The organism is Ruegeria sp. AWH4_226, from assembly GCF_056159225.1.
On sequence record NZ_JBSWUU010000002.1, the window covers coordinates 402350 to 458482 of the forward strand.

Genomic DNA, 56133 nt, shown 5'->3' on the forward strand with positions numbered 1-56133 from the left:
TTCCGTGTTGACGAAGACGCAGTGTTCGCTGTCTCGCCGGCTTTGGTGCCGCAAAGCGGTCGTGCTTTGCACATCACATTGGCCGAAGGACCTGAGCTGAGCTTTGATGGTCTGCACCTATTGCAACTCGAAAAGGAAGACGGTGAACATGCAAAGCGGAACCGATAGTGGATTTAGTCTGCTCGAGGCCTTAGTGGCCATGAGCGTACTGTCCGTATCTGCCGCGACGCTGCTTTCAACGGTCGAGGAACATACGCGTGCGATCACCGCCTATTCCGATCGGGCAACGGCGCGCTGGATTGCAGAAAACAGGTTGGTTGAATTGGGCCTGGGGCTGAGCGGTGAAACCGATATTGCGCGATTTTCCGGTCAGGACTGGTGGATATCCACCACTCGCTCGGACACTGACGATCCCGAATTGACACGGATTGATATTTCTGTCGGGCCGCTGAACGATCGCGACTCCGCATTGGCCCGATTGACCGGATTTATCGACACGCCGAGCGGTGCGAAATGAGGGTCGTTACCGAGTTCCTGCCGCGACTAGCGATCATTGCGTTGATCGTCATCTCGCTGGTTTATGAGTCCTTACCGGTTGCGCGTCATTTTGCCGGAATCGTTGCGATTGAATCCATGTCGCCTGCAACACCCCTCGACCTTCCCGCAAATGATCAGCCCAATCTTGAACGCCTTTTGCAAACGGCCCCGTTTGGCCGGGTGGCGCAGGCGGATGTTCCCGCTTCCCCGCGATCTGGTGAAACACCGAACATTCTGCTGCGCGGCGTGTTTTATTCGGCTCAATCGATATCCGCTGCCTTTCTGGAAGTCGATGGAACCGTCGGTCTGTTCCGCGAGGAACAAACGGTCACGCCTTCTTTTGTTCTGGCCGACGTGGGTACGGACCATGTGAAACTGACGGCGGAAAGCGAGACACTTACGCTGTATCTGGATGATGACGCACAGACACTTGAAAAGTCGGACTCCAAAGAAACAACCACCGATGGTCAACAAGATCTACTTGCCCGAATGGGGAGTGGTGTCGTGGTGCCCGCAACATACCAAAAGCCCGGCCCACCCGAAACAACCTCGGAATACATCGACTATTGGCGCAATCGCATCCGCAAGAACCCAAACGCCGTCCTGAAAGACATTGGCCTGAAAGCTACCGAGCAAGGCTATGTCATTGCAGAACAGCACGATATCGGCGTCAAGCTGGCGGGGTTAAAGTCAGGGGACCTGGTGCGGTCGGTCAATGGGCAAGCCGTAGGTAATCCTGAAAGCGACCGGCGCTTCTACGATCAGATCGCCGCCTCTGGCCATGCGCGTCTGGAAGTTGAGCGCAATGGTCGCATCCTGACATTTTCTTTCCCTTTAAGGTGACGACAGATGCTGTTGCGTGTTTTAGCAGTCTTACTGCTACTTGTTACTTCTGCCCCCACCGCCAGGGGTCAGGGCGAGCAATTTACCATCAATTTACGGGACAGCGATATCTCGCTTTTGACCGAGCAGATCGCGGAAATCACGGACCGCACCCTGATTGTGCATCCGGACTTGCGCGGCGAGATAACCGTTGTGTCCGCTGACCCTCTGGATCGGGAAGGCGCGTGGGAGTTGTATCAGTCGATACTTCGGTCGCGTGGGTTTCACGCAGTTCAAAGTGGCATCGTCTGGCAAATCGTACCGCTCGAAACCGCGCGGGCCGCCGCCAAAAGCGGCCAGACCGCCAATGCGGCTGGAAGCCAGGACTTCGTAACGCGCCTCATTCGGCTTGGGAACCTATCTGCTGGCGAAGCCGCACGGGTTCTGAGGCCGCTCGTGGCCGCTTCGGGCTCTCTCGAAGCACTGGAAGAACCAAATGCAATCTTGATCACTGACACTGCTGAACAGGTCGACCGTATCATGTCATTGGTCGATGGTCTGGATCGCGCACAAGACCGAACCTCTCGGGTCATTCAGTTCCGCAATACGCAGGCGGGCGTCGTCGGTGCAGCCATCGCCGAAGTCCTTGGCCCCAATCCAACCGGAGCGAGACTGTCGGTTGACCCCGGATCAAACACATTGCTTGTTCGAGGAACCAATGCCGAGATCGAAGAGGTCAACACGCTGGCCCGCGCCATGGATGTGCCCCCGGTCGCAAACCCACAGGTCGAAGTGCTGACACGCGTTTTCCCCTTGCGCTTTGGTGAAGCAGAGCAAGTGGCCGGCATCCTTCAGACGGCCTTATCCTCAGGCGGAGCCACGGCGACCAATGTCGTCGCGGCAGACCTTGAGCAAAATGGCGTGGCCACTGCCGCCGTCGTATCGGGCGGACAAGGGATCACGATTGCAGCAGACACGGCGCAGAACGCGATTGTTGCAAGGGGAACGGAGTCGCAGCTGAGCGAGGTAGCGGGCCTGCTTCAACAACTTGATCGCAAACGCGCGCAGGTTCTAATCGAAGCGGCAATTGTCGAAGTGTCCGGAGAAGTCGCGCAACGGCTGAGCGTTCAACTTGGCCTGAACGAGTTTGCGCCGCCCGGTGGGCTCGCAGCTACGTCGCTCAGCAATGGCGGCGGCGCACTTGGAACGCTGCTTACGGCTCTGGGTGTTCCAAACGCCGCGCTGGCGACCACTGGCGGCACTCTGACACTGGGTGGCAGCGATTTTGGCATCCTGATCCAGGCCTTGAACCAGACAACGGCGGCAAACCTGCTGTCTACACCATCATTGACGACGCTGGACAATCAGGAAGCCTCAATTGTGGTTGGTCAGAACGTGCCATTTCGAACGGGTACATTTTCCACGGATGGGAACACAACCCAACCATTCACAACGATCGAACGGCGTGACGTGGGACTGACGATGAATGTGCTACCGCGTATCAATGCGGGGGATACCGTTCGGTTGGACATCAGTCAGGAGGTTTCTTCGCTGGTCAACGCCAATATCGAAGGCGCAGCTGACCTGATTACCAACCGCCGCTCAATCCAGACGAGCATCCTGGCGCAAAGCGGCTCGACAATCGTTCTGGGTGGCTTGATTACCCGTGACAATCTGAAATCGCTGCAAAAAGTTCCAGGTGCCGCAGATATCCCCGTGCTGGGAAACCTGTTCAAGTCGCGCAGCCGCAACAGCACGGAACGAACTTTGTTTGTATTCCTCAAACCTACTGTGCTGCGGTCGGACCGGTCGTTGAAGGCCACCTATGAAGAACGGCTCAGATCACTGGACCGCGCCCGCAACAATTTACAAGCCACAGACGAAAGACCAGCGCAGCGCCAAAACGGTTCCGCGCCCGTGAGGTTGGAACTGGGAGGTGTATATTGACCCGCATTGAGACCAAGGCCCCGGCGTGCGACCTCGATCATCTGATTGCGCGCGTGGCATTGCAGGACCGCAACGCATTTGACGCGCTTTATGCTCAAACCTCGGGAAAACTCTTTGCGGTCGCTGTTCGCATCATGAAAAACCGCGCCGAAGCTGAAGACGTATTGCAAGACGTATTTATTCGGATTTGGCAACGCGCCAGCAGTTTCCGCCCCGGTCAATCACGGGCTATTTCATGGCTCATCGCCATCACGCGCAACCTGGCCATTGACCGGTTGCGCGCTAAAAAAGAGCCACCTGCCCCGATCGAGATGGCGCAAAACATCCCTGACAGCAATCCTACACCCGAAGCGGCGACGGCCGCGTCACAGCAACGAGTTCAAATCGAAACCTGTCTGGAAGAGTTGGATCAACAGCGTGCTGAAGCGGTCCGGTCAGCTTATCTGGAAGGCTATTCCTATCAGGACCTCGCCAACCGATTTGACAAGCCAATCAACACGATCCGGACTTGGTTGCGTCGTAGCCTAATCAGTCTTCGCGACTGCCTGGAGCAATCTGTAATATGACCGGTAACCCATCTACACCAATCGAGGATGACGTGATCGCCGCCGAGTACGTTCTGGGTGTCCTCAACTATGACGGACGACGCGAAACTCAGCGCAGAATGCGAACAGATGCCGGATTCGCCGAACATATCCGGCAATGGGAGTTGAGGTTCGAGGGGCTGAATGACGATTTCGGCAGCCTCACGCCTCCGTCGCGAGTCAAAGCTCAAATCGACCGGAGACTTTTTGCGAGCCAGCGCAACTACCGGGGAGTCTGGAATTGGATCGCTGGCGCCACAGTCACGATCATGTTCGGGCTGGGATTTGTGGCCTGGCAGTTCAACGGCGATGTGAGCCCGGATATCAAGGCTGAACTTATCGGCGAACAAGGCTCGGTCGTGGTAAGCGTCGACCGGGATCGCGGTCTGCTAAGTATCTCGTCACAGTTAAGCGGGCTGCCCGTTGGGTCGGTCTTTGAACTGTGGGCAGTGCAGGACGATGCGCCGCCTGTTTCGCTGGGAACTTTTGTTGACGATAAGTCCCTGCCCCTTCGTCTTACCCTGACAAAAAGTTCAACGCTTGCCGTAAGCATTGAGCCGCAGGGCGGTTCACCCACCGGAGCACCAACCGGCGCCGTCATCGCAGTAGGAGCGTTGCAGGATGTATAATCTCGTCTCGGCCATTCTTTGGCTTTGCATAGGTGCTTTGCCGGTTACGGCCCATGAAATGTGGATCGAGGCCCCCGCCAAGACTTCGCCTGAAGGCCACTATACAACACCCGTTGTCTTCATTGGTGAAGAACTGGAAGGGAAACGCTATATCTTTGATCCGGTCAAGTTTGAACAGGCCATCTGGGCCGGACCAGATACAACAAGTGATTTACGTTTAAACGCGCGATCACAGGGGGACGTGCGACTTGATGCTTTTGGGGATGGGCTGCACATCCTCGCACTGCAAAGCTATCCGGGCAAACACTTGTATCCGACCGAGAGTGCGTTTCTAAAGTTTGTCCGATCTGTCGGGCTTGAAGGCCGTGTGAACACTGCCCAACCAAGCGTCACAGAGGACGGGTACGTTCACGAATCTTACCAGCGCTACGCAAAGACCCTCGTGAGTTTCGATGGCAAGAACCAGTCTGACAAACGCGTAGGGCTGGAAAAGGAGTGGGTGCGCGAGCAAGTCGGGTTCCGGCTCTACTCTGGGCGAAAGACTGTCGAAAACCATCCTGCTTGGCTGTATTGCCGCCCGTCAGACGGCGGAGAGGTGAAAACAGCCCTGCTGGAAACTGACGATACTGGCCTGGTGCATCCTGAGCTTCCTGCGCAGTCTCAGTGTTTGTTGAATGCGGTCATTCTCCGCCAACAAGCCGATGGCAGTTGGTTCAGCGAATGGATCTCGACCTTCTTTGATACCACGTAACGGATTGCGGAACCTGCATCAGGACCGCTGGCGCGGTGTATGACGACGCACCCGCCGCATATGCCGGGGGGAAAATAGGAAACGGCCGCCAAAGTGATCGTACTGGGCTTTGGCCCGTCACGAAGTCCATACCGTACAAGAAACTCACAAGCCAATTGCGTGATATTCGGAATTCAAATTTCTGAAATTGGAAGGACCCATTTCTAAAACTCCGACGGTGACCTTACCTATGGTGCGACGCATTCGAGGTCAAACCGCTGCACAGAGGTTTGTCACCTCGCCCACGATGCGACTGTTGATGAACCCCATTTTGAGGGAGTAATGCACCTTTTGAATTGGTCGAAGATTGTGTCAGTTTGCGCTTCTTACGCAGAGGGTCGCGGAACCGACTGTGAAGCTTGTACCAGCACTGGATTGTTTTGCATTCTATGGCTTGCAACTGACAAAGCCTTTCTGTCCGTGGCCTTGAATGCCGGTAGTGGCAACAGATACATAGCCGGATCGATGCATCTCTTTGGGCAGTGTTGCGCTTGATGGTATCAGAACCTCAACCTTCTACAGGCTCTTCACGATCAGGGTCGTACACCCGGGCAGCGATCTGGACATTGCTGGGCGCGCTGTTCTTTGCCCTGATGAATGCGGCAGCTAAGCATCTTGGCGTTTCAGGTCAGCAATCTGCATCAGGGGTCAAAGACACGATGCAGACGATACCCGTTTTCCAGATCACCTTTGCACGCTATGCCGTCGCGGCGTTGGTCATGCTACCGTTGATGTTTTTTCGGCCAACGCGGTTCCGTATCGTGTCACCATCGCGGTACCTTGTCCGGACAATCGCGGGATTTGGGGGGATCGCACTCATGTTTGCGGCGATTCAAACAATCCCGCTCGCGTCCGCGACTGCGATTGGTTTCACCAGCCCGATCTTTGCGATGGTGTTTTCCGCGCTTTTCTTGCAAGAACGTGTACCGAAACTCAGGTGGGCAGCAGCAGCTATCGGTCTTGTTGGCGCATTGATCATCGCGTCACCGTCTTCCGGTGTCGCAATCGGCGGTGCTATCATTGCGCTTGCTGCGGCGGCATTCATGGGCGCCGAGATCGTCAGCGTGAAATGGTTGGCTCAAACGACGGACGGGCCGGTTACCATATTGTTTTTCAGCAATCTTACGGGCGTCTTTGTTTCGGCGGTGTTCATGCTTTCGGACTTTGTTTGGCCCGCACTAGATCAAGCTATTGTTCTGGTGCTGCTGGGTTCAGTCGCGATCCTTGGCCAGGCCTGCTTTATCCGCGCGGCAAAGCTTGCGGACGCAAACTTCCTGGCCCCATTCTTCTACGTTTCCCTGTTCTACGCGGCAGTCATCGGATACGTCGTTTTCAATGAAACACTGTCGTGGCCCGTTGTCATCGGGTGCCTGATCATACTGGCAAGCGCCGCAGTCATGCTGATGGCCGGGAAGAAAACTCTATCCAGATAAACAAGTTTGCTCTCATCTCCTCAAGCCTCTGAATTTGCATGGGCCTCTGCAGCGGCCGCTCGAGTTTCACATCACCCAGCCAAACACATACCCCGCCAAAAGTGATCCCAGCACCGCAAGCAGAAGATAAAGCAAGAACGGTTTAGGCTTGAGAATGGGCGCAATCGCAAGTGCCCCCCAAATACTGACAACACCGCCCGAGATCAGGAACGCCATGGCGGCACCGGACGACATTCCGTTGTCAAGCAATCCACGCGTCAACGGCAACGCCGCGTAGCCATCCACATAGGCAGGCGCACCAATGAAAACTGCAACCGGGACAGCCCACCACTGATCCTCACCCACATAAACAGCAAGCGACCCCGGAGTGAGCGCCGCGTTCAAAGCATACTCTGCCGCGAAGGCGGGGATCAGACAGATCAGGATGAGCCGCGTCGTCGCTCGGATTTGAACATAAAAGGACCGTTGGCGCGTTTCTGTTCGCCAAACCCACGGATCAAAAGGTTCTTCACCGCCACAGCGCGCAGCGCTGAGTTGTCGCGCCAGACCGTTGTCGCGCAGCGCGTTCACTGCCCACGGCGATCCGGCAAACAGTCCTGTTATCGCGCCGCCGAACAAGCCTAATCCTACCGCCGCAAGGGACTTACCAATTGCAAAGCTCAGGCCAAGAGTCGCAGCCGTTGTTGCAAGCATTGCTGGGTCTGTTATCGGAGAGGACAACCAAAACGCCATAATTGGGGCAAGCGGTACACCTGCCGCCAACAATCCTGCCATCAAGGGCAATACAGTCACACCGCAGACGGGTGTAATAGCACCGATCAAGGATGCGGCCACCACAGTTCGAACCGTCTTTCCCTCGAACGCCTTGGATATGTGTGCATCCGCTCCGCTGGCGATAATCCATGCTGCAACAAGAATCCCCGGGATAACGATCGGGGCGACGACAACAAGGCTCCAAAATACAAACCTTGTCGCATCTCTGGTGTGGTTCGGCCAAGTAAAACCAATCGCTGTCAAAAGCCCAAGTGACAGCCCCCATAACAAATACTTCTTCGACGATTTTTTCAGTACAGCAGCAATATCGGTCATTGTTTTCCCCTTTGGCATTGAAAACTAATGTCAGAACATCCATTTGAGAAACGCATAGTTTGAATTTCGGCTATCTGGAAAACGAATGGAAAACCTGGACAGCGATCTGTTGCGAACCTTTGTTGCCGTGGCCGAAGCCGGCAGCGTCACCGACGGTGCCAGCCGTATTTTCCGATCTCAATCCGCCACCAGCCTTCAGATAAAGCGCCTTGAGTCCATTCTCGGGCAACCGGTCTTTGAACGACACGGACGTGGAGTTTCGCTGAGCGATACTGGCCGTCAATTGTTGCCGGTCGCGCGGGACGTGACAGAACGCCTTGACACGCTGCTGCAAGAAATCTCGTCGAATGCGGTAACCGGGAAACTGCGCCTTGGCATACCGGACGATCACGGAAAGGCGAAGCTGACCGAAATCATCGCCGCATTCACCCGGCAGAACCCAAAAGTGGAGTTAGAGGTAACCTGCGCCTCGAGCACTGGATTTCCGGACGCGCTCGGGAAAGGAACGCTGGATCTCGCAATTTACGAAGTAGAAAACCCAACACAAAATGAAGAAGTTCTTTTTGAAGATCCGACATGCTGGGTGTCATCTGCGCGTCGTGACTTCACCTCTGAAACCATCCTGCCAGTGGCCCTGTTCGATCACGCCTGCTGGTGGCGTGACGCGGCACTTAAATCGCTTGGCGAAAGGGGCAAATCCTACCGGGTGGTGTATTCAAGCGCCAGCGTCCACGGCGTCATGGCTGCAGTTGAAGCCGGGATAGCGGTCAGTTTGCTGGGCCGATCCACACTTCATCCTGGTCTGTCCATTGTTAGTAGTAAGCTGGGTTTTGGTCAGGTCCCGACATCGAAACTTGTCATGGCGGCAGGCAAGGGACAGGATACCGGGCCACGGGACGCCATGAAAGCCGCTATTCGCAAGACGTTTTTGGCCTCCACGCAATAAATAAACGCGGAGACATTCAGCACATCTGAAGGGAAAAGAGGGGCGCGACAGATTAAGAAAGTTACAGCATGGTCGCGCGTTTTGGTCACATTGGCGGTTTTTGCGCACGAAACCTCTGTTTCGCCGCGCAACCAAAGGTGCCCACCGAGTAGCCCTGTTAGAGCATTCCAAAGTTGTAAATCCTGCAGAAATTCCGATTGATTTGAGTGAGGACGCGGTTGGGGAATCCTCGACGTAAGACAATCAACAGCAAGTTCCAAGTGGACCTGCTTTCCAAGCTGATCAAACCGTAGAGCGGATGATGGACTTCCTTCGGGACGGCAGCCCGGCGATTTGGCCCGTTCCTGCCCTTTCGGATGTCACGCTTGGGCTATGTAGAAGGACGCCGCAGAATTCGATCGCGGGTTATGAAAACGGCACTCCAGTGTTTCGAAGGCATGCCCGATGGCAGCGTTCCAGAAGAAACCGGACATTGCCCAGAGGGAAAAGCAAGGGTTGGCTAGGACGCACTGGAGCTGATTTCGACGACTGCTCTGCTGTTGGGCCTTCAGGGTACTGTTATTAGCATGATTACCGCGTTTCAGACACTTCAGGCCGCAAAGTCGAAAGCCAAGGCAAAGGGAACAGCTGCGTTGAGGTTCAGGCAAGACGACCCCAACCCCGCTTTTGCAGCACTCGGGCATTTCGCCGAAGCTACGCAACGGAACGGTGGTACGCCAATGGCTCCTGTCATTTAGTAGTCTCAAAATTACAGCAAGGGCTGGGGCGGTGCGATCGGCCGGGAGGCGTTATGGTTGGAAAAGCGATAAAGATCTTTGTTGGTGGTTTTGCGGGTGTCGCCGCCGTTTTGGTTGGCTACCTGCTGGTCTTCCCTCCAGACCTTCTGAGGGTTGGCACCAACTACTCGGCAAAGATCGTCTGTTCCAACGTATTCATCGCCGGACGCGAACCGGATGAGGTGCTATCCGTTGACGTTCAGGCCCCGGGGCACCCTTTGCTGAAACAGATTTCGATCCACGTTGACCATGAAGCGCAAAGCGTCGAGGCAAGGATATTCAAGGTCTTTGCGCCTGCCGTTTCGCAATATCGTGCAGGCCTTGGTTGCACCAACGTGCATTCAGTCGCGCTCAGCAACCAAACGCTGGCCGCTTCACCTGATTTGCCAGACGGGATTTGGCCCCAAGGCAATGATGTCGAACTGTCCGAAAACCCACGGATTGCCGAAGCACTTTCTGATGAAGCCCTGTTAGGAGAAGGCTACCGCGCGGTTGTCGTTGTGCGAAACGGACGGATTGTCGGGGAACGCTATGCACAGGGCTTTGATGAGACGACACCTTTACTTGGATGGTCGATGACAAAAACAGTGACCGCCGGGTTGATCGGAACGCTGATCCAGTCGGGTGAAATGAGCCTGGGCGAAAACCTGACTGAAAGCTTTCCGGATTGGGCACAAGACGGGCGCGGCGACATCACCGTCGAAGACATGTTAGCCATGTCGAGCGGGCTGGAGTGGAACGAAGACTATGGAGATGTTTCGGACGTTACGAGGATGCTCTATCTAAAAGACGATCTGGCGGGTTTTGCGTCGGACCGTCCGGCGGAAAGCGAAACCGGACGTGTTTTCAACTATTCGTCTGGCACATCCACAATTCTGTCGCGTGTCTGGCAGGACAAGTTTAAGGATGGCGGGTTAAACTATCCAAAAGAGGCGCTATTCGAGCCTTTGGGCATGACATCGGTTGTGTTGGAGACGGACGCCACCGATACGTACATAGGCTCAAGCTATATGTATGCTACGGCCCGGGATTGGGCGCGTTTCGGTCAGTTGTTATTGCAGCAGGGCGTTTGGCAGGGTCAACAAATCTTGCCCAAAGGTTTTGCGAACTGGATGTTTGAACCTGTGGCCGCATCAGACGGAAAGTACGGCAAGGGGCATCTTTGGATCGAAGCTCCCGGCGATCTGCCACCATTTGAGGACGCTGTCTGGCTACAAGGTCATGACGGACAATCAATCGGGATTTTCCCCTCGTATGACATGGTGGTTGTCAGGCTTGGATTGACACCCTCCAGGCTCGGCTACTCTCCGCTCCCATTGGCGAAGAAACTGATCGCGGCGTTTGAAAGCCAATAGCCGCGACGTTTGCCCAAGCGCTGAGTGACTATGAACGCTTCGACTAAGTTAAACTGCTTACGACCCCTGCCTCGCAAAAGCCCAAAAGGTTTTGGATCAAGCCATCAGCGTCGGGCTGGTTATCCGACCCGCCAAGCGTCGAAATCCGCCAGTCCGATGTACACAGCGCCAGCATCGAGGACACGGCGAAGACCAACGCCCCGGCAACCCGTACCGGATCAGCCTCTGGGTGCTTCTCACACAGTTTTTGCACAACCAGCGTGGCGACGGGGTCGAAATGCATCGCGGCCAACGAACGCCAACGCGTGTCAGCCGAGACGATTGCCACGATGCGCGCATAGGCCAGCCATTGAGGGTCTTTGCCAAAAGCGCGCGTTACGAGCGGCAGCATGAAAGCGGACAAGAGATCACCAACGCTCCACTCGCCATGCGCTTCCAGAAGCCTGATTGCGTCAATACGTTCCTGCGCCAACACCGAAGCGCGTCGCGCAACGATGCGTTCGAACAATTCCTCTTTTGGCCCGCCGTGAAAATTCACGTTGGCCTTCTGAACCCCTGCCCGTTCGGCGATGTCCCGGATTGAGGCGCCGTCGAATCCCCTCTCGGCAAAAACCTGTTCTGCGGCGTCAAGGATTCGCTCTCGCGCAGCGATGGATCGCTGCGACGGTGCTCTTTTTCGTTCTGTTACAGCATGTTGAGCCATTTCAACAACTAGATTGCCTTATTTCGAACGTTCGTTCAAGATAAACAATGCCGCAGGAGGAGAGACGTATGGAACAGGGGCAGGTAGGAGCGGGCCAACCGATCACGGTGAAGGCCCGCCCACAAGAGTGTTTTGCACTGATCGGTGCCGGGCCTATGGGTCTGGCCATGGCAAAAACACTGATCGAGCAGGGTGTGCCATTTCAAGGGTTTGAATTGGCGGATGATGTGGGGGGTCTGTGGAACATCGACGCGCCGCGATCCACGATGTACGAGACCGCCCATCTCATTTCCTCGAAGCGGATGACCGAGTTTGCTGACTTCCCGATGCGGGACGAGACGGCGGAATATCCCTCACACCGAGAAATGAAGTCATATTTTCAAGACTTTACCAACGCGTTCGACTTGTATCAACACTTTCATTTCGGTGCCGAAGTCCTAAACACCAATCCGCTGCAAGATGGTGGCTGGAAGATAACCTGGCGCGACAAGACAGGTGCGCAGCACACTCAAACATTTGCGGGCCTTCTGATCGCAAACGGCACCTTGTCGGAACCCAACATGCCAGCATTCGAAGGCCAATTTTCAGGTGAGCTTATCCACGCCTCGGAATATCGGTATCCGACCCAGTTCACGGGCAAGCGTGTGCTTGTCATAGGTGCGGGAAATTCCGGGTGTGACATCGCCGTAGATGCGATCCATCACGGGGTATCGTGCGACCTGTCAATGCGCCGCGGTTACTATTTCGTGCCAAAATATGTGTTTGGTGTCCCCGCCGACACGATGGGCGGAAAAATCCGCTTGCCGATGTGGCTGAAACGAAAGATCGACGGAATAATCCTCAAATGGTTTGTAGGCGATCCGCAGAAATACGGTTTTCCGAAACCGGACTATGCGCTCTATGAATCGCACCCGGTGGTCAATTCGCTGATCCTGTTTCATGCCGGGCACGGAGACCTGCAAGTGCGCCCGGACGTTGCGCGACTAGACGGGAGCACTGTTCACTTCCAAGATGGCAGCTCGGCCGACTATGACATGATCCTGGCCGCCACAGGGTATAAGCTGCATTACCCTTTCATTGACAAAGAACTGCTGAACTGGAAGGGCGACGCACCGCATCTTTACCTCAACTGCATGCACCCGGACCGGGATGACTTGTTTGTGCTTGGCATGATCGAGGCTACGGGTCTGGGGTGGCAGGGCCGCCATGAACAGGCCGAAATGGTCGCCCGGTACTTAGCCGGGTTACGTTCTGGCAATGCGGCAGCCAATTCAATCCGTGACGCTAAATCGAACGGTTACGAGAGAGCGACTGGCGGCATGCACTACATCGATCTTCCCCGCATGGCGTATTACGTCGATAAGGCGACGTACAGGAAGCAAGTCACTGACCAGATCGCTGCTTTGAAGGCAGCCAAAGTATGAACGGGATTGATGAAGTCGCGCTGAACTTCGACGCCGGAAACCTCAGAGTGTTAAATGCCATCCTTGCGATCGTCATGTTTTCGATTGCCTTGGATCTGCGTATTGACGATTTCCGGCGCGTCTTGCGCGGGCCCAAACCGCTGATCGTTGGGCTCTTGTCCCAATTTCTGGTTCTTCCTGCGCTGACTTTTGCGATGATTGTTGCGCTCAAGCCTATACCCTCGGTTGCGATGGGCCTTATTCTGGTAGCAGCCTGTCCTGGTGGAAACATTTCGAACTTCATGACGCACCGCGCCAAGGGCAACGTCGCCCTGTCAGTTTCGATGACCGCTTGTGCCACGGTCGCCGCCATTATCGTCACACCGGCGAATATTGCCTTTTGGGGTAATCTTTACGGCCCCACGCGGGACATCCTGCGGCGAACAGAAATCGACCCGGTCGCAGTGGCAATTACGGTCGGGTTCATGCTGATCTTGCCGCTGATTGTTGGTATGGTCGTAAATGCACGCTACACACCTTTTGCTGATCTCATTCGCAGACCTATGCAATGGCTTTCCATGGGCATATTTGTCGCGTTCATCGTGCTCGCGCTGGCTGCAAATTGGGGCAACTTTCTTCAGTTTGCCGGGGCCATCATCGGATTGGTTGTTCTACACAACGCACTGGCATTTCTTGGTGGATACGTGACTGCAACTCTAGCCGGTCTGCCCGATCGAGATCGCCGGTCCGTCACAATGGAAACCGGGATACAAAACTCGGGCCTTGGGCTGATCCTGATCTTTGCCTTCTTCGGCGGGTTGGGCGGTATGGCCGTGGCGGCGGCATTATGGGGCATCTGGCACGCCATTTCGGGCATTGCGCTGGCAAGTTTCTTTGCACGGCGGGAAATACAAGAATGACCAGAATACTGATCACAGGCGCAGCCGGAGCCGTGGGAACGGCGCTTCTTCAACTCTTGGGGCAGCGCACCGACCTTGAGGTGATCGCGACAGATATCCGCGAACCTTCAAATCTGCCGTCAAACACGCGCTTTGCGAAACTGGACGTGACCAGCGACGACCCACAGAGCGTGATCCTAGCACAGCGCCCCGATACAGTTGTGCATCTGGCTTCGATCGTAACACCCGGCCCCAACTCAACGCGAGATATTGAGTATCTCGTTGACGTAGAAGGTACGCGCAATGTCCTTGGCGCCGCGATTGCAGCCGGAGTACAGCGACTCGTCGTAACGTCGTCTGGCGCGGCATATGGCTATCACCCCGATAACCCGGTTCCTTTGTCCGAGACCGACGCCCTGCGGGGCAATAAGGAGTTTGCCTATTCATGGCACAAGCGATTGGTCGAGGAGATGTTGGCAGAGGCCAGGGAAACCGCCTCGGACTTGGAACAAGTTGTTCTACGCGTGGGCACGGTGCTTGGTGATAAGATCGAAAACCAGATCACGGCCCTGTTCCATAAACCGAGATTGCTTGGCCTGACGGGTTCTGACAGCCCTTTTGTGTTCATCTGGGATCAAGACCTTGCACAGATACTGGTTCGCGCTGCCACTGACGGACCGGCAGGAATTTACAACGTCTCAGGTGACGGCGCGTTGTCTGTTTCGCAAATCGCTGCCGCGATGGGCAAACGCGTTCGATGGCTGCCGCCTGGATTGGTCAAAAGCGCTCTGACGCTTGCCCGACCCTTGGGTCTGACGCGATACGGCCCAGAACAGGTACGCTTTTTGCTGTATCGGCCAGTGCTGGACAACACCGCCCTTAAATCCCGTTTCGGCTATCACCCCAAGCTTTCAAGCGCCGAAGCATTCCAACGTTGGTGGGAGCACGCACAATGAAAAAGACAGCAGTCATAACCGGGGGTGCTGGCGGATTGGGGAAGGCGCTTTCGGCCGCGCTGTGTGAGCAAGGATGGCACACGGTGCTGATCGACCTGGCCGGGCCCGAACTCGATAAGTTGGCCAACGGGAAAAATACCAGCGTTTATGCCTGCGATCTGACCCATCCGGATCAATGTGCTGCGACATGCGAGGACATAGTACGCAACAGACCATCTATCGATCTGGTCATCTACAATGCCGGCGTTTCACAAATTTCGGCTTTCGCTGACAGTGACATGAAAACGCATCGTGACCTGTTCGAAATCAACTACTTTGCGGCAGTAGAATGCGCAAAACACTTTCTGCTTCCGATACGGTTGTCGAAAGGCACGCATTTGGCAGTGTCTTCTGTTGCTGGGTTTGCCCCTTTGCTCCATCGAACGGCCTATGCTGCCAGCAAACACGCGCTTGAGGGGTTTTTCAAATCCCTTCGGGCAGAGGAAATGGCGTACGGTGTTCATGTGACCATTGCAGCCCCTTCCTTTGTTGCCACTAATATTGGTCGACCTCAAGCGGCTGAAAAGGGCTTTGTCCGACCGGGATCCGCGACCGACGGCGTTGACTATATGGAACCAGATGATGCGGCACGCATTATTCTTGACGGCATTCGAAAGCAAAGAGACTTCGTACCCGTTGGGCGCATCGCCACGCTGTCCAGTGTAATGAACCGCATAGCGCCTAAATTTTACTTTCGGCAGATGATGCGCACAATTGGAAAGGATTGATCCGCAAGACTTCCCACCCATCAAAGCTTGTCTGTCGACACCGAACTGAGTTTCGGCACGACTGTCACATATATGCGTTGGACTGACCCACAGGTCTGGATTTTCGCAGCTTTACCAAAAATTTGTCTAATTTGTTGCACAGCTTATGTGTAGTAGTAGAAGCAAGTAGTGTGATTGGGTAACGAATGAAAACGCTTGAATGCAATTACCAAAGCAAAGTTGACCTGCCGGATCTGAAGGCCGCCCTTTCAGAAGGCTGTTGTGATCATTGCGGGGTAACCGCTGTGGAATTGGCGCAACAAGGAGAAATTCTTGAAATCTGCGGGCAGGAATACTGCTTTGATTATGAAACTGGCGAGGCCACTGAAACTCCGGTTGCGTTATGCCCCGCCTGCCATGCGACCAACCACCTTGACGCAAATCAGCAACACAATCCTTGCCACATTTCCGCCCGGCGCAGTCGGGAAAATCTCGAATAAGCGAATAAGTTTTTCGCGCTGAAACCCTACGGTGCGAGCAGCGTTCCAACAGTTCTACAGCGTCATGACGTGCGACTTACATCCGGCAAAGCCCGGCATTTGTGTTCAACAGAAACTGTCTAAAAATGGGGCTGCTCGCTGCGCCGATACCGCGCGCGTTTTGCCCAACTGCACCCGTCTCGACGACCGGAGGGATCAATCCGCGCTTGTCCTGATTGGCAAGATAGCGGCGCACCCGCGCGACCAGTTCCTCGCGCACCTCAGACGGGAATGCGCCATCTATAAATATGGCCTCAAAATCGATGACGGCGCAAATTGACAAAGCAGCCTTGGCAAGCTCCTGTGCCGTTGTGCCGATCCACGGTTCGACATAGCGGGAAATGCTGCTCCAATCCTGTGGTTTTCGCCACAGAATGCCCCGGTCAACGCCTGCCTCGATCAACCTGTCTTCCAGCAGGAACAAAGAAGCGACGTCAATCAATTGCTGGCTTTCACCCAAAGGACCCGTGGTGCGCATTGCACCTAAAGCGCCAGCGTTACCTTGGTTGCCTTCGAAAACAGTGCCGTTCAATGCGACACCTCCGCCAATCATCGAGCCGATGAAAAAATAGAAATAGTCGCGGTACTCTGCCCCTCGGCCATAAAGATGCTCAGCGTGACAAGCCGCCGTGGCATCGTTGACCACAAAAACCGGAAGGTCACTGAACTTGGCGACCTCGGTGAAGAAATTCACGTTCTTCCAAGAGCTGAACTTTTTGGCTGCCAGTCCAGACAAATCGTGCCATTTCCAAAGTTCAAACGGTGTTCCAATTCCGATGCCACAAACACGATCACGCAGCATTTGGGGTTCATGGGCCAGAAGTGTGTCCAGCCCTGATTTCAGGAATCCAAATACGGCTTCTGGCAGAGGATAGTCATAGGTTGTGGAAAGCTGCCGACGTGGCTTGCCCGTGAAATCGATCAAAAGAAGATCAGCACTGCGCCGGCCGATCTTCATTCCGACCGAAAGGATACCTTCGGGGTTTAGCTCCATCGGAACCGATGGTTTACCAACCCGACCGCGCAATGGCGTCCCGCGCTTGAGAATCTCATCTTTTTCGAGCTTGCGAAAAATGATTGAAACAGTCTGAGGAGAAAGCCCGGTCAACCGCGCCACATCTGCCCCGGCTGCAGGCCCATGGCGTTGTAATACAGTCAAAATCAGGCGCTCATTGTGGTCGCGAACCCCACTTTGACTGACACCACCGGTCAGCATTTTCAGCGCTTCTTTCTCCATAGGGTTAAACATAAACACCTCTTTTCGCTATGAAAAGATACTCGATTGAATTAATAAATAAACTTTATTTATTTATTGACAGCGGCGATAGAATCGATTTTTGTAAAAAAAAGGGTCCGCATTGTAAGATGCGGGTGGGTTCGGCCCGCAAATGCGGCCGGGCAGAAATTAAAACCGGGAGGATATAATGAAACATCTACTGAAGATTGGCGCGTCTGCTTTTGCGCTGACCATGGCTGCTGCATCCGCGCAAGCCGCCGGGGAAACTGTCTGCCTCATCACGAAGACGGACACCAACCCATTCTTCGTAAAAATGAAGGAAGGCGCCACTGCCAAGGCCGAAGAGCTTGGAATGACGCTCAAAGCTTTTGCCGGGAAAATCGACGGCGATCATGAAACACAGGTTCAGGCCATTGAAACCTGCATTCTTGATGGCGCAAAAGGAATTCTGCTGACGGCATCTGACACAAGTTCGATCGTCCCGGCTGTTCAACAGGCGCGAGATGCAGGTGTTTTGGTTATCGCTTTGGATACCCCGCTCAGCCCGATTGATTCGGCTGATGCAACCTTCGCGACGGATAATTACAAAGCTGGCCTGCTGATCGGGCAATGGGCGAAGGCGAAAATGGGCGACGCTGCTGCCGATGCAAAGATTGCCACACTTGATCTGAACGTCAGCCAGCCAACGGTGGATGTTCTGCGCAATCAGGGTTTCCTTGAAGGCTTCGGCGTTGAATTGGCTGACCCAAATGTCATCGGCGACGAAACGGACGAGCGTCTGGTTGGAAGCGATGTAACGGATGGCAACGAAGAAGGCGGACGGCGCGCCATGGAAAACCTTCTTGCCAAGGATCCAACGATCAACGTCGTCCACACGATCAATGAGCCGGCTGCTGCAGGTGCATACGAGGCATTGAAGTCTATTGGTCGCGAAAATGACGTTCTGATCGTCTCGGTCGATGGGGGTTGCCCTGGGGTGCAAAACGTTCAGGCGGGTGTAATCGGTGCGACCAGCCAGCAGTACCCGCTGTTGATGGCCTCGCTTGGTGTTGAAGCTGTCAAAAAATGGGCGGACGAAGGCGTGAAACCTGAAAACACGCCGGGCAAGGACTTCTATGACACCGGCGTTGCCTTGATCACGGATCAGCCCGTTGATGGTGTGGACTCGATTTCGGTCGAGAAAGGCCTGGAGCTCTGCTGGGGCTAAAGCCGCAACAAAAGGTGGGGCGCGGGTGCGCCTCACCAATCGTTTCACCAAAACCTAAAACTTCCTGTAAACTAACTTCGTGACTGCACGTTTGGCCGCGAAAGGGAGAGATATGTCTGACGCAAACCAAGGCGCTGAAGAATTTGAATCTGCCGCTCGTCCAACTGAAACTGTTGCAGAATTTGAGAACCATCGGAGTGGTACTTTAGGGAAGTTTCAGCATCTTCTCCACGTCAATCCATCGTTTGTTCCGCTCATCGTCCTTGTGGGGGCGATTGTGATTTTTGGCCTGCTTCTTGGCTCAAAGTTCTTTTCACCCTTCGCAATGACGTTGATCCTTCAACAGGTTCAAATCGTTGGCATCGTAGCCGCAGCGCAAAGTCTGGTTATCCTGACTGCAGGCATTGACCTGAGTGTCGGTGCGATCATGGTTTTCTCTTCCGTAATCATGGGGCAATTCACCTTCCGCTACGGTATCCCCGTGCCGATCGCGGTGATGTGCGGTCTTGCTGCTGGTACGTTGATCGGGGCGATCAACGGCTGGCTTGTCAGCCGCGTGAAACTCCCGCCATTCATCGTGACACTTGGGATGTGGCAAATCGTTCTGGCGACAAATTTCCTGTACTCCGCGAACGAAACTATTCGCAGTCAGGATATTGAGGCAGAAGCCCCGTTCCTGCAGTTTTTTGGCACCAAATTCAGCATCGGCGGCGCGACGTTTACAGTGGGCGTTATCTTTATGCTCGTCTTGATTTTTGTTTTGGCCTATGCGCTCAAACATACGGCCTGGGGGCGACACGTTTACGCGGTCGGTGACGATCCTGAGGCTGCGGAACTGTCCGGTGTAAACGTGCACGGAACACTTATGTCTGTGTATATGCTGTCCGGTTTAATCTGCGCCTTCGCAGGCTGGGCCTTGATCGGGCGCATCGGGTCCGTATCACCAACATCCGGCCAGTTGGCCAACATTGAAAGCATCACTGCTGTTGTGATCGGTGGCATTTCCCTGTTCGGCGGTCGTGGCTCTATTCTAGGATCGCTATTCGGTGCGCTCATCGTTGGCGTGTTTACCCTTGGTCTCAGACTGCTGGGGGCGGATGCGCAGTGGACCTACCTGCTTATCGGGCTTCTTATCATCGCAGCCGTGGCCGTGGACCAGTGGATCAGAAAGGTATCGGGTTAATGTCAGACACAACACCAGTCGTCAAGGGCCGCGGCATCGTGAAGCGATACGGCCATGTCACCGCCATCGACCATTCCGATTTCGAGCTGCGCCAAGGTGAAATCCTTGCGGTCATCGGAGACAACGGTGCAGGCAAATCCTCGATCGTCAAAGCAATTTGTGGCGCAACCATCCCGGATGAGGGCGAGATTTTGATCGAAGGCAAGAAGGTTAACTTCACCTCTCCGATCGATGCCAGAAACATGGGGATCGAAATCGTTTATCAGCAGCTGGCAATGTCCCCTGCCCTTTCGATAGCGGACAATATGTTCATGGGGCGCGAAATTCGTAAAAAGGGCCTGCTGGGCAAATACCTGCGTCAGCTTGATCGGCCCGCCATGGAGAAATTCGCAAGGGAAAAGTTGACTGAGCTTGGCTTGATGACAGTGCAGTCAATCAATCAAGCAGTTGAGACGCTGTCGGGTGGCCAGCGGCAGGGCGTCGCCGTGGCGCGCGCCGCAGCCTTTGCCACGAAGTTCATCATCATGGACGAACCGACGGCTGCTTTGGGCGTCAAGGAAAGCCGAAAAGTTCTTGAGCTTATTCAGGATGTACGCGCACGCGGAATTCCGATCATTCTGATTAGCCACAACATGCCGCATGTGTTTGAAGTTGCCGACCGCATTCATGTGCATCGATTGGGGAAACGGCTGTGCACCATAGACCCAAAGGACTACACGATGTCTGATGCGGTAGCGTTCATGACCGGCGCAAAAGAACCCCCGAAAGAAGACGCGGCGTGATAGAGCAGGACGTTGATCGCGTTTGTAGCTTGATAAACGCGCGCAGGCAGGCTGGAAGCCGGACGATTGTGGCGATTGCCGGCCCGCCTGCCTCGGGCAAGTCGACCCTGGCCGAGATCGTTGTTGAAGCCCTCAATTTTCAACAAGGGTCCGCAGTCCCTATCGCCACCTTGGTGCCTATGGACGGCTATCATCTGGACAACACTGTGCTAGAGGCGCGGGGTTTGCTGGCAAAAAAAGGTGCACCGGAAACGTTTAATGCAGTCGGGTTCTGCAACGCGGTCAAAAATCTACGCATCGCGCAGCACGAGTGTTTTTTCCCCAAATTCGACCGAAATCGAGATTTGGCGATTGCGAATGCAATCGCCGTTCACCCAGACACGCCCGTCGTTGTTACAGAAGGAAACTACCTGCTGATGCGTGACGATCCGTGGGCGTCCTTGGCCGAAGTCTTTGCCGTCTCGGTTTTTGTCAACCCAACGTTGGATGAGCTGAAAACCAGGCTGCAACAAAGGTGGATAAATCACGGCCTTGATCCGGCGGCTGCGCTTCAACGTGCGCTTGGGAATGACCTGCCCAATGCTGAACGGGTTCTGAAAAACAGCCGAACTGCTGATCTTACGCTTAATCAGAATTACACAAACATTGGAGCAGGTAACACGTTCTTAGCCAACTTGCCCACGCGCAGATGAACATGTTTAAACCTTATGCTTTGTCCGCCATCCGACAAGGCTGAAACACGCGAATAGTATTGCCGCAACACAGACAATTGACGGACCTGCCGGTGTGTCGAATATATAGGCGGCTCGCAATCCCGCGACAGCGGAAAACGCTCCGATTGCTGCAGCGATCATGGCCATCGACTCGGGCGAACGTGCCAAGTTGCGGGCAGCCGCCGCTGGAATGATCAGCAAGGCCGCAATTAACAGGACGCCCACCACTTTGATCGCTACCGCAACGGTAACGGCCAGGGACAATGTCAGGATTAATTGCTCGCGCTTGGGATCGTAGCCGCTGGCATAGGCCAGTTCTTCGTTCAACGTTGCTGTCAAAAGCTGCGACCATCGCCATAGCATCAAGGCCACGACAAGCGCGGCACCGCCCCAGATCACAAGCAGATCAGAGCGAGAGACTGCCAGGATGTCGCCGAAAAGATACGCCATCAGATCGATACGAACACCGGACAGAAACGAAACGGCCACAAGGCCGAAGGCAAGCGCGGAGTGCGCCAAAACGCCCAGCAAAGTGTCCATGGCATATCCACGCCCGGACAACAACGTAACAGTCATAGCCATGACAAGCGCCACGGCCAGAGCACCGGCAAAGACGGACATCTGGAATGTCAGTGACAGCGCAACACCCAGAATTGCTGCATGTGCCGTCGCATCGCCAAAATAGGCCATCCGGCGCCAAACCACGAAACATCCGAGGGGCGCTGCGGCAAATGCAACGCCAATGCCCGCAAGCGTGGCCCGTGTCATAAAATCATCAAGCATTATTCAGCAGCTTCCTGCGAGTCTTCACTGTGATCATGTGCATGATCGTGTTCATGGCGATAAAGGGCCAGCGCTCCACCTGTGCCCGTACCAAACAAAGCCCTATATTCCGGGGCCGAGGCCACGACTGCCGGTGACCCTTCGCAACACACGTGGCCGTTGAGACAGATGACCCTGTCTGACGCGCTCATGACCACATGTAGTTCATGGCTGATCATCAAGATGGCACAGCCGGTTTCACGCCTGACATCTTCGATCTGATGGTAAAAGGCTGCGGACCCCGGTTGATCGAGGCCTTGGGTCGCTTCGTCTAACAGCAAGATGTCGGGCCGGTTGATCAATGCGCGTGCCAACAGTACACGTTGGAATTGTCCCCCGGACAATTGTGACATCTGCCGCGTTAACAGGTCCGGCACACCAGCCGTTTTCAGCGCCTCAATGCAGTCCTTCCGGGATACGCGATTGGTCAGGCGCATAAACCTTTCCACTGATATCGGCAGCGTCGGGTCGATATGCAGCCTTTGCGGAACATAGCCAATTTTCAGTCCCGGTTTCAGCGTCACCTGACCAGCAGAGGGTTTGGTCGCTCCGATTATGGCCCGCAGCAGGCTGGTCTTTCCCGAACCGTTGGGGCCAACTATGGTGACGATCTCACCTGCCTCAATAGCCATGTCCACGTGACGCAAGACAGTATTTGCGCCATACGACACGCTGAGATTTTCAACAGTGATGAGGGTCATGTCTACGCCTTTTCGGTGCAGTCCGGGCAGATTCCCTCGGCTTCTACTACCGTTCTCTCGATCTCGAAACCCACTGCGCGCGCAGCGGCCCCCAGAATTCCTTTTGCAGGGGCAGACCGAGCCTCAGCTACGGCGTCGCATTTTCGGCAAATCATGAAGGCTGGGGAATGATCAGCGCCCGGGTGTGAGCATGCAACAAAGGCGTTCAAACGCTCAATCTTGTGGACGAATCCATTCTGCACAAGAAAATCAAGCGCGCGATAAGCAACCGGTGGCTGCGATCCAAATCCTGCGTCGCGTAACCGATCAAGAATGGCGTAGGCGCCAAGTGCCCGATGTTCCTGAAGCAGCATCTGAAGAACCTTGCGCCGGACAGGAGTCAGGCGGAGGCCATCCTTTTTGCACTGAGCTTCCGCCGTCGCCAGTGCGGTCTGGACGCAGTTATCATGGTCATGTTTGTGGAACCCGACCGGGGCCGTTGCATCGACCGGGATGGGGTGCGTCTCACTTGTCATGTTATTCCATATCATGTATGCCGCTCGTAACGTTATAAAATCACACAGAGGGTCTGATGTCCAGAAAGCTTCTCCCACTATCGATCACCACTGTATTACTGGGCGGAACCGCTATGGCGGATGTGCCGAACGTTGCGGTAGACATCGCGCCTGTTCACTCGCTTGTGGCGCGGGTGATGGAAGGTGTCGGAACACCAGACTTGATCGTCCCACCGGGTGCTTCCCCGCATGAACACAACCTTCGCCCGTCAGAAGCTGCTGCGCTGCAAGAGGCTGATTTGGTATTCTGGATCGGCGAAGATCTGACCCCGTGGCTAGAAGGCGCTGTGGAAACGCTCAGCGAAGGCGCGACCGTCACGACCCTGCTTGAATCAGACGGTACGGTTCTTTTGGACTTCCGGGAAAACGCCCTGTTCGAAGCACATGATCATGGCGATCATGATGATCACGGACATGACGACGAACACGGCCACGATGATCACGATCATGACGAGCATGCTCAAGCAAAAGGGAGTGACGACCATGGGCATGATGAGGAACATGCTCATGACGATGAGCATGCCGACGATGCGCACGAAGAACACGCCGGACATGATGATCACGATGACCATGCCGATCATGGCCACGAGGGTCATGCGCATGGTGACCATGATCCCCATGCTTGGCTGTCACCTGCAAATGCAGAGACTTGGCTGAACGTCATTGCGGCACAGCTATCGGCCGCCGACCCGGATAACGCGGGTGCCTACTTTGCCAATGCCGCTGCTGCGCGCGAGGAAATGGCCGCACTCTCAGCCGAAGTGGCACAGACACTCGAACCCGTCCGTGGCGGCAGCTTTATCGTGTTCCACGACGCGTATCAGTATTTTGAGAATGCGTTCGATTTTCCGGCCTCGGGTGCAATTTCAATAGGCGATGCGACGGACCCAAGCCCCGCCCGCATTGCAGAGATTCAGGCACGCATCAAGGACGAAGGGGTCAACTGCGTAATGACCGAACCGCAGTTCAACCCCGGGATCGTTGCCACTGTGCTGGACGGTACCGAGGCAAACACAGGTGTCATGGACCCTCTTGGGTCTGATCTGGAACCCGGAGCGACCCTATATCCCCAAGTGATCCGGAACCTGGCCACGACATTGGCCGAGTGTCTGTAGGTTGAAAAACGACCCGGCCGAAACGCAGTTTTCGGCCGGGTTTTACGCAGCGACAGATTTTGTTTCTGCATTTTCTATTCACCGGCTCAACTTTAATAGAACTTAGTCAGTACCGAGGCCGGTTTCAGGACAGGTTGTCTTTCCTAGAAATGTTATGATATTACATTCACAACTAAGGAGAGAGCAGTGATTTCCCAAGCAGCAAATGGCGTCGAACCCAGCAAAGACCGGCGTATCCCCGTCACGGTTCTGACAGGCTTTCTTGGTGCCGGGAAAACAACATTACTGAACGCCGTGCTGGCGGACAGCTCCGCTGGCAAAATCGCGGTTATCGTCAATGAATTCGGTGAGGCAGGGCTGGATCACGAACTGATCGAGTCCGTTGAGGATGAAGTCATTTTGATGCAATCGGGATGCCTCTGTTGCTCAATTCGCGGAGACTTGGCCGGTACAATTGCTGATCTGGTTGAACGCCGGGATGACGGACTTGTTCAATTTGAACGGATTGTCATCGAAACCACCGGGCTTGCTGACCCTGCGCCGATTTTGCAGACACTTTTGATCGACCCGGAACTGGCGCGTACAACCCGTATGGATGGGCTGGTCACGATCGTCGATGCGGCCAACGGACCCGAGACCCTGGATGCGCAGTTTGAGGCGGTCTCGCAAGTTGCCATGGCTGACCTAATCCTTCTCAGCAAAACGGATTTGGTTTCAGACGCTGCAGCCGCGGCCTTTTCCAAACGGCTGAGCGGACTGAACCCCACAGCGCGGATTGAACGACCGGTCGCTGGGCAGTTCAACCCCAAGAAACTCTGGGGCTTGAGCGGCCTGCGCAAAGGTGTGGACCAGCAATACGCAATCGCGTGGACCACGAAGGTTGCCACTCCAAATACCGACCCGCTGGCCAACCTCTCTGGATTGTCCAAGCCAAAGCCTGCACCTTTTGCGCCGACGCCACACGATGCACGTATCAGTTCTGAGTCAATCGTCTTGGAGGACCCAATCAAGGATTCAGTTTTTGACCTTTGGCTGGACACCCTGATCGCCCTAAAAGGACCAGATATTTTGCGCGTGAAGGGCATTGTCTTTCTTGAGGGCATTGACGTGCCGTTCGTCTTTCACGGCGTGCAGCACATCTTTGACCCGCCTGTTCCGCTGAAAAACTGGACTGGAGATGACCGTCGATCACGCATTGTGGTCATCGCCCGTGACCTCAGCCGACCAGAATTGCAACGCAGCCTCGACATGCTGCGCGCGCATCAACCTTCCAACGCCAAGAATGAAGAGTTTCTGAGCCATGTCTGATAACCGTCTTCCCGTAACCGTATTGTCCGGCTTTCTCGGAGCCGGCAAAACCACCCTGCTGAACCGCGTGCTGAATAATCGTGAAGGCCGACGCGTCGCCGTTATTGTCAACGATATGTCCGAAGTGAATATCGATGCCGATCTGGTACGTGCTGAAACCGAGTTGAGCCGCACGGATGAAACGCTGGTTGAAATGTCGAACGGCTGCATCTGCTGCACCTTGCGTGACGACCTTCTGGATGAAGTTCGGCGGCTGGCGGCAGAGGGACGGTTCGACTACCTTCTGATCGAGTCCACTGGCATATCTGAGCCATTGCCCGTCGCGGCAACCTTTGATTTTCGCGACGAAGCAGGTGAAAGCCTGTCGGACGTTGCCCGTCTCGACACGATGGTCACGGTTGTGGATGCCGTAAACCTGCTTAACGACTTCTCAAGTCACGACTTCCTCCATGATCGTGGCGAAACCATGGGAGAAGAGGACGAGCGCACGCTTGTCCACCTGCTAACGGATCAGATCGAATTTGCAGACGTGGTCATTCTTAACAAAGTCGACGACGCTGGACCCGAGCGCACGGATGCGGCGCGCAAAATCATTCGCAGCTTGAATGCGGACGCAAAGATTATTGAAACAAATCACTCAGAAGTCGCCAGCGACGACATTCTGGACACTGGTTTGTTCAATTTCGAAGAAGCTCATAAGCATCCCATGTGGGTGAAAGAGCTTTACGGCTTTGCCGATCATGTTCCGGAAACCGAGGAATACGGCGTTGCATCATATGTCTATCGAGCACGTCAGCCGTTTGAGCCAGAAAAAATCCTGGCGGTGCTGAACGGCGAATTGCCTGGCGTGATCCGTGCAAAGGGGCATTTCTGGATTGCAACACGCCCTGAATGGGTGGCCGAGTTCTCTCTGGCCGGTGCCTTATCCAGTGTTCAACCGATTGGTACGTGGTGGGCCTCCGTCCCGGATACCCGGTGGCCGGACCACCCCTCGGTGCTGGATTACATCAAACAGCACTGGATCGAACCATGGGGCGACCGGCGGCAAGAGATTGTTTTTATCGGGGCTGGAATTGACTGGCCCACGCTGAAATCGCGGCTGGACGCCTGCTTGTTGTCAGAAGATGCAGCGCCCGGGCCAAACTCTCTTCCAACCGATCTACCCGATCCATTCCCGGTATGGCGAAAGGTGGAGGATGCCGCGTGAGCATTATCCGCACTGAAATAAAGAATGCAGCTGCGGGTGTTGGTGTCACTGACACCCCGGACGGCTTGGCAAAGATCAAGATGTCAGAATGCGCTGCCACAATCTGGCGGCGGCAACTGTCTTCAGAGTTTCAAACATGGATTGACGGGCTTGATCCCAAGCACCTGCCCAAGGGGCGGCTCGTTCTGCGGCCCACCGCAGTCCGCGATGCCGTCGGGCATCTCTGCGATATCGCTGGAATGGAGGACACGGTCGAACGCAGATGGCTGGAACACGATATCGCTGATCTGGCCACGCGCTTTGCCGAATTCATGCGGGCACCTTATCTGCGTGTAAGGCTGGATGTAATCAGTACGAACGCATGCCGAAAATTTCACATTGACGCCATTCACGCGCGCCTTATCTGCACTTACCGGGGTACCGGCACGCAATATGGTGTTTCAACCGACGGTGAAGACCCTGAACGCGTATTCACTGTCGCGACCGGGGCACCGATGGTCATGCGCGGGACGCTCTGGCCACAGAACCCGCCATTGGGTCTGCGACATCGCTCGCCCCCAATCGCCGGTACGGGTGAAACCCGGCTTGTTCTGGTGCTCGATCCAATTTTTGATCTTGATGAGGCCGATTGATGGGCGGAAACCTGGGTCAGACAAAGCTACGGAAACGACGGCGCCGCGAAAACCCCATGCGCGAATTTGATCGTCTTCCACCGATCTTGCGGTCTTGGGTTTCGCAGGCGGCCTTACCCTGGAGGCCACGTTCCGTGCTGCGGGCCTACAACACTGCTTTGGCCAAGACAGGCGATCAAAGTTGTGCGTTGGAAGAGTTGCGGCGGCTTGAAGCGGCTCAACTGGCGAAGGACACGCAAATAGAAACTGCTGTTTGAGAGCGCCTTGCGGCTCTGGGATTGCGTCGGGTGATTTGATCACTCGAGGACAGGCTGCAGCGTTAGCCTTGGCGTCTCTGCGCTTTGTATCCCGGTTTAGGTCCCATCACTCCAAGGCCCGTGAAAGACGCCGGGTTTATCGACACGCGCGACCCCGTGGCGGCCGAAAAAGTCCCGTTGACCTTGTATCAAATCGGCGGTTCCGCGCGCCTGGCTCATAGCGTCCAACCAGCTTAGGGCCGCCATCATAACTGGAACCGGTTGAGCTGCGGCGATAGCCGTGGTGACGACTTGGCGCAGCGCGGGAAGACACAGCAAAAGCTCATCCGCAAATTCAGGGCAGAAGGCCAGAGTGTCAGCCCGGTCGCCACCGCGCAACGCGGTAGCTATTTCATCCAAAAGGTCTGATCGGATGATACAGCCCGCCCGCCAAATCTCGGCACACCGCGCGAGGTCCATAGCCCAGTCGAATTCGCTGGACGCAGCTTGCAACAAATCGAAACCCTGACTGTGGCAGACGATACGCGTCGCAAGGACGGCCTGATGCAGCACCGCCGGGTCCAGATCGACCTTGGCGCGTGGTTGTGCAAACAGCCCAGCACCTGTTGCCCGGCCATTGCGGTCCGCTGACCAAACCCGCGCGCCAACCGCAGCCTCAATGGTTGACACCGAAACACCTTGGGTAAGGGCTTCAATAGCTGTCCACCGGCCAGTACCTTTCTGGCCGGCACTGTCGACGATCAGATCGACAAAGGGCTGGCCGCTATCCGGGTCTTGGGTACGCAGGACCGTAGCGGATATCTCCATCAGATAGCTTTTCAGAACCCCCGCATTCCAATCGTCGAACAGGTCCGCAATCAGCGTGGTAGACCACCCCGCCCCGTGACGCATCAGCCCGTATGCCTCGGCGATGAGCTGCATGTCGGCATATTCGATCCCGTTATGCACGGTCTTGACGAAATGGCCCGCGCCGTCAGGGCCAACCCGATCAACGCACGGTTCACCCTGGAAATCTGCGGCTATCGCTTCGAGCATCGGACGAACGCCACTCCAAACAGCTTCGGTTCCGCCGACCATCATGGCTGGTCCGGTTCGTGCTCCATGCTCGCCGCCGGATACGCCCATACCTAGATAGGCCAGCCCCTGTTTCTCAAGCATCGTTGCGCGGCGCCGCGTGTCGTGGAAATTGGCGTTTCCTGCGTCAATGATCACATCACCGGGTTGCAGATACGGCTGCGCCTCGGTGATCGAGTCGTCCACCGCCTGCCCCGCCGGTACAAGCAATATGATCGCCCTTGGCGACGGCATTGACTTGACCATGTCCGCAAGACTGCGGTGCCCAGTGAAGGCACCCCCAAGACAGTCCGCACGGGCCAGAAACTTGTCCGTATCTTCAGCTACAAAAGAGGCGACATGCAGGCCAAAGCCCTTTTCGGCGATGTTCAGCGACAAAGCCGAACCCATAGTGCCCAGACCATAAAGGCCAAAATGCATCGTGCTCATTTAGGGGTCTTTCGTCTTATTCCCGGGGTGCCTAGTGGATTGCGATGCCGGGGAACAGGATCAGCAAGCCGACTGCGGTGATCTGAAGCATGATGAACGGCAGCAGCGCACGGAAGATCTCGCCCAGACTGATATCAGGTGGCGCAACACTTTTTAGGTAAAAAGCGGCTGGCCCAAAGGGCGGAGACAGAAAGCTGACCTGCATGTTCATGGCGAACAGAACACCAAACCAAATTGGGTCATAGCCCAGACTTGTCACGATTGGCACAAAGATTGGCATAGTGAGAAGAGCCACCCCTACCCAGTCTAAGAACATGCCAAGCACGAACAGGATCAGCATCATGAACAGGATCACAACGGTCGGGTTGTCAGAGATCCCCGTGATCAGCGCCTGCACAAATCGGATGCCACCCATCAGGTTAAACACACCCACCAAGGCCGATGCTCCGATACCAATCCAGACGATCATTCCGACGGTGGCCAGCGTTTGACGCGCAGCACCCAGGATCAGGGAGAATGTGAACTCACGCCGGATCATGGTCGAAAGCGTCACGCCCAACACACCCACGGCAGAGGCCTCAGTCACGCTGGCGATACCGCCGTAAATCGAGCCCAGAACAAAGATCACAACCAGAACCGGCAGAACCAGCCCCTTGAGCAAGCGCAGCTTTTCGGCCGTAGAAATTTCGTCCGGTTCCGGAATGGGCGCAACTTCGGGGTTGGTATAGGCGCGGAACAGAATGTAGGCGGCATACATGCCGGCGAGCATCAGACCCGGCAGGAAGGACGCGGTGAACAGGTCGCCGATTGATACGCTGGCGGTCAGGCCATAAATGATCAGAACGATCGATGGCGGGATCATGGTGCCCAACGCGCCACCCGCGCAGCAAACGCCGATGGCCAGGCGTCGGTCGTAGCCCAGCCTCAGCATCTGAGGCAATGCGATCACGCCCAAAAGCACGACTTCGCCACCGATGATGCCGGACATCGCCGCAAGAACCACTGCGACCAGCAAGGTCTGTATCGCCACGCCGCCGCGCAAGCGTCCGCCGACGATACGCATTGCGTCAAACAGATCGCGCGCAATGCCGGACCGATCGAGGATCGCCGCCATCAGAACGAACATCGGCACTGAGACGAAAACAAACGAATTCACAAAGCTGAAGATTCGGCTGACGATCAACGGGATCGCGTTTGGTCCAAACCAACCCAGAGCAAAAATCAGCGCCACCAGAAGCGTCACAAAAGCAAGCGGCATGCCGGTCAGCAGCAAAAGCAGAAGCGAGCCGAACATCAACAGCGTCGCGGTTTCGATCCCAAGCGACTTGAGATCGGGAATCAGGGCAAGCAGCTCGGTCATTTCCGCCTCAGGTAATTTACGGCAAGAACAGCGAATTGAACGGACATCAGGATCAGGATGCCCATAAGAAACAGTTTCATGAGACCCGGTGTCGGCGGATCCCACGCGGAACCTGAGGTTTCAAGACGGAACTCACCCGCCGGCGTCCAGGCGGCACGCTGAACTACAAGCCATGCAGCCCAGGAAAACAGCGCTGTAGCGATTGCACACACCAACGAGATACCGATGTTGAAAACACGCCGAAGCTGTGGTGTTAAAAGGTCGTAGAGCAGAACGACACGAATGTGCTTGTTGGTAGCCGCGGCATACAGTCCGCCAAAAACAAAGGTGATCGCAGTCAGGAAAATCACCGTTTCGTGCGCCCATTTGGTCGGAGCGTTGAAGCCGTAGCGCATCACCACTTCGAAAATCAGGGCACAGGCGGACAGGACGATAGCGATCGCAAATACATCACCCAGACGAGTGACCAGACGACCCAAAACTCCGGCCTCGGGTATCGCTTCCTGCCGCTTTTCCTTGGCTTTGGTCGGATGTGCCATTTGCTTCTTCCAACTTGACGACCGACCCGACAACAACCGTCGGGTCGGTCCAATGTTACGTTAGGTTGGGGTTATTCAGCCAACAGCCCCTGTTCAACCAGATAGGCTGACAGTACGTCATAGACGCGCTGCGCGTTATCCGATTTTCCTGCGATTTCTGCCCACTGCGACTTGGCGATCGCGCGGAATTTGGCGCGCTCTTCCGCGGACCAGTTGTGTACGGTGATGTCAGGATTGGCGATGGCTTCGGCCACGGCAACCGCATCCCGCATCGCAAGCTGGCTGGTCATGTCACGTGCAAAGTCACGCACCGACATTTCAAGGATCGCCTGAAGATCCGGCGACATGCTGTCCCATGTTCCCTTGTTGATCGATACTTCGACCAGCGGCATGGAATGGAAACCGGGGTAGACCGGGTGGCCTGCCACATCATGCATGCCCTGCTGGTGGTTGGTCGAGAATACAGTGTAATCCGCCGCGTCGATGACGCCCTTATCCAGCGACGTAAACACTTCGGACCCCGGCAGGTTCACCGGAGCGGCTCCCGCAGCCAGGAACACATTTTGCACCAGACCTTCGGGCGCGCGCATCTTCAAGCCCTTCAGGTCATCAACGCCATCAAGCGGCACTTTCGAGATGAATGCCTCAAGGCCCGGTGTGGTTGCGCCGATGAACTGCAGACCATAGGGGTTCAAGAGATCATTCATGAGCTCTTTACCGCCGCCGTATTCGATGAAGTTCAGCATCTCGGAAGGCGAGCCATAGGCGCCAACCGGGTTTGCGATCAGACTGAAAGCAGCATCCTTGCCCGCGAAATATGACGTGTCAGTCACATGTCCATCGATGATGCCCGAGGCGACGGCGTCCTGTGTTTCGGTATGCTGAACGATGGAACCCACCGGCAGCATCTCGACCGTGACGCGGCCGCCGGTCAGAACGCCAACCCGCTCGGCCCACTCTTGCTGCAGTACGAAGTTGGGGTTGCCCGAAGGGTCCGAAGATTGAAAGCGCAGCGCAAAGTCTGCAGCTAGTCCGGCCGTCGCCGTGCAGGCCACTACCGCCGTGGCGGCGATGGTTTTCAGAAATGTCATGATTAGGTCTCCTCCTGTTGAATGTCTGCAAGTCCTGAACCCCCGTCACGGGTGGTCCAACTAAGTTTGGCTAAAACGTCGTCGACGATGCGGCCCTGGCTTAGGCTGGCATCCAGGACGATGTGATCCTCGGCCGTTGTCGGCGGTTCCAGATCGGCAAGCTGGCTGTCCAGCAACGTGAGCGGCATAAAGTGGTTGGTCCGGGCCGTCATGCGTTCGGCTATAACGTCTCGCGGTGCAGTCAGAAAGACGAATTTCGCGTCCGGCAAATCTGATCTCAGGATGTCGCGATAGGATTGCTTGAGCGCTGAGCAGGCAACAACAATATCCCTGCCGGTGTCTGCCTCGTGCTCTCGCCTGACCTCACGAGCGATCCCTCTGAGCCATGGATCCCGCATCGTATCGGTTAACGGCACGCCGCGGCGCATGGCGTCGATGTTTTCTGATGGATGGAACTCGTCGGCCTCGACATAAAGTCCTGACATGTGATCAGCCAAAGCGCGTGCCACTGAGGTCTTGCCCACACCGCAAACCCCCATCACGACCAAGGTCAGGCCACATTCGCCGCTCATTCACGTTCCTCCTGCTGATCATGATCATTAATGATTGCGCAATCATTTTGCAATCAGATTTTTCCGTTTGTATTATTCCCTTTAAAAACATGGTAGGCAGCGATGGCAAAACCAACTTTGATTGATGTTGGAAAAGAAGCAGGGGTTAGCGCAATCACAGTTTCTCGCGCGCTTCGCTCACCCGAGAAGGTATCCGACTCGCTGCGCGCGAAAGTCGATGCAGCGGTACGCAAGCTGGGCTATGTACCAAATCAATCGGCGTCGACGCTGGCATCGAGCGAGACCAACTCTATTGTCGTTATGATCCCGTCCATTTCCAACAATGTGTTTACGGATGTTCTGCGCGGAATTGAGGACGCGCTCAAAGATACGCGCTTGACCCTACAGATCGGCAACACGGGTTACGACCCGATCGAAGAAGAACGTGTGCTGCGATCCTTCCTTAATCCGGCGCCGAAAGGAGTTATTCTTGCCGGCATCGAACAGACCAAAGAAACCCGGCAGATTTTGGCCAATGTCGGCGTGCCGGTGGTACAGATCATGGACCTGAGCGACACGCCGATCGGCCAAATCGTCGGGTTTTCTCATGAGGACGCGGCGTTTGCGGCGGTGAACCATTTGATCGACAAGGGCTACCGCAGCATCGGATTTCTGGGCGCGCAAATGGACCCGCGCTCGCAAAAACGTCTGGCCGGATTCCGAAAGGCGTTGCAGGACGCCGGTATGTACGATGAGCGGTCTGTCGTGGTCACGAACCGGCCGTCTGACGTGAACATCGGCGCCATTCTCTTTGGAAAGCTTACGACGCAGTACCCGGAATGCGACGCGGTGTTCTGCAACAACGATGACCTTGCGCTTGGCGTCTTGTTCGAATGCCAGCGGCGCGGCATCAGAGTTCCGACCGAGCTTGGGATATGTGGATTCAATGATCTTGGTGTAACGTCGCAAAGCGTTCCCACGATCTCAACCGTGCGAACACCACTTTATGATATGGGTGTCACGGCCGGCAAAATTTTGGTCGGTGGCGGCGCGGGCAACACGGACAGGCAAGTCGATCTGGGCTTTACGCTTGAAATTCGAAACAGCTCGCTCCGCTAATTTGCAAGTACCTTCGGTGGGTTTGCACCCCAACGAGCCCGCTGATCCCGTTAGTATTCGGGTGGTCGCAACGACCCAGCCAATTCGACAACACGCAGGCAAGGTTCAGCGAGTACGTATCAGCCCTACCTATGGTTACTGCGTTGCAAAGCCTTTATTGCGACGTCCACCCACCATCGACGGGAATAGTCGTGCCCGTCACGTTATGCGCGATCGGGTCACATAGCCAAAGGGCCAGTGCGCCGATTTCAGAGGGGTCAGATGTGCGGCGCGACGGTTGTTTTTCTGCAAGAAGGTCGGCAATCCCTTTCTCGCGATCCCCGCCGAACTGAGCCGCACGAGCCTCCACTTGGGGTTCGATGATCGCAGTTTCTGTCCAACCCGGCGCGATGCAATTGACCGTCACTCCACCGCTTTGTTTGCTACCGGCACGCGCATATTCCAACGCAGCCACTTTACTTAACCCGACGATCCCGAACTTGGAGGCAACGTAAGGGGCCTTGTTTACCGAGGCGACAAGCCCGTGAACCGATGCAATGTTAATCACCCGGCCAAAGCCACGTTCAGCCATCGTTGGCATGGCAAGCCGCATCGTGTGAAAAGCACCAGACAGATTGACTGCCAATACAGCGTCCCAAGTGGCGGCGTCGGCCTCTGCGAGGCCTACGGTCTTTTGGATACCAGCGTTGTTGACAAGAATGTCTGCCCCGCCCCAATCCGCGACATCACTCATCATCTTTTCGATCGCAAAAACGTCACGCATGTCTGCGTCGAAGAACCGGACCTCTGGGCTGCCAGCACCTTTCAAGATCTGTGCAGCGGCGTCAACGTCGTCTGCGCTTGCCAAGCCATGAAATGCGATGCGCACCCCGACACCCGCAAGGGACTTTGCGATAGCAAGGCCAATGCCTTGGACCGACCCCGTAACAAGCGCAGTTTTTCCCTTGAGTTGACTCATTAGATTGAACCCTTCTGCAACGTGGCGCGTAGTTCAGTTTTCAGTATTTTGCCGTAGTTGTTCTTGGGCAAAGAACTGGTAAAGCGATAGATTTTTGGCCGTTTGAAGCGGGCGATCCGATCCAGGCACATTGCGTCCAGATCATTTTCGTCCACTTGCTCGCCACTACGGCAAACAACAAACGCAACAACGATTTCACCCCATTCGCTATCTGGTTGACCCACAACGGCGACCTCTTGCACTTTGGGATGTGAAAGCAAGACTTCCTCAACTTCGCGCGGATAAACATTTGACCCGCCGGTGATAATCATGTCCTTGGAGCGATCCTGCATGGTCACATAGCCGTCTTCATCCATGCGACCCATGTCTCCGGTCCATAGCCAGCCATTGCGGATCGCTTTTTGCGTAGCTTCTGGATTTTGCCAATAGCCTTTCATGACCGTGCGACCGCGAACCACGATTTCGCCAATTTCCCCAACAGGCACCTCGTGACCCTCTGTATCGACGATTGAGACCTGAACCTCGGCTTGCGCATACCCCACGGAATTCAGGCGTTCGCGCCAGCGTGGACGCGTTCTGTCCGACACGTCCACCCGCGGTAGCACGGAAATGCCCATGGGACACTCACCCTGGCCATACACCTGCACAAAACGGGACCCCAGGGTTTCCGTCGCCTCAAGAATATCAGCCTCGTACATGGGACCGCCGGCATAAACGATGGTCCGCAAGCCTTCGCCAGACTTCCCGGACGCGCGCGCGGTATCGACCAATCGCTTTACCATGGTCGGAGCTGCAAACATGGAGACTGAGCCAATCTGTGCGGCAAGCTCAAATATCTCAACCGCATCAAACCCACCGCTTCGCGGCACCACATGCCGGGCACCTCGCAGCACGTGCATGAAGTTGTAAATACCTGCACCGTGGCTCATCGGTGCGGCGTAGACGATCGCATCTTCGGGCCGGACTTCATCCACATCCGCAAAGTAGGTCAGCGTCATTGAGGTCAGATTGCCAGCTGTGATCATCACGCCTTTGGGCCGTCCGGTCGTTCCAGACGTGTAGAACAACCAGATCAGATCGTCGGCGTCCCGCAAAGCCGGAGCGTCCGACCCAGCCGTATCTCGCAGGTCCCGGAAAGTAACGCTATCGATAGACTCGCACACGACATCATCCGGCAGGCAATCGGCCAAATCCTTGGACGTTTTCTCATCGACAAAAACCATGCGCGCGCCCGAGTCCGCAATGATCCAGGCGGCTTCTTTTGCATGCAGCTTGGCGTTGATCGGCACCGCGACCGCCCCCAACCACCAAATGCCATAAAGCGCCTCAAGATACTCGGTTCGGTTTCCACAGAAGAGCGCAATTCGGTCATCCATTCGAATACCCTGCGCATTCAATGCTGCAGCCAACGCCGCTGCACGTTTGGCAAACTCTGCGTAATCGGCCACGCACTCGTCGGCACGAAACAGCGCCGGTGACTGGGGCATCCGCTTCGCCGTTCGCTCTAACCAGATCGCCGGATTCATGCGACGGCCTCCAGAATTGAGCAATAGTTGGCCACGCCCGAACCGCCCATATTGAACACAGCCGCCAGTTGCGCACCGGGAACCTGCATAGCGTCGGCAGACCCAGTGACTTGCCGAGCTGCAAGAACATGCATCGACACACCCGACGCACCTACCGGGTGCCCTTTGGCTTTTAGTCCGCCCGACAAGTTGACAGGCAATCGACCACCGCGTGCCGTCACCCCGTCTTCGACCAGCCGGCCGCCCTGCCCTTTGGGCGCAAGCCCCATAGCTTCGTAGATAAGCAACTCGGCGATGGTGAAACAATCATGAACCTCGGCCAGATCGAGATCAGCCACGGAAATACCCGCCTCAGCAAACGCTGCAACAAAGGTGTGTTTCGCTGCGGTCAGTTCAGTCAGGTCACGCTGCGACATCGGAAGGACGTCATTCATCTGAACTGCCGCCCGAAACCCGACTGCGCGAGGAAAGTCGCCGATCAGATCGTCGGCAACCATGACCATTGCAGCAGCGCCGTCACTGACCAAAGAGCAATCGGTCATCCGCAGAGGCGCAGCGATCATCGGGTTCCTATCTGAAATCGTGTTGCACGCGGCAAATCCCAGATCTTTCTGTAAATGTGCCAACGGATTGTCCAATGCAGCCTTGTGGTTCTTGGCTGCTATCCCGGCCAGCGCGGCAGACTGATCGCCGTAGGCCTGAAAGTAAGACTGAGCAAAGCGCGCAAAGATTTGCGGAAAAGATACTCCGGCCTCTTCGGCCTGATAAGAGGCGCCGGCCAAGGCTTCGGTAACGCCTTTTGAATCTCGGCTTGTCATCTTTTCCGCGCCGATCACCAGCGCCCGGCGCACACGCCCAGACCGGATAGCATCGCGCGCCGCATAGATCGCAGCAGAGCCGGACGCGCAGGCGTTTTCAACCCGCGTCGCTGGAATGAACCGCATAGCTGGATCAAGTCCCAACACCAGTGAAGACGCAAAGGCATCCGGGACCAACCCGTTGTTGAAATGCCCCAACCAAACCGCGTCAACGTCCCCGGGGGCCAGCCCCGCGTGATCAAGCGCCTCGCGCGCGGCGTCAATGATCAGGTCCTCAAAGCTTATGTCCGTGAGCGCACCAAAACGAGTGTGGCCCCAGCCAACGATCTTTGCATCCATGGTTGCCTCCCTTATTGCGGCAATGAATACTACGTTGATCGGGGCTACGCCAATTCCGGTAAAATACGTAAAGGATATACATGACGGGTCTGGCTGATATCGCATTCGAGAACGCGCCAGTCGGGCTGATCTATTCCGAGGACAGGATCATTCGGCGCTGCAATCCCTGTTTTGCGGAGATGTTTGGCTATCACCCGGATGAGTTGCACAACACCTCGCTGTCGCGCCTTTACCCGTCAGTTGCTGAGTTCGACCAAATCGGAAAGATCGGGCGCCGAAAAATGGCGGGGGGAGGCCGGTACACTGACGAACGGATCATGCGGCGCGCGTCGGGAGAATTGTTCTGGTGCCGAGTACGGGGCCAATCACTGACACCCGATACACCGTTCAACAAAGCAGTTTGGACGTTTTCGGATCTATCAGAGCTTCGCCCAAGTACAGGTCTGACACTACGGGAAAGGCAAGTTGCAAAGCTGATGATTGGCGGCGTCACGACCAAGGAAATCGCACATGAATTGGGAATTTCTCCTAGAACGGCCGAAGTGCACAGAGCTCGGTTGTTAAAGAAAATGGACGCGAAGAACGGCTTGGAACTTGTTGCACGCCTTGTTGGCATCCCTTTGTGAAAAAAGCCCACGATTAACACGAGGACGTTTTTTCCGGGTAACAATAGTGACCGGGTCAGGGTGTATCGGTATCTAAGCGCTGGCCTTTGGTGGGCATTCGACTTGTGCCTAAACTTTATTAGTTCAGATGCTGGCCGCGTCGGTTTCGGCTGGATACGAGATGAACGCGCGAAATTACTTTTCTACTCAGGGCAGACTTTCGTTATCGGTAGCCGCAATCCGAATTTTTTTCACGCGAAAGATTTGCTCCAAAGTAAACGACTCTTTAAACTTACTTTCGGCTTCGCGGTTAAGAAGGCCCAATCGAGACAGGGGAACTCTAGGGGTTAGTCATCAACTCGATTTTCGCGCCTCCTACCGTTGAACAATGCAAACCTTTGAATGATGCTGAGGTTCTAGCGAGAGTTGTGAGCACAATTCGACCTCAAAACAGCACCAGCTGGCTTTTTTGAGGCTGAGCCACTTTACGATTTTCCTCATCAATCGCGGGATATTGGTGACTTGTCACAAACACCTGCTTCACACGTCCGCTGGCAGGGTGAAACCGAATGCGCCGTGCTTTGTTTCCGCCAACCGATGACGAAACACACTCAATCCCTTCTTCGTTTAAGTACCTTTGAACGAAGTTTGTATTTTCCGCTCCGACATCGGGTAGATTGGGAAGCATGTTGCCACCGCCAAAGATCTTGGCACGAAGATTACTGCGTGTCCCACCGAGTTTCAGGATACCATTGACCAAAAGCTCCATCGCGTTGATACCGTACCGGCTGCTTTGATCCTCCACCGAACCTGCGGCAAGAAGAAAGTGGTTCATTCCACCAACTCCTTCCCTCACATCATACAAGCACGCTGAAATGCACGATCCCAGTATAGTCGAGAAGACCACGTCAACCTTTTGTGTCACTTTGAATTCGCCCTGGAGCACACCAACTGCGGGCGCTGTTTCGAGATAGTCTGTCAAGTCAGCTCCTATTCTCATTTTGAATCGAGCTCGCGCCCAATAGTGTTGACGCCATACGGACAAGTGGCACCTGCCGTTGCGCGGCACCCAATTGCCAGGCAGCACGTGGCATGCCGTAAACGACCGAGCTACGCTCGTCCTGAACAAATGTAGCGGCACCTGCCCGCCGAAGCGCCAATAACCCTTCAGCACCGTCCCGGCCCATGCCTGTCAAAACGGCTGCGACAACTCTTGAGGCTATGGGACGGGCAGACATGAACAACTTGTCAACGGAAGGGATGTGCCCTGACACAGGTGGTCCATCAGTAAGCCTGGCGCGAAGGGTCGTGCCAGAACCCAACTCAAGATGTTGTCTATAGCCAGCAGCAATACACACCAAACCGGATTCCAACACCAGTCCGTTTTGGGCCGCAACTACGCGCGCCGGGCAAAGCCGCGCCAACAGGTCAATCAACCCGCCGCCAAAGTCTTCACCTGTGTGTTGCACAATCAGAGTCGGTGGACAATCGGCGGGGAAACGTTTGAGGATCGTACTCAGCGCGTCCACTCCTCCTGTCGAAGACCCGATGATTATGATCTTGGAGCCCTTGTTTCGTTTCGACGACTCTTGAGGACGGTTTTGCTGAGTCGCGGTTTTTGCTTCTTTGATCCACGACACGTACGAGGCGGCCGTGTCGCTTTTTCGGAAAACCCGAGGAACCGCGGACATTTTGTCAGACGCCTTTTCTCCAACCAAAACGCAAACGGCTTTTAGCTCGTGAAACAGCGTCTTCATGGTTTCAAACTCTGGGAGATCCGCAAATCCCTGCTCGACGATGACCGCCGAAGGCTGCACCTCCTCACTTGTTGAATAGGCTGCCATCAGATTGTCCACTACAAGAATCCGAACGCCGGGCGCCAGTTCGCCGAACTGTCTTTTTAAGCGTGTCGACCAAAAGGAGTCGGTGCTCACAACCAGGATATTTTTCAATTTCAAACACCCATACCGCATTTAGGATAATTGACCCCTCTCACCCGAGTGCGGGAAGAGGGGACAAAAAGTCTCAAAACTCTTGCCAAACCTCGGGACCGTCCAATCGACCATTTACTGCAATTGGCCGTGCTTCCACCTGTGCGTTCGAACCCCAATCTGCGCCGTGTGCAGTTGGGCGTTTGATCTCGACAACTGTGGACTGCGCATCCTCAAATTCGGTTTCAACGCGGAACCGGGCCACAAGTTCGGATAGTTTTGCCGCATCCGAATTCAACAGGTGACTTGACGCCGTGGACTCTTCAACCATGGCAGCGTTCTGTTGTGTAACTTCGTCCAGCTGAGTCACGCCGATGTTGATCTCACCAAGACCTGTGGATTGTTCCGCAGCACCATCAGCAATTTCCGACACCATCTGAGAGATGTGACCGACCCGATCCACAATTCTGTTGAGCGCTTCCCCTGCTTTGCCGACAAGATCGACGCCGCGCTCAACTTGCTTAGAGCTATTGCCGATGAGCGTCTTGATTTCCATTGCAGCTTCGGAACTGCGCTGCGCCAAGGCCCGAACTTCAGAGGCCACAACCGCGAAGCCACGCCCCGCGTCGCCTGCGCGTGCAGCCTCCACTCCGGCGTTCAACGCCAACAGATTTGTTTGGAACGCAATGTCGTCAATGACACCAATGATCTGGCTGATATGGCTCGCGGATTCTTCGATTTCCGTCATGGCCGCTACGGCGTTCTGGACCACTGCCCCGCTGTCTTCGGCTTCTTTACGCGACTCCGTCATCGTCACCTCAACCGACTTTGCACCTTCAGCTGCGGATTTGACGCTTGCGGTCATTTCATCCAATGCGGCTGCAGTCTGTTCTAGCGTTGCAGCCTGACTTTCCGTCCGATGTGAAAGGTCCTCGGAGGCCTGCGATATTTCTGCCGCCCCCTGACGGATACTGTTTGAAGTGTTGATCACTTCGACCACGGTTGCGTTCAGCGTTTGCATTGTCGTGTTGAAGTCTTGACGGAGTTGTTCGTGGTCGGCCCTGAACGGGACCTCAATGGGTTGCGTGAAATCGCCAGCAGACAAACGTCGCAGACCGATACTCAGTTCTTTGACCACTTCTTCTTGCTCACGCTGATGCTGGTTACGTTCCTCTTCGGCCTTCCGAGCGTCGCGCAGGTCATCGCGCATTCGGACAAGTGTCTTTCCTATTGTTCCAAAATCGTCGCGGCGCGTTGCTTCTGGCACTTCGACATCAAGATCGCCTTGCGTCACCTGCTCCATTTTGTCGCGAAGCGAATTGATGGGTCCGGTAATTGTACGGGCATAAAGCCAGCCAACCACCGAAAGAACCAAAGCGCATGCGATGGAAACCAAAATCTGGAAGTTACGTTCCGCCCTTACAGGTGCCAGAATCTCATCCAACGATTGCTCTGCGACCAAAGCCCAGCGATCTTTGTGAAACACAATTGAAGACACATAAGAGGCGACTTTGTTGCCATTAATTCCGGTTGCATCCGGAAAAAACCTGCTGTTGCCGCTGAGCGCTGTTTCAATTTGTTCGCTGAAAGGCACGTTTTCCAGGACCTTCACACCATTCTCAAATCGCGATGCAATACGTGTGTTGTAGTCTTCTCCGACAAGCAGGACTTCGCCGGTTTCACCCAATCCAACCGGGTTGTTCACAATGCCGTCCAAGATTGAGACTGGTAGCTGAATGACCAGAACACCGACGTAGTCGCCGTTTTCGTTGGTGACCTTCGTCGCGACAAAACTGGACGGAACGTTGTTGCTTGGCTCGTAAGGAGAAAGGTCAGAAAAGTGAACGGTACCCGGTGCATCGGTTGCGGCATCTCTGAAGGCTTGCCCAAGCCCCGAGTCACGAAAACGCCCGTTCAGCAAATTGGTCGCAAAGTCTTTTTCTTTTTTGACCGAGTACACAACATCGCCTTGCGGGCTGACCAACAAAACATCGTAAAAACCCTTGGCATCGACGATCGACAAGAAAGGAGGATGATAGCGACCGTGGTGCATGTGATACACTTCAGATCCTTCGGCCTTGCTCAATAATTGGCGCTCACCGGCAGGATAAGGATTTCCGGAAATGTAGGCTGTGGTCAGGGCTTGCCTTGGATCGCCCTCAGACGCGCTCCAGGTTGTTGAAAACCATTCCAGAGCTGTCGAAGTAGACGGTACGGCCGCCAAGGCCAAAACATCCGCATCCAAGCCTTCCAACCAGCTTTGCAACGTCGCTTCACGTTCCAAAACCAAAGTCTTGAAGTGTTCTTCGACGTTTTTTAGGGCTGTATCCCGAAACCGAAGATCGCTTAACGTCACCAACACAACGGTAACCAATGCGCAAAACCCTACAATCGTGAGTGGAAGTTTCAGCGCCAGCTTGGGCGACAAAATCATCTTCATTTTGTTCTCCAACAGTTATCGCGCAGGGGTCTGCCCGTCGCATTTCCTCCTTTTCTCAGTTTAGGTATTAATTTATCGCTTAGCGTCCGCCTGCGGTTTGATCAGAATTTGATTAAAGTTTTCCGCTTTAAGTGACCTCGGTTTGGTTCGCTTTGCGGTATTCCGATGAGCGACGGCGCCTTTGCCATCCTCAGCGACTAGATAAAGCAACTGACTATCGACGTTTTCAACCGGACGACCAGCCTGTCCCGCCTCGGAAGGCAGGTTACGTGTTGCTCATAGCCATAGCCGACCTACGTCCCAAGGATGAAAACAAACTCGTCAGCCGCCAAAGACGCCCGACTTCTGTTGATATTGGGCGATCAACTCAGCTTTGATATCTCCTCGTTGCGCGCCGGAAAACCCGACCGTGATATTGTCCTCATGGCAGAGGTGCAGGACGAAGCGAGTTATGTCCCGCATCATAAAAAGAAGATTGCGTTCGTGTTTTCCGCGATGCGTCATTTCGCAGCCGAATTGGAAGACGCTGGGTGGTCGGTGAGATATGTAAAACTGGACGACCCCGACAATAGTGGCAATCTGCCTGGTGAACTTGCGCGCGCCGTAAAAGATCACGGCATCGACCATGTGCTGATGACTGAGCCGGGAGAATTTCGACTGAAGGCTGTATTGTCGGACTGGTCCAAAGACGCGCAGACCGAACTGGAAATGTTGGATGACGACCGGTTTCTAGCCTCTCATGCCGAGTTTCGCGACTGGGCCAAGGGCCGCAAGCAGTTGCGGATGGAATACTTTTACCGGGAAATGCGACGCAAAACCGGGCTGCTGATGGACGGGGACGCTCCGGAAGGCGGCAAGTGGAACTATGACAGCCAGAACCGCAAGCCCGCCAAATCGGACCTTTTCATGCCGCGGCCGCTGAAAACGGAACCCGACGCCATAACAGAAGAGGTCCTTAAGCTGGTCGAAGACCGGTTCGACGATAATTTTGGAACCTTGCGCCCTTTTTGGTTTGGAGTGACGCGCGCGGACGCGCTGAAAGCATTGTCGAAGTTTGTGGAACAGGCCTTGCCGCGTTTCGGCGACTATCAGGATGCGATGTTAGAGGGCGAGCCGTTCCTGTATCACTCGGTTCTGTCGCTTTACATCAATGCGGGGCTTCTTGATCCGCTTGAAACCTGCGAACGCGTTGCACAGGCCTATCATGACGGTAATGCACCGTTGAACGCGGTCGAGGGCTATATCCGCCAAATCATCGGATGGCGCGAATACATGCGGGGCATCTACTGGCACAGCGGACCAGAGTACACGCAGCAAAATTTTTTCGGGGCAAAGCGGCCATTGCCGGATTTCTATTGGACCGGGCACACAGACATGGCTTGCATGGCCGCTGCGATCGGACAGACAAAAGAAGAAGCCTACGCCCACCATATTCAGCGCCTCATGGTGACCGGGAACTTTGCGATGTTGGCCGGTATCGACCCGCACGAAGTGCATGAATGGTATCTGGCTGTTTATGCCGACGCCTACGAATGGGTTGAGGCGCCAAATGTGATCGGAATGAGCCAGTTTGCAGATGGCGGATTGCTGGGTTCAAAACCTTATGCAGCCAGCGGAAACTACATCAACAAGATGTCGGATCACTGTGCCAACTGCAGCTATGATGTGAAACAAAAGACAGGGTCCGACGCATGCCCGTTCAACCCGCTCTATTGGGATTTTCTGTTGCGCAACGAAGAAAAGCTGCGCGGTAATCCGCGCCTTGGTCAAGTGTACCGCACATGGGACAAAATGGATGAGGCCAAGAAAAAAGAATACCGTGACAGCGCGCGGGCGGTATTAGACAGGCTTTAGACCGCGTAACCTAAAGACCTAAGAATAGAAGGGATTTTCTTTTTCAGGCCAAAGAAGCCGCGCGTCGCATGTGGCCACGCCAGGCTGTCATAGTCCCGACGAATTTGACACAGCGTTAGTCCGGCACGGTCGAGTCGCGCGTTCTGTAGTTGCGTGGCGACTGGTCCGACAGGTGCAAAGCCGGTGACAACAGTTTTTACACCTGCCGTTTCGGCCGCTTCGATTATCTGTTCAGCCCAGCTTTCATCTTCGGCCCCAACCGCGCCAACCGCATCCGAGGCCGCGCCGGCAGCAAAGGATTGTACAATTGGCCCGATCGCTAAAGGTGATCGTCGTTGCGTGGCAAGCAGCCCGATCTCTGCTTTGGGTTGGCGCGGCAATGTTGCACCAATTTGACAATCGTCTTCAGTCACCAGAAGCAGAAAACCTTCGTCCGGCATGGCATCTGGCGAGGGCACTGGAACACGAGGATGCGCGTTCTCTTCCGTCAAAGGCTCTGCCGTCTTAGCCAACTGCCCCTCGGGGTTGAACCTGCCATTCGTGTATTTGGCGATGTTGGACGGCCGGGCGAGGTAGGTTTTCCCCTTGGTGTGCAAACCGGCAACCCAGCGCCAGCTCAGCGTGTTGGACGCCGGGTCACCGTCAAGCAGATGGCGAATGAAGAAGTCGGCGCCCAATTCCCAGGGCAGACGCAATGTGAACACCCAGATCGAAGCGAACCACATCCTTGTATGGTTGTGCAGATACCCCGTCTTGATCAGTTCGCGGACCCAGTGATCAAAACACTCGATGCCAGTTCGCCCTTCGACGGCGTCGTTGTAGTCGGTCGTTCGTGCACCGTCGTCCAGTGCGCGTTGAAGTCCCTCGTTGTAGGACGTCCAGACACTTGGGTGCTGCTGTAACCAGCCTTTGAAATAGGTGCGCCAGAAAACTTCTTGAACGAACTTTTCGGCCGCTGAATATGAGTGGCGCGCCAATGTTGCGTTCAGAACCTCCTGTTCTGTGATCAGACGGTGCCGTATCCACGGGGACAGGGCTGAAACGTTGCTGCGTTTGTCGGGACCGAAGTCGAAATTGCGCTGGCTGGCATAGTGCTTGCCTGTACGCGCAGCAAACTGATCCAACCGCAAAAGCCCAGCCTGTCGTGTGGGTAAAAACTCTGCAGCCCTAACATGATCGCCCTGTGTTTCGAACAAGTCCCCGGTCGTCATGCGGCACGCCTGCAACGATTTGAGCAGTAGCGTACTTCGTCCCAAACTTGCGCCCATTTTTTCCGCCATGTGAATGGTCGACCGCAGGTCACGCAGATCTTAGTGGGCAGGTCTGATTTCTTCCGCATTTTCATTATTGATCCTCGAATGGTAGGGACATTTGGGTATCTGGTTCCTTTTTCCGGCGCCCACCCCGGTTGCGTGTTCCGCTTTTTCGGCTGGCATGTTTGGAAACTATTGCAGCAGCTTCCGTCCGAAAGCCTTCGCCTTTTCGCACAGCCCAGATCGCTTCTCGCGCTGCTCGAGCAGCTGCGATGTGGTCGACTATTGGTTCCGGATAAGCCTTTCCCAGCACGCCCGCGGCATTTTCCGCCTTCCACGGTTCTTGCAGAAACCTATCGGGGATCGCAGCCAACTCCGGCACCCATTTTCTGGTAAAACGCCCCGTTGGGTCCTGATCGTGGCCTTGTTTCACCGGGTTGTAGATCCGAACCGCGTTAATCCCCGTGGTTCCGGATTGCATCTGAACCTGGCTCCAATGAATGCCAGGTTCATAATCGGTGAAGCTGCGGGCAAGGTGCAGCCCCGGAGCACGCCAATCCAGCCAAAGGTGATAGCTTGCGGTTGCCATCACCATTGATCGCATCCGGAAATTCAGCCACCCCGTTGCGCGCAGGTACCGCATGCACGCATCCAGAAACGGCAAACCGGTTTCACCCTTGGCCCATGCGTCCAGCTTATCTTGATCCGGGGCAGATGGGCGGATTCCCTTGTAGCCGCGATGCAGGTTCTCATATTCAAGTCTCGGCTCAGACTCGAGCTTTTGGATAAAATGACAATGCCAGTGCAGCCGCCCGTTGAACGAAGTCAGAGATCCGCGCCAAGATGACTTTCCTTTTGGCGGAGTGTCCCGCAGCGCACGTTGCCGCGCCCATGTCGCCTGAGCGACTTCGCGCATCGATAGTGTGCCCCATGCCAGATGCGGTGAAAGCCGAGAGCAGGCTGTTTCGCCCTCAACCGGCGACGACATCGCGCGACGATAAGGTTCGCCACGCTTTTGCAGAAAACTGTCAAGCAGGCTTTGCCCGTCTGCTCGCCCGCCTTTTTGACGCAGCGGGCAGTGATCAGGCGCAAGACCAAGTGTTTCCGCGGTCGGAATGTCACCTACATCCAGTGACAGCGGTCCAAGATTCGGAGGGTTTGTTACGGCCTCTGACATGAACGCATCCCAGCGCTCGGCCCATCCGTTTCGGGATTTCATGCGCCGGACGACGCCATGATTTTGAATTTCGTACCAAGGGATGCCATGCGCGCGGCACCAGTCTGCGACGCGCAGGTCGCGCTGAAACGTCCAGTCATTCCCGGTTTCTTCATGTGACCAGAGCGCGGTCAGGCCGTGATCCCGGTGAAGGTCGCTTAGGATTTCAACAGTCTTGCCGATACGTACGATAAGAGGCTGACCCAATTTGTGCAGGTCGGCGCGTAGTTGGTGCAAAGTTTCTGCGATAAAGCTCCATTGCCGGCCAGACATGTCGGGCGCGCTCCAGAGCTCAGGCTCGGCCACGTAAAGCGGCAAAACCGCGCCATGCGCCGCAGCCCGCGCCAAAGCGCGGTTGTCTTGAACCCGCAGGTCACGCTTGAACCAAACGACGTGCAACGTCACTCCTCACATCCGATCCCTTTCGGTCTGACCTAAGGCGATTTTCGTTTGTCTCAATTCTGAATGTCACCACGTGATCTTAAGCCGGCATTCCGGCCGGCTGTTCGGCGTTTAAACATCTGTTCAAGATCGACGGTGCCGGGTATGGCGATAGTGGCGCTGCGACTTCCTAAAGGACTCACACATGATTCACGGCAACCCCGCTCTGATAGACGCAATCCGAAACCGCTTTGCACATGTCGAAAACTGCCCGTTTCAAGGTAAGCGGATCTTTTTCGAGAATGCAGGCGGTGCGTTGACGCTGAAGACGGTGGTCGAGACTTCGGCCTTCTATGCCGCTATTCCAGACAATCCGGGGCGCATAAACCCAGCGGGCCAAGGCACGCAGAATGTAATTGATAAGGCCAAAGCGGATTTGGCAGTGTTCATGAACACCTCGACCGGTCAGTTCTTCGCGGGGGAAAGCGGAACTGAGCTGCTGTTCCGCTTGATCCGTACCGCTTGCCTCGCCGCGCCCAAAGGGGCCAAGGTCATCGGCTCATCAATCGAACACCCCGCCACCCGCAGTGCCGCACGCCGCTGGGCCGAAATTGCCGGCCTGAACTATGTCAACGTCCCACATGATAGCGCAACCGGGTTGGTCACGGCCGAGGACTACACAGCGCAAATGACCCCGGACGTGGCGGTGGCAACGATCCTTCACGCCTCGCCCGTGACGGGTATGGGCATGGATGTAGCAGCGATTTCAAAGGCTATCAGGGCCGTAGCGCCGGATTGTATGATCATTGTCGATGGCATCCAGCACGCAGCCCACGGGCAGTTGGATTTGGATAGCTACAAGGTCGATGGCTACGTGATCTCACCGTACAAAGTGTTTTCACGCCACGGATATGGCATCGCCTGGATCTCCGACCGACTGGAGAGCATCCCTCACGACATGCTGATTGACGCGCCCGCAACGGGCTGGGAGTTTGGAACGCGTGACGCGGGTTCATACGCCACGGTGTCAGATGTCGTGTCGTATTTCGACTGGCTGGGCGGAGAAGTCTCGGACGAAACAGATCGGCGCAAACGCATCGAAGCCGCAGGGCATGCCATCCGTGACTATGAAACTCATCTGACCAATACTGCAATCAACGGCACCGGTAACCTGCCGGGGCTGAGAGAGATGGAGCACGTCTCGATCTTGGCCGGGCCCGATAATCCCGCGCGCGAAGGGCTTGTTTCCATCGTGGTCAAGGGAAAAGCTTCGGAAGATGTGGTGGACATCCTGAACCAACAAGGTATCCGAACCCATACGCGCAAAGCCGACCACTATTCCGGCAACGTGCTCATGCCGTTGGGCTTTTCGGATTGTATCCGCATCTCCTTTTGTCACTACAACACCGAACAGGAAATCGCGCGCCTTCTGGCTGCTATCAAAGTGCTGGGCCCCGATGATTGACCGTGGTGGCGAGGCTTTGGACGCGTTGCGATCCAGCCCGTGTTCAAATGGTCTCGCGTTATAAACTTTCGACACACGTTCAGAATAAAGGCGCCCGGAATTGGGCGCCTTTCGTTTGCCTTTTGGCTTACTCCGCCGCGATGGCGCGGTCGGCGTCCAGACCGGTCTGGATCGGAGACCATTTCAAGTCGCCATCATAACGCCAGGCTAGCTTGCCCTGATCGTCCATTGCGATCAGGTGCAACCATCCATTGTCGAACAAAGCGCGCACCTCGGCGTGGCGGGACAGGATGTCGGACATCGCCTCGCGCGGGGCTTCGATGATCACCGACAGGCGCAGCGGATCGTGCTGCAAACGCTCGCCATCATGCACCGACTGCCATGGAAGGCCCGGACGTGGGGCACCACCATTGCCTTCGAGCACGCCAATGCCGCCTACCACGTTGTGCAACAGCTTGTTACCCCCGCCGAACAGCTGCGGTGCAACGGTAGACCCGTAATATTGCAGACTGATCCAGCTTACGACCACGACAGGCGCGGTCATGATCAACTCCAACACGCCGAACCCGTCATCCTTGCGCCAATTGTAATTGTGCAAGAACGCCTGCCCTTCCAGATCCGCACCATCGGTGCGGGTGCGGGGTGCGGCAATGAAGGCGCGGCACCCGGCCAGACCCCATTCGGGGCGGGTTTCGGCCCAGTCCTGCGCCCGCCGCTGAATATCGGTGGCCTTGTTCGCGCGCGGCAGACGGGCGGCGCGTTCAGCGCGGGTGAGCTGCCCGGCGGCGGTAAGCCAGTTTTTCAACTGTTCCAGATCGCTGGACCAGTCACCCTCGGGCAGGTCCTGTTCGAACAAACTGACCCTGTCGGTTGTGGTGAAGTGCATTGCCGGCAGGAAAACCGTGTCAGCAGGGATATCTATCCCCTGCCCGCGCAATCCGTTCCTTACATCAGCATCGTTCAGAAGACCTGCCAAAAGCCGCGCGTTGACGTCGCCCGCATGGCCACCACAAGCCCCGCAGTGCAACGCGCTTTCGTGCGGGTTGTTGGTCACGTCCGCGCCATGCCCCGCCAGCATCACGATCCGGGCGAAATTTTCCGTCAGTGACATGGCGTTCAAGACCGTCTTGGCCATGCCAATACGGGTTTCAATATCCAGGCTCGGGTCCAGTTGCGGGGCCGGGTCTGCCTTAGTTTTGCCAACCAAACCCAGCGCGTCACGCATCAGCTTGCCTGCGTATAAGGGCCCGCTTGCTTCGACAAACGCAAACGAGGACACAGCCGCCAACTTGAACCGCCCCCAGGCCCGTTTGGCCCGCGCAGTGTAGCGCCGTGTCAGATCGGCCTTTTCCGGCTCGGCAGCGTGCGAGCAAACGCCGGGCCGCAACAGAACCGGCCCGTGCTGTTCAACTACGTCCGACCCAGCAGCCCTATGCGCGCTGGCAAGGCCGAAGAACCCCGCAAAACCTAGGGTCTCAATGCCGCTGTCCTGCGCTTCAAACGCGCGGCGGAACACCTCGGACCGGACGTCGATGCAAAACGCAGCCTGCACCTGCGGGCGATCTGGGACCTTGCGAACGGAACCCGGCAGCAGCCGCGCGGCCAGCTGGCGCTGCTGCGCACGCTCGGCGGCCTCTTGCAACACTGCGTCGATGACAAAACCGGTGGTTGGTGTAACTGGCGCTTCATGCGCAGCGACAACATCGGCCCATTTGTCAGCGATCTGGTCTTCATAAAGCTCGTACAGCGCCTCATCGAATACCATTCGCAGGGCCAAAAGCTCGGATACGGTATTGTCTTGCTCTCCCTTCAGTTCGGCGTCCCACAAGAGGTAGCGCGCGTATTGCGCCCACCCGCCCATGGTGCTGAGCCAACGATGATACGCCGTAGCTGAGGCTTCGGTGCTCAGACCCAGCCTTTCGGAGGCCCGGCCAATCGCGCGCCAATGCGACCGGTTCGTATCGGCCACAAAGGCACCAAACCCTTTTAGACCATGAATTTCCGGCGTCAGGTCGCGCGTTGCAAACTCGCGCCACGCGCTGAACGTCCCCCCGGCACGCGCTTGCTGCCACAGTGCCTGCCCCTGGTCGAAATGGCTGGCCGCCCAAACACCGATCCGGTCTTCGATCAGGCCGGGCCAGTCTGTACCCGACACGTCTGCCGCCAGTTCGGCCACGGTGGGCAGCGGTTCAGCTTGCTCAGCCTGCTGACGCACTGCGGCAATGACATCGTCAAGCCCAGGGGCGTTGAACTTGCCTTCCAGCCCAGACAATGCGTCGAGGATGTCAGCGTCAGTGATTTCACCGGCGTCCAGCTTATCTGCCCAATATGACCGGTCCGGCGTGATCCGCGCGCCCGCAACCCGTGCCAAACGGGCCGCAGTTACGGCCAATGGCTCATTGGCTTGTCCAAGGAACGGGTTCACTGCAACATTCGCAGAAAGTGGGAAAAGCGGCGGGATTGCCTTGGCGGCTGATTTTGCTTCGGCCACCAGTTCCAGCAGCGGCGCCGGGTAAGATTCGAGTTTGGCAAACATGGTTTTGTCCCTTTTCAGGCTGCGGACCGCTTGGACCATCCGTCCAGCAGCTTGTCGAAAATCGCGTTGGCATAAAGGCCATTGGCAAGGTGTACCCGCAGGCCTGCCGCCGCAGGGTGCGGCGCCCAGAGCGGGAAGGTCGCTTGCGCCACGGCGACAAGGCCAAAGCTGATCAAGGCAAGTACGATCAATGCCCATTCCAGCGGCCCCGGTGCGGGCGTTGCAGGCAGTGCACCGGCAGTCAGGTGAAGGGCGATGACCTGCAAAGCGAAGTAGCTGACCGACGTCACCAAAGCATAGACCACCGTGCGCTGCGTCAGCTGGCGCGGGGCCGCGTCTGCAAAACCCTGGGCCAGCAAATAGGCGACGCCAAAGATCAGGATAACGCCCAACGCAATGGCTTGAACGGATTTGCCGTCAAAGCCCAGAACCGCGCCAACCAGGGCATAGATGATGATCGCAGTAGCAAAGGCGCGCAGAACGTTGCTTGCACTGGGCACCGCAATCGGCCCGGGCCGGTGAATGGCCGCGACATTGCGCACGGCTTCGCCAGAGCTCAGGAAGGCATGTGCCTTGTACAGGGAATGCGCCACGATATGCAGCAGCGCCAAAGGAAATAGCGCAAGCCCACATTGCATCACCATGAAGGCCATCTGGGCAATCGTTGACCAAGCCAGCGATGTTTTTACCGCAGGCTGGGTCAACATCACAAGGCCGCCAAACAACGCAGTGAACCCGCCGAGCATCACCAAAAGGGCCATAACTCCGGGCGCGACCAGCATCACATCGGCAAAGCGGATCAACAGGAAGCCACCGGCATTAATCACACCTGCATGCAGAAGGGCCGAGACGGGCGTGGGTGCCTCCATAACTTCGGTCAGCCACCCATGCACAGGGAATTGCGCCGAGGCCAGCACCGCGGCAACAGCAATGAGCAAGGCCGCCGTCAGCACCATCCAATTTGCCTGAACCGTGCTGAGGATCGTGTGTATGTCGGTTGTACCTGTGGCAGTGATCAGCAGGATAACGGCAGCCGCCAATGCCCCCTCGCTCAGCCGCGCCACAAGCGCTTTCTTGCGGGCAGCGCGTTGGGCAGTTGCGCGCTCGGGGTAAAAGAGAAGCAGCTTGTTCAGGGCGAGACTGGTTGTCGTCCAGGCGACCAACAACTGAACCAGATTGCCCGACATGACCAGGAACAGAACCGAGGCAAGCGTGAGCACCATCCATTGTGTGAACATGCCCTGCCGTGCTTCGCCATCCATATAGGTTGCTGAATAGCGCAGAACGATCCAACCGATAAAGCTGACAAGTACCAGCATCACTGCGCTGATCGCGTCCAGCCTTACGGAAACCCCGACGCCGAACGCCCCGATCAGGGCCGAGGTGCCGGGCCCCAGGATCACAAGGAAGACGGCCGAGAGCGCGGCCGCTATAAATGCCGCAAATGCAGCCGCTTCGGCCCATTGCGGCACGCGACCCGGACGAAGACCCGGATTGCGCCCTGCATAGATCGCAGCGGCGAACAGGATCAGCGGGCTCAGCAGCGGAAGAAAAAGGTATAACATGGTTGTGTTCCCAGCGTCGTAGGTGTGAGCCAACCAGTTAAGACAGATTATTTGACATTAAAAATTCATTGTTCTTTGGAAATCGTTCACTTAAATAGAACTATATGCCTTTGAACTATCATCATCTGCGGTATTTCTGGGCCGTCGCCCATGACGGGAACCTGACTCGAACAGCTCAGAGGCTGAACCTGTCTCAATCGGCCTTGTCGGTGCAGATCAAACAGTTGGAAGAACGGCTGGGTCACGACCTGTTTGAACGCCGGGGGCGACAGCTTTACCTGACCGAGGCCGGGCGCATTGCACTGGATCACGCGGATGCGATTTTCTCGACCGGGCAACAATTGGTCGCGACCCTCACCGAAACCGTTCAGACCCGAAAGGCGCTGCGCGTTGGGGCGTTGGCCACCCTTTCGCGCAACTTTCAAATCGGATTTCTCAGACCAATTCTATCGCGCATGGACGTCGAAGTTGTCTTGCGCTCGGGCAGCCCGACCGAATTGATGGAAGGCTTAGAGACCCTGAACCTGGATCTGGTGCTGATGAACCGGCCGCCCCCGGATGACAGCCTGACCCCTTTTGAAACCCACCAAATCGCCGAACAGTCTGTCAGCATTGTTGGCACGCCCGACCGGTTGGACCCGCAGAGCCCGATTAAGGAGTTGCTGCGTACCCAACCATTCATCCTGCCCACCACTGACAACAGCGTGCGGTCGGCCTTCGATGCTCTGGCCAGCCGGTTGTCAGAGCGACCACAGATCGCAGCCGAGGTGGATGACATGGCGATGCTGCGTCTTATGGCGCGCGAGGATATCGGTCTGGCCCTTGTGGCCCCGATCGTCGTCAAGGATGAGCTGACCTCAGGCCGATTGGTCGAGGCGCAAGAACACCCACGCATCAAGGAAACCTTCTACGCTGTAACCTTGCGGCGCCGCTTTCCCAATCCGCTGGTGCATGATCTGCTATCCTACGATCCTGATCCCATGCTTCTGCCCTGACCTTGTGGATTGGTCGCAGAGTTGCTCATACCATCGCAGCCCATGGGCAAATATATTGATTTTTCTGAATGTTTTTGCCTATCCTGCCGGTAGATCAATAGACACTGGGTGAGCATATGGACGCTTCTATTCCCGACGAAGCCCTGGCCCGACTGCCCTTTTGAGTCACACCGCCGGGAGAGACCGATGGCTTTTTGATCACGGTCGGCATCCTGCTCGTCCTTATCCTGCTGGGGTTCGGGGCGCTTTACTTCACGATCCAAGCCATACCTGACCGAATGGCGGCGGGCGCCCACAAGGTGCAAATGCAAGTAGTGGGTGTCTTAGGGCTGATTTCCCTGTTCACTCTGAACAATGCCTTTTGGATCGCTGCCATACTCATAGCTGCAGTGCCCTTGCACGAGATATTCCCGTTGCAGCGCGAGCCTGAGACGCCCGATGCTTGAGCTTATATTCTCAGCCCTAATCACGATCGTCCCGGATTACCTCTATCGCCGGTACAAGCAAGGCAAGCGTTGGGGCAAGGAAATAACCCTGTTCAATGTCTGGTATGAGCTGCGCTGGGGTCTTACCGCTTGTGCAATCCTTGCGGTGTCCCTGATCACAGTCATCTTTTACTTCCACCCTTCCACACAAAATGTATCCGCAGCTTTTCGCACCGTCACCATATTGTCGGATCGGCCTGGCCGCGTGGCCGAAGTCTACGTGGCCAACAATGAAAACGTTACTGCCGGACAAGCAATCTTTCGGCTGGATACATCAAGGCAAGAGGCCGCCGCCGAAACCGCCCGCCGCCGGATAGAAGAAATCGACGCGTCTCTTGGCGTGATTGAAACGGACGCTGCGGCCGCTCAGGCGCAGCTCAACGCGGCCGAGGCTGATTTTCGTCAGGCCTTGGACGACCTCGACCGCCGCCAATCCTTGGCCGAGCGAAATAATGCCACCGTCAGCGAACAGGAGTTGGAGCGCTTGCAAACCGCGGTCTCTCGCACTGACAGTCAACGCGCCGCCGCTGCTGCGGCGTTGGACGGGATTAAACTGCGCCAAACCACTCTGCTGCCGGCACAACGGGCCAGTGCCCGTGCGGTTTTGGCGGAAGCTGAGACCGAAATTCTAAAATCCACTGTGTTTGCCGAAGTCGATGGCACCGTCACACAGTTTCTGCTCAAGCCGGGCGACATTGTGAACCCGATCCTGCGCCCCGCCGGTATCCTTGTGCCCGAGGTTTCGGGTCAGGGGCGTTTCGTGGCAGCGTTTCGCCAAATCTCGGTCAGTGTGATCAAGCCGGGTATGCTGGTCGAGATCACCTGCCCGGCCAAACCGCTGGTCGTTATTCCAATGGTGGTGGATGAAGTACAAAACGCCATTGCTGCCGGGCAGTTTCGCCCCGGGGATACGCTCATCGATCAACAGGATCGGGCGCGTCCCGGTACAGTGACGGCTTTCCTTGCCCCGATTTTTCCTGCGCATCTTGACCAGATTCCGCCGGGCAGCGCCTGCGTTGGCGTCGCCTATTCCAATCGCTCCCAACAACTTGAGAGCAGAGAGATCACCGGCTTTTCAGCGTTCCTCACCCGCATCGTTGATGGAATGGGTATTGCAAACGCTATCGTCCTTCGGGCGCAGGCCATCCTGTTGCCGGTAAAATCTCTCGTTTTTAACTGATGCCGATCCTTAGCTGCCCGATGTGGTAACATGTCAAATCGGATTGTAACTGCAGTGAACATACCCCCCTGCGCCGTCAGATGAGAATAAGCAAGCGACAAACTGGTGACCACAAATTAGTGATTTCAACCGGGTCATGACTTGAATAATCAAAACCTTAGCACTATTGTCGGGAATTGAAGGTAGAAGCAGTCCCACGTCATGATGCAGGCAATCCGTTTCTCACATGCGGAAGATTTCCGCACCCCATCTTCTCCGCAATTGCAAGAGCGGACAATGCAGATCATTAACCATTTGCGAGTGGTCGCGCTGCAATGCCGTTCGGCTGCGCGTGTGGATCTGGATCAGGCTTGTGCTTTGTTGTTGGCTGATCCTTCAGATGAACAGATGCGCCACGCGGAAACGCTGATGCGGGGGTTTCGGCAGGCCGTAGAAAAACGCCCCGCGTTCTTTCGCCCTGGGGTCGCAGAACTTTCGTTTGACGAGGCATGGCTGGGTCGGCTGTTCGAAGCAGTTGAACAACAAGATGAAGACAGTTTCCGCTTTCTCAT

55 protein-coding genes (2 of these 55 only partly in view) are annotated in these 56133 nt (G+C 55.8%); 33 read left to right on the forward strand and 22 right to left on the reverse strand.

Features of this window, described 5'->3' with window-relative positions:
- From ACXAET_RS17240 to ACXAET_RS17275, 8 genes are all read left to right on the forward strand, one after another.
- On the forward strand, positions 1-168 hold the final stretch of the coding sequence (locus ACXAET_RS17240; RefSeq protein WP_475188431.1) for a type II secretion system protein. It extends 330 nt beyond the left edge of the window; only the last 168 of its 498 coding nucleotides appear in the window; its start codon lies beyond the left edge, outside the window; it ends in the stop codon at positions 166-168.
- On the forward strand, positions 149-517 hold the full coding sequence (gene gspI / locus ACXAET_RS17245) for a type II secretion system minor pseudopilin GspI (RefSeq protein WP_475187890.1): 369 nt from the start codon (positions 149-151) through the stop codon (positions 515-517). The genes ACXAET_RS17240 and gspI overlap by 20 nt, the downstream gene beginning before the upstream one ends.
- A complete protein-coding gene (locus ACXAET_RS17250) occupies positions 514-1380 on the forward strand; it encodes a hypothetical protein (protein WP_475187892.1) in 867 nt (288 codons plus the stop codon). The genes gspI and ACXAET_RS17250 overlap by 4 nt, the downstream gene beginning before the upstream one ends.
- Positions 1381-1386: 6 nt before the next feature.
- Complete coding sequence (gene gspD / locus ACXAET_RS17255; RefSeq protein WP_475187895.1) at positions 1387-3306, forward strand: type II secretion system secretin GspD; 1920 nt, start codon at positions 1387-1389, stop codon at positions 3304-3306.
- Positions 3303-3872, forward strand: coding sequence for a sigma-70 family RNA polymerase sigma factor (locus ACXAET_RS17260; protein WP_475187897.1), 570 nt, complete (start codon positions 3303-3305; stop codon positions 3870-3872). The genes gspD and ACXAET_RS17260 overlap by 4 nt, the downstream gene beginning before the upstream one ends.
- Complete coding sequence (locus ACXAET_RS17265) at positions 3869-4519, forward strand: anti-sigma factor (protein WP_475187899.1); 651 nt, start codon at positions 3869-3871, stop codon at positions 4517-4519. The genes ACXAET_RS17260 and ACXAET_RS17265 overlap by 4 nt, the downstream gene beginning before the upstream one ends.
- Entirely contained in the window at positions 4512-5270 is a 759-nt protein-coding gene (locus tag ACXAET_RS17270) for a hypothetical protein (protein WP_475187901.1), read from the forward strand. Before ACXAET_RS17265 ends, ACXAET_RS17270 begins: the two co-directional genes overlap by 8 nt.
- A gap of 533 nt (positions 5271-5803) precedes the next feature.
- On the forward strand, positions 5804-6742 hold the full coding sequence (locus tag ACXAET_RS17275; RefSeq protein WP_475187903.1) for a DMT family transporter: 939 nt from the start codon (positions 5804-5806) through the stop codon (positions 6740-6742).
- A gap of 66 nt (positions 6743-6808) precedes the next feature.
- On the opposite strand, the gene ACXAET_RS17280 is transcribed toward ACXAET_RS17275, so the two are convergent.
- A complete protein-coding gene (locus ACXAET_RS17280) occupies positions 6809-7831 on the reverse strand; it encodes a permease (RefSeq protein WP_475187904.1) in 1023 nt (340 codons plus the stop codon).
- Positions 7832-7916: 85 nt separating this feature from the next.
- Between ACXAET_RS17280 and ACXAET_RS17285 the strand changes: the two genes are divergently transcribed.
- From ACXAET_RS17285 to ACXAET_RS17295, 3 genes are all read left to right on the forward strand, one after another.
- Positions 7917-8777 carry a LysR family transcriptional regulator gene (locus ACXAET_RS17285; protein WP_475187905.1) on the forward strand — a complete coding sequence of 287 codons (861 nt, stop codon included), beginning with the start codon at positions 7917-7919 and terminating at the stop codon, positions 8775-8777.
- Between the two features lie 518 nt (positions 8778-9295).
- Entirely contained in the window at positions 9296-9514 is a 219-nt protein-coding gene (locus tag ACXAET_RS17290; RefSeq protein WP_475188436.1) for a hypothetical protein, read from the forward strand.
- 53 nt (positions 9515-9567) lie between these two features.
- Positions 9568-10908, forward strand: coding sequence for a serine hydrolase domain-containing protein (locus ACXAET_RS17295; RefSeq protein ID WP_475187907.1), 1341 nt, complete (start codon positions 9568-9570; stop codon positions 10906-10908).
- A 43-nt stretch (positions 10909-10951) separates the two neighbouring features.
- On the opposite strand, the gene ACXAET_RS17300 is transcribed toward ACXAET_RS17295, so the two are convergent.
- On the reverse strand, positions 10952-11611 hold the full coding sequence (locus ACXAET_RS17300) for a TetR/AcrR family transcriptional regulator (RefSeq protein WP_475187909.1): 660 nt from the start codon (positions 11609-11611) through the stop codon (positions 10952-10954).
- A 68-nt stretch (positions 11612-11679) separates the two neighbouring features.
- Here ACXAET_RS17300 and ACXAET_RS17305 point away from each other — a divergent pair, with 68 nt between their 5' ends.
- The 5 genes from ACXAET_RS17305 (at position 11680) to ACXAET_RS17325 (ending at position 16115) form a co-directional block, all read left to right on the forward strand.
- Positions 11680-13035, forward strand: coding sequence for a flavin-containing monooxygenase (locus tag ACXAET_RS17305; RefSeq protein WP_475187910.1), 1356 nt, complete (start codon positions 11680-11682; stop codon positions 13033-13035).
- Positions 13032-13934 carry a bile acid:sodium symporter family protein gene (locus ACXAET_RS17310; RefSeq protein ID WP_475187912.1) on the forward strand — a complete coding sequence of 301 codons (903 nt, stop codon included), beginning with the start codon at positions 13032-13034 and terminating at the stop codon, positions 13932-13934. The genes ACXAET_RS17305 and ACXAET_RS17310 overlap by 4 nt, the downstream gene beginning before the upstream one ends.
- Positions 13931-14869: an SDR family oxidoreductase gene (locus ACXAET_RS17315; RefSeq protein WP_475187913.1), complete on the forward strand. Its 939-nt coding sequence runs from the start codon at positions 13931-13933 to the stop codon at positions 14867-14869. Before ACXAET_RS17310 ends, ACXAET_RS17315 begins: the two co-directional genes overlap by 4 nt.
- Positions 14866-15636 carry an SDR family NAD(P)-dependent oxidoreductase gene (locus ACXAET_RS17320; RefSeq protein ID WP_475187914.1) on the forward strand — a complete coding sequence of 257 codons (771 nt, stop codon included), beginning with the start codon at positions 14866-14868 and terminating at the stop codon, positions 15634-15636. Before ACXAET_RS17315 ends, ACXAET_RS17320 begins: the two co-directional genes overlap by 4 nt.
- Positions 15637-15821: 185 nt before the next feature.
- Positions 15822-16115 (forward strand): hypothetical protein, encoded by a 294-nt coding sequence (locus tag ACXAET_RS17325; RefSeq protein WP_475187915.1) that lies wholly within the window; start codon positions 15822-15824, stop codon positions 16113-16115.
- 76 nt (positions 16116-16191) lie between these two features.
- Here ACXAET_RS17325 and ACXAET_RS17330 read toward each other — a convergent pair whose 3' ends face one another.
- On the reverse strand, positions 16192-17391 hold the full coding sequence (locus tag ACXAET_RS17330; protein WP_475188439.1) for an ROK family transcriptional regulator: 1200 nt from the start codon (positions 17389-17391) through the stop codon (positions 16192-16194).
- 187 nt (positions 17392-17578) lie between these two features.
- On the opposite strand from ACXAET_RS17330, the gene ACXAET_RS17335 reads away from it, so the two are divergent.
- The 4 genes from ACXAET_RS17335 (at position 17579) to ACXAET_RS17350 (ending at position 21255) form a co-directional block, all read left to right on the forward strand.
- On the forward strand, positions 17579-18598 hold the full coding sequence (locus ACXAET_RS17335) for a substrate-binding domain-containing protein (RefSeq protein WP_475187916.1): 1020 nt from the start codon (positions 17579-17581) through the stop codon (positions 18596-18598).
- 112 nt (positions 18599-18710) lie between these two features.
- Entirely contained in the window at positions 18711-19781 is a 1071-nt protein-coding gene (locus ACXAET_RS17340) for an ABC transporter permease (RefSeq protein WP_475187917.1), read from the forward strand.
- On the forward strand, positions 19781-20563 hold the full coding sequence (locus tag ACXAET_RS17345; protein WP_475187919.1) for an ATP-binding cassette domain-containing protein: 783 nt from the start codon (positions 19781-19783) through the stop codon (positions 20561-20563). Before ACXAET_RS17340 ends, ACXAET_RS17345 begins: the two co-directional genes overlap by 1 nt.
- Entirely contained in the window at positions 20560-21255 is a 696-nt protein-coding gene (locus tag ACXAET_RS17350; RefSeq protein ID WP_475187921.1) for a nucleoside/nucleotide kinase family protein, read from the forward strand. The genes ACXAET_RS17345 and ACXAET_RS17350 overlap by 4 nt, the downstream gene beginning before the upstream one ends.
- 6 nt (positions 21256-21261) lie before the next feature.
- Here ACXAET_RS17350 and ACXAET_RS17355 read toward each other — a convergent pair whose 3' ends face one another.
- Genes ACXAET_RS17355 through ACXAET_RS17365 form a run of 3 tightly spaced genes read right to left on the reverse strand, consistent with a single transcriptional unit; the run spans position 21262 to position 23314 of the window.
- Positions 21262-22059, reverse strand: coding sequence for an iron chelate uptake ABC transporter family permease subunit (locus ACXAET_RS17355; RefSeq protein WP_475187922.1), 798 nt, complete (start codon positions 22057-22059; stop codon positions 21262-21264).
- Positions 22059-22799, reverse strand: coding sequence for an ATP-binding cassette domain-containing protein (locus ACXAET_RS17360; protein WP_475187923.1), 741 nt, complete (start codon positions 22797-22799; stop codon positions 22059-22061). The genes ACXAET_RS17355 and ACXAET_RS17360 overlap by 1 nt, the downstream gene beginning before the upstream one ends.
- A 2-nt stretch (positions 22800-22801) precedes the next feature.
- Positions 22802-23314, reverse strand: a complete 513-nt coding sequence (locus ACXAET_RS17365) for a transcriptional repressor (protein WP_475187925.1) — start codon at positions 23312-23314, stop codon at positions 22802-22804.
- 56 nt (positions 23315-23370) lie between these two features.
- On the opposite strand from ACXAET_RS17365, the gene ACXAET_RS17370 reads away from it, so the two are divergent.
- The 5 genes from ACXAET_RS17370 (at position 23371) to ACXAET_RS17390 (ending at position 27872) form a co-directional block, all read left to right on the forward strand.
- A complete protein-coding gene (locus tag ACXAET_RS17370; RefSeq protein WP_475187926.1) occupies positions 23371-24468 on the forward strand; it encodes a zinc ABC transporter substrate-binding protein in 1098 nt (365 codons plus the stop codon).
- 186 nt (positions 24469-24654) lie between these two features.
- Positions 24655-25776, forward strand: a complete 1122-nt coding sequence (locus ACXAET_RS17375; RefSeq protein WP_475187927.1) for a CobW family GTP-binding protein — start codon at positions 24655-24657, stop codon at positions 25774-25776.
- The gene (locus ACXAET_RS17380; RefSeq protein WP_475187928.1) at positions 25769-26983 is read left to right on the forward strand and encodes a GTP-binding protein; all 1215 of its coding nucleotides are present in this window, start codon (positions 25769-25771) and stop codon (positions 26981-26983) included. Before ACXAET_RS17375 ends, ACXAET_RS17380 begins: the two co-directional genes overlap by 8 nt.
- Positions 26980-27615: a DUF1826 domain-containing protein gene (locus ACXAET_RS17385; RefSeq protein WP_475187930.1), complete on the forward strand. Its 636-nt coding sequence runs from the start codon at positions 26980-26982 to the stop codon at positions 27613-27615. The genes ACXAET_RS17380 and ACXAET_RS17385 overlap by 4 nt, the downstream gene beginning before the upstream one ends.
- On the forward strand, positions 27615-27872 hold the full coding sequence (locus tag ACXAET_RS17390; RefSeq protein ID WP_475187932.1) for a DUF6525 family protein: 258 nt from the start codon (positions 27615-27617) through the stop codon (positions 27870-27872). The genes ACXAET_RS17385 and ACXAET_RS17390 overlap by 1 nt, the downstream gene beginning before the upstream one ends.
- 96 nt (positions 27873-27968) lie before the next feature.
- Here the strand turns inward: ACXAET_RS17390 and gndA are convergent, their stop codons facing one another.
- The 5 genes from gndA to ACXAET_RS17415 all read right to left on the reverse strand — a co-directional run bounded on the left by gndA (position 27969) and on the right by ACXAET_RS17415 (position 32937).
- The gene (gene gndA, locus ACXAET_RS17395; protein WP_475187933.1) at positions 27969-29375 is read right to left on the reverse strand and encodes an NADP-dependent phosphogluconate dehydrogenase; all 1407 of its coding nucleotides are present in this window, start codon (positions 29373-29375) and stop codon (positions 27969-27971) included.
- 31 nt (positions 29376-29406) lie between these two features.
- Positions 29407-30735 carry a TRAP transporter large permease gene (locus tag ACXAET_RS17400; RefSeq protein WP_068333322.1) on the reverse strand — a complete coding sequence of 443 codons (1329 nt, stop codon included), beginning with the start codon at positions 30733-30735 and terminating at the stop codon, positions 29407-29409.
- The gene (locus ACXAET_RS17405; RefSeq protein WP_475187935.1) at positions 30732-31274 is read right to left on the reverse strand and encodes a TRAP transporter small permease subunit; all 543 of its coding nucleotides are present in this window, start codon (positions 31272-31274) and stop codon (positions 30732-30734) included. Before ACXAET_RS17405 ends, ACXAET_RS17400 begins: the two co-directional genes overlap by 4 nt.
- 71 nt (positions 31275-31345) lie before the next feature.
- Complete coding sequence (locus ACXAET_RS17410) at positions 31346-32365, reverse strand: TRAP transporter substrate-binding protein (RefSeq protein ID WP_475187936.1); 1020 nt, start codon at positions 32363-32365, stop codon at positions 31346-31348.
- Positions 32366-32367: 2 nt separating this feature from the next.
- Positions 32368-32937, reverse strand: a complete 570-nt coding sequence (locus tag ACXAET_RS17415) for a gluconokinase (protein WP_475187937.1) — start codon at positions 32935-32937, stop codon at positions 32368-32370.
- 102 nt (positions 32938-33039) lie between these two features.
- Between ACXAET_RS17415 and gntR the strand changes: the two genes are divergently transcribed.
- Entirely contained in the window at positions 33040-34035 is a 996-nt protein-coding gene (gene gntR / locus ACXAET_RS17420; protein ID WP_475187938.1) for an HTH-type transcriptional regulator GntR, read from the forward strand.
- Positions 34036-34189: 154 nt separating this feature from the next.
- Here the strand turns inward: gntR and ACXAET_RS17425 are convergent, their stop codons facing one another.
- The 3 genes from ACXAET_RS17425 to ACXAET_RS17435 are packed head-to-tail and all read right to left on the reverse strand — an operon-like array spanning position 34190 to position 37676.
- Positions 34190-34993: an SDR family NAD(P)-dependent oxidoreductase gene (locus ACXAET_RS17425; protein WP_475187940.1), complete on the reverse strand. Its 804-nt coding sequence runs from the start codon at positions 34991-34993 to the stop codon at positions 34190-34192.
- On the reverse strand, positions 34993-36519 hold the full coding sequence (locus ACXAET_RS17430; protein ID WP_475187942.1) for an AMP-binding protein: 1527 nt from the start codon (positions 36517-36519) through the stop codon (positions 34993-34995). The genes ACXAET_RS17425 and ACXAET_RS17430 overlap by 1 nt, the downstream gene beginning before the upstream one ends.
- Entirely contained in the window at positions 36516-37676 is a 1161-nt protein-coding gene (locus tag ACXAET_RS17435) for an acetyl-CoA acetyltransferase (RefSeq protein ID WP_475187944.1), read from the reverse strand. The genes ACXAET_RS17430 and ACXAET_RS17435 overlap by 4 nt, the downstream gene beginning before the upstream one ends.
- Positions 37677-37756: 80 nt before the next feature.
- On the opposite strand from ACXAET_RS17435, the gene ACXAET_RS17440 reads away from it, so the two are divergent.
- Positions 37757-38302: a LuxR C-terminal-related transcriptional regulator gene (locus ACXAET_RS17440; protein WP_475187946.1), complete on the forward strand. Its 546-nt coding sequence runs from the start codon at positions 37757-37759 to the stop codon at positions 38300-38302.
- A gap of 424 nt (positions 38303-38726) precedes the next feature.
- On the opposite strand, the gene ACXAET_RS17445 is transcribed toward ACXAET_RS17440, so the two are convergent.
- From ACXAET_RS17445 to ACXAET_RS17455, 3 genes are all read right to left on the reverse strand, one after another.
- A complete protein-coding gene (locus ACXAET_RS17445) occupies positions 38727-39263 on the reverse strand; it encodes a chemotaxis protein CheD (RefSeq protein WP_475187948.1) in 537 nt (178 codons plus the stop codon).
- A 1-nt stretch (position 39264) separates the two neighbouring features.
- A complete protein-coding gene (locus tag ACXAET_RS17450) occupies positions 39265-40125 on the reverse strand; it encodes a CheB methylesterase domain-containing protein (RefSeq protein WP_475187950.1) in 861 nt (286 codons plus the stop codon).
- 181 nt (positions 40126-40306) lie between these two features.
- Complete coding sequence (locus tag ACXAET_RS17455; RefSeq protein ID WP_475187952.1) at positions 40307-42652, reverse strand: methyl-accepting chemotaxis protein; 2346 nt, start codon at positions 42650-42652, stop codon at positions 40307-40309.
- A gap of 306 nt (positions 42653-42958) precedes the next feature.
- On the opposite strand from ACXAET_RS17455, the gene ACXAET_RS17460 reads away from it, so the two are divergent.
- Entirely contained in the window at positions 42959-44506 is a 1548-nt protein-coding gene (locus ACXAET_RS17460; RefSeq protein WP_475187953.1) for a cryptochrome/photolyase family protein, read from the forward strand.
- Here the strand turns inward: ACXAET_RS17460 and ACXAET_RS17465 are convergent.
- The 3 genes from ACXAET_RS17465 to ACXAET_RS17475 are packed head-to-tail and all read right to left on the reverse strand — an operon-like array spanning position 44503 to position 47380.
- A complete protein-coding gene (locus ACXAET_RS17465; protein WP_475187954.1) occupies positions 44503-45717 on the reverse strand; it encodes an FAD-binding domain-containing protein in 1215 nt (404 codons plus the stop codon). The two genes, ACXAET_RS17460 and ACXAET_RS17465, sit on opposite strands and share 4 nt — an antisense overlap.
- Positions 45714-45845 carry a DUF2256 domain-containing protein gene (locus tag ACXAET_RS17470; RefSeq protein WP_475188441.1) on the reverse strand — a complete coding sequence of 44 codons (132 nt, stop codon included), beginning with the start codon at positions 45843-45845 and terminating at the stop codon, positions 45714-45716. The genes ACXAET_RS17465 and ACXAET_RS17470 overlap by 4 nt, the downstream gene beginning before the upstream one ends.
- 5 nt (positions 45846-45850) lie before the next feature.
- Positions 45851-47380 carry an FAD-binding domain-containing protein gene (locus tag ACXAET_RS17475; protein WP_475187956.1) on the reverse strand — a complete coding sequence of 510 codons (1530 nt, stop codon included), beginning with the start codon at positions 47378-47380 and terminating at the stop codon, positions 45851-45853.
- Positions 47381-47561: 181 nt separating this feature from the next.
- On the opposite strand from ACXAET_RS17475, the gene ACXAET_RS17480 reads away from it, so the two are divergent.
- Positions 47562-48821 carry an aminotransferase class V-fold PLP-dependent enzyme gene (locus ACXAET_RS17480; protein WP_475187958.1) on the forward strand — a complete coding sequence of 420 codons (1260 nt, stop codon included), beginning with the start codon at positions 47562-47564 and terminating at the stop codon, positions 48819-48821.
- Between the two features lie 127 nt (positions 48822-48948).
- Here the strand turns inward: ACXAET_RS17480 and ACXAET_RS17485 are convergent, their stop codons facing one another.
- Both ACXAET_RS17485 and ACXAET_RS17490 read right to left on the reverse strand, forming a co-directional pair.
- Positions 48949-51357 (reverse strand): YbcC family protein, encoded by a 2409-nt coding sequence (locus ACXAET_RS17485; RefSeq protein WP_475187961.1) that lies wholly within the window; start codon positions 51355-51357, stop codon positions 48949-48951.
- A gap of 14 nt (positions 51358-51371) precedes the next feature.
- Positions 51372-52922 carry a proton-conducting transporter transmembrane domain-containing protein gene (locus tag ACXAET_RS17490; RefSeq protein ID WP_475187965.1) on the reverse strand — a complete coding sequence of 517 codons (1551 nt, stop codon included), beginning with the start codon at positions 52920-52922 and terminating at the stop codon, positions 51372-51374.
- Positions 52923-53026: 104 nt separating this feature from the next.
- On the opposite strand from ACXAET_RS17490, the gene ACXAET_RS17495 reads away from it, so the two are divergent.
- The 4 genes from ACXAET_RS17495 to ACXAET_RS17510 form a co-directional block, all read left to right on the forward strand.
- Positions 53027-53917, forward strand: a complete 891-nt coding sequence (locus ACXAET_RS17495) for a LysR family transcriptional regulator (RefSeq protein WP_224890084.1) — start codon at positions 53027-53029, stop codon at positions 53915-53917.
- 194 nt (positions 53918-54111) lie between these two features.
- Positions 54112-54363, forward strand: a complete 252-nt coding sequence (locus tag ACXAET_RS17500) for a hypothetical protein (protein ID WP_475187971.1) — start codon at positions 54112-54114, stop codon at positions 54361-54363.
- A complete protein-coding gene (locus ACXAET_RS17505) occupies positions 54356-55582 on the forward strand; it encodes an HlyD family secretion protein (protein ID WP_475187974.1) in 1227 nt (408 codons plus the stop codon). The genes ACXAET_RS17500 and ACXAET_RS17505 overlap by 8 nt, the downstream gene beginning before the upstream one ends.
- 276 nt (positions 55583-55858) lie before the next feature.
- Positions 55859-56133, forward strand: the 5' portion of a protein-coding gene (locus ACXAET_RS17510; protein ID WP_475187977.1) for a hypothetical protein. It continues 76 nt past the right edge of the window; 275 of the gene's 351 nt are visible here — the first part of the coding sequence; its start codon is at positions 55859-55861; its stop codon lies beyond the right edge, outside the window.

Bases quoted from the DNA above. Each gene is read 5' to 3' on its own strand.
- gspI (WP_475187890.1), top strand. From the start codon at position 149: ATGCAAAGCGGAACCGATAGTGGATTTAGTCTGCTCGAGGCCTTAGTG.
- ACXAET_RS17250 (WP_475187892.1), top strand. From the start codon at position 514: ATGAGGGTCGTTACCGAGTTCCTGCCGCGACTAGCGATCATTGCGTTG.
- gspD (WP_475187895.1), top strand. From the start codon at position 1,387: ATGCTGTTGCGTGTTTTAGCAGTCTTACTGCTACTTGTTACTTCTGCC.
- ACXAET_RS17265 (WP_475187899.1), top strand. From the start codon at position 3,869: ATGACCGGTAACCCATCTACACCAATCGAGGATGACGTGATCGCCGCC.
- ACXAET_RS17270 (WP_475187901.1), top strand. From the start codon at position 4,512: ATGTATAATCTCGTCTCGGCCATTCTTTGGCTTTGCATAGGTGCTTTG.
- ACXAET_RS17275 (WP_475187903.1), top strand. From the start codon at position 5,804: ATGGTATCAGAACCTCAACCTTCTACAGGCTCTTCACGATCAGGGTCG.
- ACXAET_RS17280 (WP_475187904.1), bottom strand. From the start codon at position 7,831: ATGACCGATATTGCTGCTGTACTGAAAAAATCGTCGAAGAAGTATTTG.
- ACXAET_RS17285 (WP_475187905.1), top strand. From the start codon at position 7,917: ATGGAAAACCTGGACAGCGATCTGTTGCGAACCTTTGTTGCCGTGGCC.
- ACXAET_RS17295 (WP_475187907.1), top strand. From the start codon at position 9,568: ATGGTTGGAAAAGCGATAAAGATCTTTGTTGGTGGTTTTGCGGGTGTC.
- ACXAET_RS17300 (WP_475187909.1), bottom strand. From the start codon at position 11,611: ATGGCTCAACATGCTGTAACAGAACGAAAAAGAGCACCGTCGCAGCGA.
- ACXAET_RS17305 (WP_475187910.1), top strand. From the start codon at position 11,680: ATGGAACAGGGGCAGGTAGGAGCGGGCCAACCGATCACGGTGAAGGCC.
- ACXAET_RS17310 (WP_475187912.1), top strand. From the start codon at position 13,032: ATGAACGGGATTGATGAAGTCGCGCTGAACTTCGACGCCGGAAACCTC.
- ACXAET_RS17315 (WP_475187913.1), top strand. From the start codon at position 13,931: ATGACCAGAATACTGATCACAGGCGCAGCCGGAGCCGTGGGAACGGCG.
- ACXAET_RS17320 (WP_475187914.1), top strand. From the start codon at position 14,866: ATGAAAAAGACAGCAGTCATAACCGGGGGTGCTGGCGGATTGGGGAAG.
- ACXAET_RS17325 (WP_475187915.1), top strand. From the start codon at position 15,822: ATGAAAACGCTTGAATGCAATTACCAAAGCAAAGTTGACCTGCCGGAT.
- ACXAET_RS17330 (WP_475188439.1), bottom strand. From the start codon at position 17,391: ATGGAGAAAGAAGCGCTGAAAATGCTGACCGGTGGTGTCAGTCAAAGT.
- ACXAET_RS17335 (WP_475187916.1), top strand. From the start codon at position 17,579: ATGAAACATCTACTGAAGATTGGCGCGTCTGCTTTTGCGCTGACCATG.
- ACXAET_RS17340 (WP_475187917.1), top strand. From the start codon at position 18,711: ATGTCTGACGCAAACCAAGGCGCTGAAGAATTTGAATCTGCCGCTCGT.
- ACXAET_RS17345 (WP_475187919.1), top strand. From the start codon at position 19,781: ATGTCAGACACAACACCAGTCGTCAAGGGCCGCGGCATCGTGAAGCGA.
- ACXAET_RS17355 (WP_475187922.1), bottom strand. From the start codon at position 22,059: ATGCTTGATGATTTTATGACACGGGCCACGCTTGCGGGCATTGGCGTT.
- ACXAET_RS17360 (WP_475187923.1), bottom strand. From the start codon at position 22,799: ATGACCCTCATCACTGTTGAAAATCTCAGCGTGTCGTATGGCGCAAAT.
- ACXAET_RS17365 (WP_475187925.1), bottom strand. From the start codon at position 23,314: ATGACAAGTGAGACGCACCCCATCCCGGTCGATGCAACGGCCCCGGTC.
- ACXAET_RS17370 (WP_475187926.1), top strand. From the start codon at position 23,371: ATGTCCAGAAAGCTTCTCCCACTATCGATCACCACTGTATTACTGGGC.
- ACXAET_RS17380 (WP_475187928.1), top strand. From the start codon at position 25,769: ATGTCTGATAACCGTCTTCCCGTAACCGTATTGTCCGGCTTTCTCGGA.
- ACXAET_RS17390 (WP_475187932.1), top strand. From the start codon at position 27,615: ATGGGCGGAAACCTGGGTCAGACAAAGCTACGGAAACGACGGCGCCGC.
- gndA (WP_475187933.1), bottom strand. From the start codon at position 29,375: ATGAGCACGATGCATTTTGGCCTTTATGGTCTGGGCACTATGGGTTCG.
- ACXAET_RS17400 (WP_068333322.1), bottom strand. From the start codon at position 30,735: ATGACCGAGCTGCTTGCCCTGATTCCCGATCTCAAGTCGCTTGGGATC.
- ACXAET_RS17405 (WP_475187935.1), bottom strand. From the start codon at position 31,274: ATGGCACATCCGACCAAAGCCAAGGAAAAGCGGCAGGAAGCGATACCC.
- ACXAET_RS17410 (WP_475187936.1), bottom strand. From the start codon at position 32,365: ATGACATTTCTGAAAACCATCGCCGCCACGGCGGTAGTGGCCTGCACG.
- ACXAET_RS17415 (WP_475187937.1), bottom strand. From the start codon at position 32,937: ATGAGCGGCGAATGTGGCCTGACCTTGGTCGTGATGGGGGTTTGCGGT.
- gntR (WP_475187938.1), top strand. From the start codon at position 33,040: ATGGCAAAACCAACTTTGATTGATGTTGGAAAAGAAGCAGGGGTTAGC.
- ACXAET_RS17425 (WP_475187940.1), bottom strand. From the start codon at position 34,993: ATGAGTCAACTCAAGGGAAAAACTGCGCTTGTTACGGGGTCGGTCCAA.
- ACXAET_RS17430 (WP_475187942.1), bottom strand. From the start codon at position 36,519: ATGAATCCGGCGATCTGGTTAGAGCGAACGGCGAAGCGGATGCCCCAG.
- ACXAET_RS17435 (WP_475187944.1), bottom strand. From the start codon at position 37,676: ATGGATGCAAAGATCGTTGGCTGGGGCCACACTCGTTTTGGTGCGCTC.
- ACXAET_RS17440 (WP_475187946.1), top strand. From the start codon at position 37,757: ATGACGGGTCTGGCTGATATCGCATTCGAGAACGCGCCAGTCGGGCTG.
- ACXAET_RS17450 (WP_475187950.1), bottom strand. From the start codon at position 40,125: ATGGCAGCCTATTCAACAAGTGAGGAGGTGCAGCCTTCGGCGGTCATC.
- ACXAET_RS17455 (WP_475187952.1), bottom strand. From the start codon at position 42,652: ATGAAGATGATTTTGTCGCCCAAGCTGGCGCTGAAACTTCCACTCACG.
- ACXAET_RS17460 (WP_475187953.1), top strand. From the start codon at position 42,959: ATGAAAACAAACTCGTCAGCCGCCAAAGACGCCCGACTTCTGTTGATA.
- ACXAET_RS17465 (WP_475187954.1), bottom strand. From the start codon at position 45,717: ATGACGACCGGGGACTTGTTCGAAACACAGGGCGATCATGTTAGGGCT.
- ACXAET_RS17470 (WP_475188441.1), bottom strand. From the start codon at position 45,845: ATGCGGAAGAAATCAGACCTGCCCACTAAGATCTGCGTGACCTGCGGT.
- ACXAET_RS17480 (WP_475187958.1), top strand. From the start codon at position 47,562: ATGATTCACGGCAACCCCGCTCTGATAGACGCAATCCGAAACCGCTTT.
- ACXAET_RS17485 (WP_475187961.1), bottom strand. From the start codon at position 51,357: ATGTTTGCCAAACTCGAATCTTACCCGGCGCCGCTGCTGGAACTGGTG.
- ACXAET_RS17490 (WP_475187965.1), bottom strand. From the start codon at position 52,922: ATGTTATACCTTTTTCTTCCGCTGCTGAGCCCGCTGATCCTGTTCGCC.
- ACXAET_RS17495 (WP_224890084.1), top strand. From the start codon at position 53,027: ATGCCTTTGAACTATCATCATCTGCGGTATTTCTGGGCCGTCGCCCAT.
- ACXAET_RS17505 (WP_475187974.1), top strand. From the start codon at position 54,356: ATGCTTGAGCTTATATTCTCAGCCCTAATCACGATCGTCCCGGATTAC.